At 50.1% G+C, this 57671-nt stretch carries 51 protein-coding genes and 1 other annotated feature (2 of these 52 cut by a window edge); of the genes, 13 read left to right on the top strand and 38 right to left on the bottom strand.

Features of this window, described 5'->3' with window-relative positions; translation table 11 throughout:
• From mgtE to FO441_RS00565, 4 genes are all read right to left on the bottom strand, one after another.
• Positions 1 to 510, bottom strand: partial view of a magnesium transporter gene (mgtE, locus tag FO441_RS00580; protein WP_145284273.1) — the 5' end (the start) only. It extends 864 nt beyond the left edge of the window; 510 of the gene's 1374 nt are visible here — the first part of the coding sequence; the start codon lies at positions 508 to 510; its stop codon lies beyond the left edge, outside the window.
• Positions 511 to 588: 78 nt separating this feature from the next.
• Positions 589 to 1383, bottom strand: a complete 795-nt coding sequence (locus tag FO441_RS00575) for an NAD kinase (RefSeq protein ID WP_145284270.1) — start codon at positions 1381 to 1383, stop codon at positions 589 to 591.
• A gap of 35 nt (positions 1384 to 1418) precedes the next feature.
• The gene (yjbM, locus tag FO441_RS00570; RefSeq protein ID WP_145284267.1) at positions 1419 to 2042 is read right to left on the bottom strand and encodes a GTP diphosphokinase; all 624 of its coding nucleotides are present in this window, start codon (positions 2040 to 2042) and stop codon (positions 1419 to 1421) included.
• Between the two features lie 26 nt (positions 2043 to 2068).
• Positions 2069 to 2413, bottom strand: a complete 345-nt coding sequence (locus FO441_RS00565) for a UPF0738 family protein (RefSeq protein WP_145284265.1) — start codon at positions 2411 to 2413, stop codon at positions 2069 to 2071.
• Between the two features lie 119 nt (positions 2414 to 2532).
• On the opposite strand from FO441_RS00565, the gene FO441_RS00560 reads away from it, so the two are divergent.
• From FO441_RS00560 to FO441_RS00550, 3 genes are read left to right on the top strand one after another with little or no spacing between them, the layout of a single operon-like run.
• Entirely contained in the window at positions 2533 to 3135 is a 603-nt protein-coding gene (locus FO441_RS00560; RefSeq protein WP_145284262.1) for a CYTH domain-containing protein, read from the top strand.
• Positions 3119 to 3487: a globin domain-containing protein gene (locus tag FO441_RS00555; protein ID WP_145284259.1), complete on the top strand. Its 369-nt coding sequence runs from the start codon at positions 3119 to 3121 to the stop codon at positions 3485 to 3487. The genes FO441_RS00560 and FO441_RS00555 overlap by 17 nt, the downstream gene beginning before the upstream one ends.
• A gap of 13 nt (positions 3488 to 3500) precedes the next feature.
• On the top strand, positions 3501 to 4292 hold the full coding sequence (locus FO441_RS00550) for a DsbA family protein (RefSeq protein WP_145284256.1): 792 nt from the start codon (positions 3501 to 3503) through the stop codon (positions 4290 to 4292).
• Between the two features lie 438 nt (positions 4293 to 4730).
• Here the strand turns inward: FO441_RS00550 and pepF are convergent, their stop codons facing one another.
• The 4 genes from pepF to spxA form a co-directional block, all read right to left on the bottom strand.
• Entirely contained in the window at positions 4731 to 6530 is a 1800-nt protein-coding gene (pepF, locus tag FO441_RS00545; protein WP_145284253.1) for an oligoendopeptidase F, read from the bottom strand.
• A 68-nt stretch (positions 6531 to 6598) separates the two neighbouring features.
• Positions 6599 to 7555 carry a competence protein CoiA gene (locus tag FO441_RS00540; RefSeq protein ID WP_145284250.1) on the bottom strand — a complete coding sequence of 319 codons (957 nt, stop codon included), beginning with the start codon at positions 7553 to 7555 and terminating at the stop codon, positions 6599 to 6601.
• Between the two features lie 67 nt (positions 7556 to 7622).
• On the bottom strand, positions 7623 to 8273 hold the full coding sequence (locus FO441_RS00535) for an adaptor protein MecA (RefSeq protein WP_145284248.1): 651 nt from the start codon (positions 8271 to 8273) through the stop codon (positions 7623 to 7625).
• A gap of 175 nt (positions 8274 to 8448) precedes the next feature.
• The gene (gene spxA / locus FO441_RS00530; protein WP_145284245.1) at positions 8449 to 8847 is read right to left on the bottom strand and encodes a transcriptional regulator SpxA; all 399 of its coding nucleotides are present in this window, start codon (positions 8845 to 8847) and stop codon (positions 8449 to 8451) included.
• A 299-nt stretch (positions 8848 to 9146) separates the two neighbouring features.
• Between spxA and trpS the strand changes: the two genes are divergently transcribed.
• Positions 9147 to 10145 (top strand): tryptophan--tRNA ligase, encoded by a 999-nt coding sequence (gene trpS / locus FO441_RS00525; protein ID WP_145284242.1) that lies wholly within the window; start codon positions 9147 to 9149, stop codon positions 10143 to 10145.
• Positions 10146 to 10590: 445 nt separating this feature from the next.
• On the opposite strand, the gene fabF is transcribed toward trpS, so the two are convergent.
• From fabF to FO441_RS00490, 7 genes are all read right to left on the bottom strand, one after another.
• The gene (gene fabF / locus FO441_RS00520; protein ID WP_145284239.1) at positions 10591 to 11832 is read right to left on the bottom strand and encodes a beta-ketoacyl-ACP synthase II; all 1242 of its coding nucleotides are present in this window, start codon (positions 11830 to 11832) and stop codon (positions 10591 to 10593) included.
• The gene (locus FO441_RS00515) at positions 11825 to 12787 is read right to left on the bottom strand and encodes a beta-ketoacyl-ACP synthase III (RefSeq protein WP_145284236.1); all 963 of its coding nucleotides are present in this window, start codon (positions 12785 to 12787) and stop codon (positions 11825 to 11827) included. Before FO441_RS00515 ends, fabF begins: the two co-directional genes overlap by 8 nt.
• Before the next feature lie 113 nt (positions 12788 to 12900).
• A complete protein-coding gene (locus tag FO441_RS00510) occupies positions 12901 to 14775 on the bottom strand; it encodes an oligopeptide ABC transporter substrate-binding protein (protein ID WP_145284233.1) in 1875 nt (624 codons plus the stop codon).
• A 299-nt stretch (positions 14776 to 15074) separates the two neighbouring features.
• The gene (locus FO441_RS00505) at positions 15075 to 16181 is read right to left on the bottom strand and encodes an ABC transporter permease (protein WP_237605429.1); all 1107 of its coding nucleotides are present in this window, start codon (positions 16179 to 16181) and stop codon (positions 15075 to 15077) included.
• 15 nt (positions 16182 to 16196) lie between these two features.
• Positions 16197 to 17159, bottom strand: coding sequence for an oligopeptide ABC transporter permease (gene opp4B, locus FO441_RS00500; protein ID WP_145284230.1), 963 nt, complete (start codon positions 17157 to 17159; stop codon positions 16197 to 16199).
• A gap of 7 nt (positions 17160 to 17166) precedes the next feature.
• Positions 17167 to 18096 (bottom strand): ATP-binding cassette domain-containing protein, encoded by a 930-nt coding sequence (locus FO441_RS00495; protein WP_145284227.1) that lies wholly within the window; start codon positions 18094 to 18096, stop codon positions 17167 to 17169.
• Positions 18093 to 19142 carry an ABC transporter ATP-binding protein gene (locus FO441_RS00490; RefSeq protein ID WP_145284224.1) on the bottom strand — a complete coding sequence of 350 codons (1050 nt, stop codon included), beginning with the start codon at positions 19140 to 19142 and terminating at the stop codon, positions 18093 to 18095. Before FO441_RS00490 ends, FO441_RS00495 begins: the two co-directional genes overlap by 4 nt.
• A 404-nt stretch (positions 19143 to 19546) precedes the next feature.
• On the opposite strand from FO441_RS00490, the gene FO441_RS00485 reads away from it, so the two are divergent.
• Entirely contained in the window at positions 19547 to 19744 is a 198-nt protein-coding gene (locus tag FO441_RS00485; protein ID WP_145284221.1) for a YjzD family protein, read from the top strand.
• Between the two features lie 47 nt (positions 19745 to 19791).
• Here the strand turns inward: FO441_RS00485 and FO441_RS00480 are convergent, their stop codons facing one another.
• A complete protein-coding gene (locus FO441_RS00480; protein ID WP_246094961.1) occupies positions 19792 to 20877 on the bottom strand; it encodes an NAD(P)H-dependent flavin oxidoreductase in 1086 nt (361 codons plus the stop codon).
• A 201-nt stretch (positions 20878 to 21078) separates the two neighbouring features.
• On the opposite strand from FO441_RS00480, the gene FO441_RS00475 reads away from it, so the two are divergent.
• The 4 genes from FO441_RS00475 to FO441_RS00460 all read left to right on the top strand — a co-directional run bounded on the left by FO441_RS00475 (position 21079) and on the right by FO441_RS00460 (position 25920).
• On the top strand, positions 21079 to 21627 hold the full coding sequence (locus FO441_RS00475; RefSeq protein ID WP_145284218.1) for a glycerol-3-phosphate responsive antiterminator: 549 nt from the start codon (positions 21079 to 21081) through the stop codon (positions 21625 to 21627).
• A 163-nt stretch (positions 21628 to 21790) separates the two neighbouring features.
• On the top strand, positions 21791 to 22609 hold the full coding sequence (locus FO441_RS00470; protein ID WP_145284215.1) for an MIP/aquaporin family protein: 819 nt from the start codon (positions 21791 to 21793) through the stop codon (positions 22607 to 22609).
• A gap of 50 nt (positions 22610 to 22659) precedes the next feature.
• A complete protein-coding gene (gene glpK, locus FO441_RS00465) occupies positions 22660 to 24171 on the top strand; it encodes a glycerol kinase GlpK (protein WP_145284212.1) in 1512 nt (503 codons plus the stop codon).
• A gap of 69 nt (positions 24172 to 24240) precedes the next feature.
• A complete protein-coding gene (locus FO441_RS00460) occupies positions 24241 to 25920 on the top strand; it encodes a glycerol-3-phosphate dehydrogenase/oxidase (RefSeq protein ID WP_145284209.1) in 1680 nt (559 codons plus the stop codon).
• Between the two features lie 129 nt (positions 25921 to 26049).
• Here the strand turns inward: FO441_RS00460 and FO441_RS00455 are convergent, their stop codons facing one another.
• From FO441_RS00455 to clpB, 5 genes are all read right to left on the bottom strand, one after another.
• A complete protein-coding gene (locus FO441_RS00455) occupies positions 26050 to 26829 on the bottom strand; it encodes an amino acid ABC transporter ATP-binding protein (protein WP_145284206.1) in 780 nt (259 codons plus the stop codon).
• Complete coding sequence (gene ehuD / locus FO441_RS00450) at positions 26826 to 27527, bottom strand: ectoine/hydroxyectoine ABC transporter permease subunit EhuD (RefSeq protein WP_145284203.1); 702 nt, start codon at positions 27525 to 27527, stop codon at positions 26826 to 26828. The genes FO441_RS00455 and ehuD overlap by 4 nt, the downstream gene beginning before the upstream one ends.
• Complete coding sequence (gene ehuC / locus FO441_RS00445; protein ID WP_145284200.1) at positions 27527 to 28189, bottom strand: ectoine/hydroxyectoine ABC transporter permease subunit EhuC; 663 nt, start codon at positions 28187 to 28189, stop codon at positions 27527 to 27529. Before ehuC ends, ehuD begins: the two co-directional genes overlap by 1 nt.
• Before the next feature lie 74 nt (positions 28190 to 28263).
• A complete protein-coding gene (gene ehuB / locus FO441_RS00440; RefSeq protein ID WP_370637553.1) occupies positions 28264 to 29154 on the bottom strand; it encodes an ectoine/hydroxyectoine ABC transporter substrate-binding protein EhuB in 891 nt (296 codons plus the stop codon).
• A 374-nt stretch (positions 29155 to 29528) separates the two neighbouring features.
• Positions 29529 to 32117 (bottom strand): ATP-dependent chaperone ClpB, encoded by a 2589-nt coding sequence (clpB, locus tag FO441_RS00435; protein ID WP_145284197.1) that lies wholly within the window; start codon positions 32115 to 32117, stop codon positions 29529 to 29531.
• Positions 32118 to 32302: 185 nt separating this feature from the next.
• Between clpB and FO441_RS00430 the strand changes: the two genes are divergently transcribed.
• Entirely contained in the window at positions 32303 to 33127 is an 825-nt protein-coding gene (locus FO441_RS00430) for an undecaprenyl-diphosphate phosphatase (protein ID WP_145284194.1), read from the top strand.
• An 82-nt stretch (positions 33128 to 33209) separates the two neighbouring features.
• Here the strand turns inward: FO441_RS00430 and FO441_RS00425 are convergent, their stop codons facing one another.
• Positions 33210 to 33518: a metal-sulfur cluster assembly factor gene (locus FO441_RS00425; protein WP_145284191.1), complete on the bottom strand. Its 309-nt coding sequence runs from the start codon at positions 33516 to 33518 to the stop codon at positions 33210 to 33212.
• Between the two features lie 109 nt (positions 33519 to 33627).
• Between FO441_RS00425 and FO441_RS00420 the strand changes: the two genes are divergently transcribed.
• Genes FO441_RS00420 through FO441_RS00410 form a run of 3 tightly spaced genes read left to right on the top strand, consistent with a single transcriptional unit; the run spans position 33628 to position 36648 of the window.
• On the top strand, positions 33628 to 34440 hold the full coding sequence (locus tag FO441_RS00420; RefSeq protein ID WP_145284188.1) for a Cof-type HAD-IIB family hydrolase: 813 nt from the start codon (positions 33628 to 33630) through the stop codon (positions 34438 to 34440).
• 19 nt (positions 34441 to 34459) lie between these two features.
• Positions 34460 to 35302: a DegV family protein gene (locus FO441_RS00415; protein WP_145284185.1), complete on the top strand. Its 843-nt coding sequence runs from the start codon at positions 34460 to 34462 to the stop codon at positions 35300 to 35302.
• A 2-nt stretch (positions 35303 to 35304) separates the two neighbouring features.
• On the top strand, positions 35305 to 36648 hold the full coding sequence (locus FO441_RS00410) for a CoA-disulfide reductase (protein WP_145284183.1): 1344 nt from the start codon (positions 35305 to 35307) through the stop codon (positions 36646 to 36648).
• Positions 36649 to 37481: 833 nt separating this feature from the next.
• On the opposite strand, the gene FO441_RS00405 is transcribed toward FO441_RS00410, so the two are convergent.
• The 16 genes from FO441_RS00405 to FO441_RS00330 all read right to left on the bottom strand — a co-directional run.
• A complete protein-coding gene (locus FO441_RS00405; RefSeq protein ID WP_145284180.1) occupies positions 37482 to 38888 on the bottom strand; it encodes an alpha-amylase family glycosyl hydrolase in 1407 nt (468 codons plus the stop codon).
• A gap of 132 nt (positions 38889 to 39020) precedes the next feature.
• Positions 39021 to 39395 (bottom strand): YisL family protein, encoded by a 375-nt coding sequence (locus FO441_RS00400; protein WP_145284177.1) that lies wholly within the window; start codon positions 39393 to 39395, stop codon positions 39021 to 39023.
• Between the two features lie 54 nt (positions 39396 to 39449).
• Complete coding sequence (locus tag FO441_RS00395) at positions 39450 to 40352, bottom strand: fumarylacetoacetate hydrolase family protein (protein ID WP_145284174.1); 903 nt, start codon at positions 40350 to 40352, stop codon at positions 39450 to 39452.
• A gap of 49 nt (positions 40353 to 40401) precedes the next feature.
• Positions 40402 to 41511 (bottom strand): DUF418 domain-containing protein, encoded by a 1110-nt coding sequence (locus FO441_RS00390; protein WP_186365432.1) that lies wholly within the window; start codon positions 41509 to 41511, stop codon positions 40402 to 40404.
• Positions 41501 to 44944, bottom strand: coding sequence for a helicase-exonuclease AddAB subunit AddA (gene addA / locus FO441_RS00385; RefSeq protein WP_145284168.1), 3444 nt, complete (start codon positions 44942 to 44944; stop codon positions 41501 to 41503). The genes FO441_RS00390 and addA overlap by 11 nt, the downstream gene beginning before the upstream one ends.
• The gene (locus FO441_RS00380) at positions 44925 to 48434 is read right to left on the bottom strand and encodes a PD-(D/E)XK nuclease family protein (RefSeq protein ID WP_145284166.1); all 3510 of its coding nucleotides are present in this window, start codon (positions 48432 to 48434) and stop codon (positions 44925 to 44927) included. Before FO441_RS00380 ends, addA begins: the two co-directional genes overlap by 20 nt.
• A 43-nt stretch (positions 48435 to 48477) precedes the next feature.
• Entirely contained in the window at positions 48478 to 49011 is a 534-nt protein-coding gene (lepB, locus tag FO441_RS00375; protein WP_145284163.1) for a signal peptidase I, read from the bottom strand.
• A gap of 12 nt (positions 49012 to 49023) precedes the next feature.
• Positions 49024 to 49614: a TVP38/TMEM64 family protein gene (locus FO441_RS00370; protein ID WP_246094959.1), complete on the bottom strand. Its 591-nt coding sequence runs from the start codon at positions 49612 to 49614 to the stop codon at positions 49024 to 49026.
• A 91-nt stretch (positions 49615 to 49705) separates the two neighbouring features.
• A complete protein-coding gene (locus FO441_RS00365) occupies positions 49706 to 51028 on the bottom strand; it encodes a glucose-6-phosphate isomerase (RefSeq protein ID WP_145284157.1) in 1323 nt (440 codons plus the stop codon).
• A 72-nt stretch (positions 51029 to 51100) separates the two neighbouring features.
• A complete protein-coding gene (gene trpA / locus FO441_RS00360; RefSeq protein ID WP_145284155.1) occupies positions 51101 to 51898 on the bottom strand; it encodes a tryptophan synthase subunit alpha in 798 nt (265 codons plus the stop codon).
• Positions 51895 to 53100 carry a tryptophan synthase subunit beta gene (trpB, locus tag FO441_RS00355; RefSeq protein WP_145284152.1) on the bottom strand — a complete coding sequence of 402 codons (1206 nt, stop codon included), beginning with the start codon at positions 53098 to 53100 and terminating at the stop codon, positions 51895 to 51897. The genes trpA and trpB overlap by 4 nt, the downstream gene beginning before the upstream one ends.
• Positions 53072 to 53707 (bottom strand): phosphoribosylanthranilate isomerase, encoded by a 636-nt coding sequence (locus FO441_RS00350; RefSeq protein WP_145284150.1) that lies wholly within the window; start codon positions 53705 to 53707, stop codon positions 53072 to 53074. Before FO441_RS00350 ends, trpB begins: the two co-directional genes overlap by 29 nt.
• Positions 53708 to 54472, bottom strand: a complete 765-nt coding sequence (gene trpC, locus FO441_RS00345; protein ID WP_145284147.1) for an indole-3-glycerol phosphate synthase TrpC — start codon at positions 54470 to 54472, stop codon at positions 53708 to 53710.
• Position 54473: 1 nt separating this feature from the next.
• Complete coding sequence (trpD, locus tag FO441_RS00340; RefSeq protein ID WP_145287244.1) at positions 54474 to 55493, bottom strand: anthranilate phosphoribosyltransferase; 1020 nt, start codon at positions 55491 to 55493, stop codon at positions 54474 to 54476.
• 312 nt (positions 55494 to 55805) lie between these two features.
• Positions 55806 to 56037 (bottom strand) — a binding site (T-box leader).
• A gap of 99 nt (positions 56038 to 56136) precedes the next feature.
• A complete protein-coding gene (locus FO441_RS00335; protein WP_145284143.1) occupies positions 56137 to 57327 on the bottom strand; it encodes a MalY/PatB family protein in 1191 nt (396 codons plus the stop codon).
• An 81-nt stretch (positions 57328 to 57408) separates the two neighbouring features.
• Positions 57409 to 57671 carry the 3' end of a TetR/AcrR family transcriptional regulator gene (locus FO441_RS00330; RefSeq protein ID WP_145284140.1) on the bottom strand. Its footprint extends 337 nt past the window's final position, so 263 of the gene's 600 nt are visible here — the last part of the coding sequence; its start codon lies beyond the right edge, outside the window; it ends in the stop codon at positions 57409 to 57411.

The following is a 57671-nucleotide window of genomic DNA, read 5'->3' as shown; positions in this document are numbered from 1 at the left end:
CGGTGCCATCCGCTTCAGATGGCGCATGGCCTCCCGCACCGTCATCAGCGAGGTGACGCTGACGAATTCGGTGGTCATGATACCACCGGCGGTGTCCTCTTCATAGTTCATGAGCTTGCGTATCTCCTGCGCGTCCGAGCGTTCCATCAGGGTCAGGAACGAGGTGAGCTTCTCTTTTGAAACTTCACTCAGTATATCGACGGCATTATCGTACTGCATGGCCCCGAGCATCTCCGCTGCATAGCGCGCATCCATGGCATCGAACAGTGTCTCATATTCCTCCGGATCGAGCTCGAGGCTGTCAAAGAACCCGGCCACTTCCTCCGGACTGAGATAGTGATACATTCTCTGCCGGTCTGCTTCTTCCAGTTCAAGATAGAATTCACTCTGCTCATAATTGTGCAGATCGAAGAATACGTCCCGGAATGTATCGATATGTGCTTCCCTCAAATGGACGAGCAGCGATTCGTACTCAAGCTCAATTTCCGTTTTTTCTTCTATTTCAGCCATGATGCCACCACCTACGTATATTCTTGGATTACATATTATATGAAAAATTAAAAAAGCACTTCAACAGTGCTTTGAACTCTAGGAAATAAAGGAGTCGTGCACTCTTTTCCAGAATGGAAATGGTCTGAAGCGGGCAAATCTCATCTTTTCATCTGCGACTCTGAACTGGATCGATTTGACGCCCTTGTGCACGAGGTTTATATGATCGATTGTCATCTGATAGACTTCGCTGTTCACCGGCAGTACCTGGCATGTATGATGCTTCGGCAGTACGAGCGGTGAGCCGACTGTACGGAACACCCTATTGTTGATGGAGGCGATCTCCGTAATCTGTATGGCTTCGATGGATGGATGGATCAGCGCACCACCGAGTGCCTTATTGTAGGCGGTCGAGCCGGATGGCGTGGAAATACACAGGCCATCTCCCCTGAACCGTTCGAAATGCTGGTTTCTTATATCCACATCCATGACAAGGGTTGTACCGTTGTCGGTCCGAAGTGTCGCTTCATTAAGCGCCAGGTAGCGGGTTTCCGTGCCTTCCGTCTCATAGCGGATGATCGTCTCGAGCAGCGGATATTCGATGACCTGGAACTCATCATTCTGTATGGCGATGATCAGGCGTTCCACTTCCTGAGGCAGCCAGTCTGCATAGAACCCGAGATGCCCTGTATGTACGCCGACAAAGGCCGTATGATCCAGAAGATGCTGATAGCGGTGGAAGGCCTGGAGCAGCGTGCCATCGCCGCCGACCGATATGACGATGTCCGGCGCCGTCTGATCCGATGTCATGCCCATATCCACCATATAGTTCATCATCTTATCCTTCAAGGCATTCGATTTGGTGTCTCCTTTGGAAACGATGAAAAATTTCATGCCGCCACTCCTCTCTGGAATCCATATCCATCATGCTAGCGCATATTGCGCTTTTTCGTGTAGTACTTCTGGGCATCCTGGATCTCCTCACGGATCTCCGACATCTCCTGATCGAGAAGGTATGCCGCTTCTGCTGCATTCTGCAGACGTTTCTTTATTTCCGGCGGGTATTCCCCGCTGTACTTATAGTTCAGTGTATGTTCAATCGTTGCCCAGAAATTCATCGCCAATGTGCGGATCTGTATCTCCGCCAGAATACTGACGGTTCCGGAGAGCCGTTCGACCGGGTATTCCACAATCAGGTGATACGACCGGTAGCCGCTCTCCTTCGTATTGGCGACATAGTCCCGCTCTTCAACCACCCGCATATCGGTACGGTTGCGGATCTGTGCACAGATCACTTCGATATCATCGACAAACTGGCACATGATCCTGACGCCTGCAATATCATACATCCCCTCCTGCAGACGATCGTAGGGAATGTTGCGTGCACTGGCCTTCTCGATGATGCTCTGTACCGGCTTTACTCTTGCTGTTACGAATTCCACCGGAGAGGACTGACGGTTGAGCTGATAATCCTGGCGCATGCCCTTCAGCTTCACCTTAAGCTCCTCAACAGCTTGCTTGTAAGGTGCAAGAAACTTCTCCCATTGTTCCATCGCTTACACTCCAGTCTAAATCCGTTCTAATGTGTGAACTCTTCCTTGACTGCAATTTCAAATGCTTCCCCATAATTGTTGTTGCCGTAGATGTTGTCGACGAGATAGTCCAGCTCATCCCAGAAATCAGTCAGGATCACATCCGTATTCAGTATGACCTCAGCGCTGTGGTGTGTGCGCAGCATGGACCATGTCTCCTTCACGAAATGCACCCTTCTGAACTGCTCACCATCATCCAGGAGGTAGATGAACGCCATGTTATCGGAATCGACGATCATGCGTGATGCGGCCTGGAGACCTTCTGTCTCTTCATCTGCATAGCATTTCAATGCTTCGTCTTCATATTTTATCTCTGTTACATAAATATCCATTATTTTCACTCCTTGCGCCATTTATTTTACCATAGTATCCACCATTTGATAACGTCATAAACTGTTTACTTTACACTGCATTTCAAATTATAGATAATAATGATTAAGGAGTGGATCTGATGAAAGAACTGGAGATAGAATTTAAGAACTTATTGACAGGGGAAGAATATGGACGTCTGCACAGTGCACTGTTCACCAAAACACAGCCCATCGTGCAGACGAACTTCTATATAGATACCCCGGATCTTGATTTAAAACACCATCGCCTTCTGCTCAGAATCAGGGATACAGGCGGCAAGCAGATCATGACGCTCAAGGAACCGACGGAAAAAGGTGTCATGGAATATCATGGCGAAGTCGAAAATGATCTGAACTTCGACCGTAATATCCGTACGGACGAAGTGCCGGAACTGATTCTGGGTGAACTCGAACGCTTCAATATAGATACAACACAGCTCAAGATCTATGGTGCTCTGTCGACAGAACGTCGGGAAGTCCCTTATAGGGAGGGGCTGCTCGTACTGGATAAGAATAATTTTCTCGACACTGAAGACTTCGAACTGGAGTATGAAGTGGACCAGTACGATAAAGGCGAGACGCGATTCATGGATCTGCTCGAACAATACAGCATAGAACGCCGCAAGGAAACAACGAAAGTTGAACGCTTCTACAATAAACTTGAAAGCATCCGCTCAGGTGATAACTATGCCAATACCCTATAAGGATATCGGAGAGGAAAAGTTGCATCGCATGATTGATATCTTCTATGGCCACGTGTCGGAAGATGCGCGCATCAACCATCTTTTTCCCGATGATCTGACTGAGACAGCATATAAGCAGAAGCTGTTCCAGACCCAGTTCCTCGGCGGACCCAATCTCTATAACGAACAGTATGGACATCCGATGCTGAAAGCCCGCCATGTGCCCTTCCGCATTACACCGGAAGCACGCGATGCATGGCTTGAGAACATGGCGAAGGCAATGGATGAAGTGGGTCTTGAAGAAGAATTGAAAACATTCATCATGGCACGGTATACACTGACAGCGAACCATATGGTGAATTCAATAGATTAAGCAGGGTGAGGACATGAACAGAACTGGAACACAGTCACTCGTACTCGAACCGACATCCCATCATATTGAAATCTTCTACTTCTTCGACCCGTTCTCGGCGGATTGCCTTGCGCTTGAACCAATCATCAACAAGCTGCAGCTCGAGTATCGGGGTCACGTCACAATAAAGAAGATACTGGCGCCTTCTCTGCAGGTGCTGACTAAATGCCAGGCCCAGTCCACCTCGGATATCGACAATATCGCGCTTGCCTATAAGGCTGCAGAAATACAGGGACGCAATAAGGCACGTGCATTCATACGCTATGTCCTGAACCGGATTGTGCCGACAAAGAACATATGCACCATACAGCATATGGAGGAGAGCGCCAGGCTCGCAGGTCTGGATGTCCACGCCTTCATGATCGATGCCCACTCGGAAGAGGTCCGCAGCCTGCTTAAACGTGATCTCATGGTGTACCGTGAGATGGATGTCGAGGCATTGCCTGCCATGATCTTCTTCTCCGGAGACATCGAATCAGAAGGGGTCAAGGTGGAAGGCGTATATCCCTATCATATCTATACCTATATCATCAATGAGCTCATCGACAAGGAGATAGAGAAGCATCCTCTGCCAAGTATCCACGACTATATCGAGTCCTATGAAGTGGTCAGCTTCCATGAGCTGAAGACAGTCTTCGAATGGCGGACCGGCCTGCTGCTCAACGAACTGAAAAAGCTGCGCCTGCAGCGGCTGGTCGAAGAATTTGAAACAGAAGATGGCATGTACTACCAGGTACGAGGCGGTACATCTGTACTGGGAAGATAGTATTTTTATAATATAAATAGAGACGCAGGAGACATCAGCCGAGCTGATGTCTATTTTTATATGTATGTCCCATCCCAATGGAAACAGAAAAAGGCACGGTGATCGCAATGATCCACCGTGCCGCATATATATACTCTTATCCTGAATAAATAAAAAAGCAGCACACCTTCTATAGTGTGCTGCTCAAACAAAGGGGATGGGAGAAATTTTTCACTTTTTAAACAAAGGGGTATGTTTTAGTGATAAAAATTTCATGTCTAAAATATACCACGTAAAATAGTGCCCAGACAACATTTTGAACACGTCTTCACAAGACTGTCATAATGAAAACGCATCCACTTGTAAACTTGTATATAAAATATGGACATGATCCTTCCGGCATGTTATCAGAAAATTCCTCCCAATGAATAAAAATCCAATGGGAGGCCAATGCATTCTCTAAAGTTCTGCCAGTAGTGCTTCGAACTGGTCGAGTTGCGACTCGAATACTTTCATTGCATTTTCTATCGGTTCGCTTGTCGTCATATCGACGCCGGCATTTTTCAGTACGTTGATCGGATAGTCGGACGACCCTTTTTTGAGGAATTCGTTGATATAGCGTTCCGCCACTGCGCTGTCCCCTTCAAGCACCTGCTTCGACAGACTCGCAGCTGCTGCGTAGCCGGTGGAATACTGGTATACGTAGTAGTTCATGTAGAAGTGCGGGATCCTCGCCCATTCCACATCGATGAATTCATCATATTCCACCGCGTCACCGAAGTACTTGCGGTTCAGTTCCCCGTATACCACATTCAGGCTGCCGGCAGTCAGCGGTTCGCCCGCTTCCTTCATGGAATGGATCTTATGCTCGAATTCTGCAAACATCGTCTGTCTGAAGACGGAGCCTCTGAACCCTTCCAGCTGCTCATTCAGCAGGTAGAGCTTCTTCTTCGTATCTTCGAGATTTCTGAACATGTAGTCGGCAAGCAGTGCTTCGTTGAAATTGCTGGCGACCTCGGCGACGAAAATGGAATAGCCGGACGCATTGGATGGCTGGTTCTGCCTGCTGTAGTAGCTGTGTACACTGTGCCCGAACTCGTGGGTCAGCGTGAACAGATTGTTGACGTTATCCTGCCAGTTCATCAGGATGAACGGATTTGTGCCGTATGTGCCGGAGGAATATGCGCCGTTTCTCTTGCCTTTATTTTCGTAGACGTCCACCCAGCGGTTTTCGAGCCCTTCCTTGATGATGTTGAGATACGTGTCCCCCATCGGCTCGAGGGACTTGAGCATCCAGTCCTTCGCCTCCTCGTAGGTCATTTCGAATTCGACGTCTTTGATCATTGGTGTATAGACATCATACATCCTGAGCTTGTCAAGACCGAGCTGCTTCCTGCGCAGTTCCGTATAGCGGTGCATGAGGTGCAGATGGTCGTTCACCGTCTTCACGAGGTTGTCGTATACTGCTTCCGGAATGAAGTTGTTGGACAGCGCCTGATGCCTTGCGGAATCATAGCCGCGTGCCTGCGCCTGGAAGACGTGCGTGCTGACGACACCCTGCAGCGTCTGGCTGAGTGTATTCCTGAAGGCACCATACGTGCTGTACAGATTCTCATATGCCGACTGCCTGAGTGTGCGGTCGCCTGACTTGAGCAGGTCGATGTACGTGCCCTGCGTCAGCGCATGCGCGTTGCCTTCTGAATCCACTGCATCCGGGAATTCGAGGTCTGCATTGTTGAACATGCCGAATGTCGATGTCGGGCTCGACATGACTTCACCCGCCTGTGCGAGCAGCTTCTCCTCCTTGTCACTGAGCACGTGGGCGCGCTTTCTGTTGAGCTTCTCAAGATCGAAGGAGAATTCGGAAAGGCGGTCATCCTGGCGCCACTCCTCAAGCGTGTCCTGATCGATCTTCATGATTTCCGGTACGAGGAAGCTCCATGCAGTATTGAACTTTACAACCAGCGTGCGGGCTTTCGACTCGAGCGCACTGTATGTATCATTCGAAGTATCCTGGTCGTGCTTGAGGTGGGCATAGACGAACAGCTTGCCGATTTCATCACTGATGGCACGTTCCGTTTCCAGCGCTTCAGCGAGCACTGCCGACGAATCGATTCTGCCCTGGAACTGTGCCTCTTCACCGAGACGCCCTTCCAATTCTTTATACTTTTCTTCGAATGCTTCATCCGATTCGAAGATTGTTTCAAGATTCCATGTATATTTCTCTTCCTGTTCTTCACGTGTAATGACTTTTGCCATGACTTTCCCTCCACTTTCAAGATAATATAATTTTCTCAATATTTCCGATAAATTTCAAGTATCGAAACTTATTGTGAAATATATAACGATTTATAGGCATCAATCAAACTTCTGAGTACTGTCTGCCTGTCCGGCACCTGCTGTGTGGTACGCAGCCGGATGAAGCGGCTGAACTGGTTCCAGTCGAATGTCCCCTTATCGAGCGCATGCATGATATAGAGCTTCCATTCCAATGGCGGATTCATGATCCATCGCTCTGCTTCGACACTATGGCAGAGATGTGCCGGCAGATTCTCCGGATCGAGCCCCAGCTGATACAGAAAAGTGAGCGTCGGGTTCAAACGGCTCTTCTGCCGGCGTGCATGGCGGATCATGCGTCTGATGTCGTCCTGATCCAGTCTGATTGGTGCAACGGGTGCAGCCGGAAGCGGACCGGCGAGTGCGTCAGGAGCAAGGACTTCAGCGGTGTATGTGTAGCGGCTGCCCCCTCTATGATGCAGAAGTGTCCATCTCTTCAGACGTCCATGCTTGTTGGAGTAGCTGAAGAGTGACGCATTGAAGACGGTCGACAGCTGAAAGTGCGTCGGTATGATGCAGCCCGCGTTGATGCGCAGTGCCGCTTCATCCAGCAGCCAGATGACCTCCATGCCGAGGGAGTGATAGCCCCGTGACCGTTCAACGATGAGCTCCGGTGAAATGGTTGAATACTGGATTTCAAGCGCACGAGTGCGATCGATCAGCAGATCCGGAATCTGCTCGATTTCCTTCAGGTAGTACTCCATTGCGACAGGATGGCGGTTCAGTGCCAGATAGAGCGTATGTTTTGCATCCAGATGCGCAAGCGACTCCTTCTTGTAAAGATAACGGACACAGTCCATGATGCGGTGATGCGAGAAATGCGGTGTCTTGACGCTGCCGGATTTGAAGGTGACAGGCGAACCGCACACCGGACAGAAGTAGTACGTGCCTTTTTGTGCCTCCTTCGCTGTGATTCTGGTACCATTTTTATCATGTGCGATGAACATAGAAAAAACCTCCTCTTCTATATATGGTAGAAAAGGAGGCTTTTGATTTATTTTCTATACAAGTAAATTAATTTTCTTTAAAAAACTTTCTTACTTTGCTTCTTACGTTCATACTCATGATGACTTTACCGTACTCCTCCACCACCATGCTGGATAGTTCGGCGGGAGAACTGTATTCGAGAAGTTTTGCTTCAATGCGTTCCATATCCATGAAATCCATACGATAGTCGAAGAAAATCTGATAGTAGTAGCTGCCTTTATGTGCAATAAGAAGGTCTTCGTAGACGGTTTCGTCAACTTCCACCTCGTGCGTATACTTGATAAGGTCTTCGAACTCATCGAATTTGACCATGACAGGTTCTTTTGTGATTGGTGTCACTTCTTCCGAGTCTGCGGCGATATTTTCGAGGAACTGTTCAACATCATTATTATTTATATCCATAGGCGTCTGCTCCGTTGAGAATGGTTTATCATCCTGGGATTTGGAAACGACCACTTCGATACCTTTATCATAGGCATGCACCTGAATCCATAGCGGTCCTTCCATTGAAAAATCTTCTTCCTGCTCGTGGTTCACTTCATCCATGATGGACCAGAAGAACTCTTCTCCACGTTTGCGGTTCATCCATAGATCTTCTTTATCAAACCCACGTTTCTCGATGTCCTGGTAGGTGATGAAAAACTTGATTGTCGACTCATCAATTCTTTCAATCTTCATACTTCTCACTCCTCTCCCTCAAGTATGATTCTTATCTATATTATACCTTATTCCGAAATGCTAAAACCACTTTTAGAATTGTCATGTCATTATACGCCAAAATACCCGTGGATTTCAAGTAATCCGCGGGCATCCTGGTTGTAAGTATATTGTTGTTTGTCGGGAAGAACAGCACCTACAGCTCAGCGAGACGCTTCGCTTCGTTCAAGTGGAATGTTCTTACTGTGCGCGGAAGAAAACGACGAATCTCATCTTCGTTGTATCCTACCTGCAGACGTTTTTCGTCCATGATGATCGGTCTTCTGAGTAGACCAGGATTCTCCATGATCAATGTATAGAGTTCCTGCATCGGCATGCTGTCGATATCTACATTGAGCTTCTGGAAAGTCTTTGATCTTGTAGAAATAATTTCATCCGTGCCATCCTCAGTCATTCTAAGAATCGCTTTCACTTCATCGAGTCCAAGTGGTTCAGAGAATATATTTCTTTCAGTATAAGGAATTTCGTGTTCATGTAACCATGCTTTCGCTTTGCGGCATGATGTGCAGCTTGGAGAAGTAAAAAGTGTTACCATACAACTCACACTCCAATTTCAAAAAGATTTGTAATATTAGTTTATACCCGTTTTGACTGTTTTCTAATCTGAATTGACATGATTTTTCGTGAAACTTGATAAATTTCGGTATAAACCTTATTTACACTCTGTAGTATACAGGGTAAAGATTAAAACTAAATGAGAATCATGTAATAATCACGCAAATTTTTAGAAAAATTATGCCAAATTTATGTCACCACTCCGATACCTCCTGTATTGCAAGGTGGCCGAAATTTTATTATCATATAAATAATGACTAACATAAAGGTGATTACGAGATGAAAACATTATTTTCAGGCGTTCAGCCAAGCGGCATACCTACAATAGGAAACTACATCGGCGCCTACAAGCAGTTTGCAGAGATGCAGGATGAATACGATGCATACTTCTGCATCGTCGACCAGCATGCGATAACCGTCCCACAGGACAGACTGAAACTGAGGGAGAACACACGGAAACTCGCAGCCATCTACCTGGCTTCCGGCCTCGATCCAGAAAAGATCACCCTCTTCGTCCAGAGTGAAGTGGCGGCCCACGCCAAGGCCGCATGGATGATGCAGTGCATCAGCTATATCGGCGAACTTGAGCGCATGACGCAGTTCAAGGACAAGGCACGCAAACAGAACCAGCGTGATGGCATCAGTGTCGGCCTTCTGACATATCCATCCCTGATGGCGGCGGACATTCTGATCTACGGGACAGACGTTGTACCTGTCGGTGAAGATCAGGGGCAGCACCTCGAACTGACACGCAATATGGCAGAACGCTTCAATTCCAGATACAATGATATATTGACTGTTCCCGAAGTCAAGCATCCGGAAGTCGGCGGACGCATCATGAGTCTGAACGATCCGACGAAGAAGATGTCGAAAAGCGATGATAACCAGAAAGGTTTCATCTCTCTACTCGATGATCCGAAAGCTGCGGCCAAGAAAATACGCAGCGCAGTGACAGATTCGAGCAGCGAAGTGAAATACGACAAGGAAGAGAAGCCAGGCATATCCAACCTTCTGACCATCTATGCCGCTTTGACCGAAAAGAGCATTGCAGACCTTGAGAAACAGTATGAAGACAGCAATTACGGTGTTTTCAAAGCCGAACTTGGCGAAGTCGTCGAATCATTCCTGATCGACTTCCAGAATAAAGTGGACCACTATCTGGAAAGTGGAGAACTCGATGACATTCTGGACCAGGGCGCTGAAAAAGCCTCCAGAAAAGCAGACAAAATGGTGGAAAAGATGGAACGCGCCATGGGGCTCGGCAGAAAACGCAGATAGACGATATGGATGATAGACGGATCAGTGCTCTGATCCGTCTTTTTTTATTACCGGCTACTACGTGAAGAGGGAGAAGAAGCGGATTTTTGTTCTTGCTTCATCAAGTTTGTTGGGGATGTGCCAGTGGGAATGAGATTAGCCCTCTAACTTGCCATGGTAGCACCTACGACGGTGAATTGGCCCTCTAACTCGCCATGGTAGACCCCACGATGGTGAATTAACCCGTTAACTCGCCATGGTAGCGTCCACGATGGTGAATTGGCGCTCTAACTCGCCATGATAGCGCCCACGACGGTGAGTTGGTCCGTTAACTTGCCATGGCGGCGTCCACGATCCGAGATCCATCAGAATATATAAAAAGAAGACAAACGCCGTGTCAAAACGGGGTTTGTCTTCAATCTGACCTGTCTTCCCCACACTGGGCAAGATAGGTTTCATCATCTATCTATTCATCATACTTTTTGAATACCAGGCTGGCGTTGTGTCCGCCGAAGCCGAAGCTGTTTGAGATGGCATACTTCAAGTCTGCTTCTACTGCACCTTCTGTGACGTAGTTCAAATCGCAGTCAGGGTCTGGTGTTTCCAGATTGATTGTCGGGTGAACTTTACCATCTCTCAGGCTGAGTGCTGTAATGATGGCTTCCATGCCGCCGGTACCGCCGAGCAGGTGTCCTGTCATTGATTTGGTGGAGTTGACGAGCAGCTTGTAGGCATGGTCTTTGAAGACGTTGCGGATGGCCATTGTTTCGAACATGTCATTGTACGGTGTACTTGTTCCATGTCCGTTGACGTAGCCGATTTCTTCAGGCTTTATGCCTGCATCCTTCATTGCCTCGAGCATTGCACGTGCGCCGCCTTCTCCTTCTTCTGCAGGTGCTGTAATATGGTGGGCGTCGCCTGTCGTACCATAGCCGACAACTTCCCCATAGATTTTTGCACCGCGGGCCTTTGCGTGTTCGAGTTCTTCGAGCACTACAATACCTGCACCTTCTCCGATGACAAATCCATCTCTGTTCTTGTCATATGGGCGGGAGGCCTTGTTTGGATCATCCGAAGTCGTCAGTGCTTTATTGGCCTGGAAACCTGCAACACCCATTCTGGTGATCGGTGCTTCCGTACCTCCAGTGACCATCGCGTCCGCCTGACCGCGTTCGATGAACTTGAATGCTTCACCGATCGAGTTTGTACCTGTGGCACAAGCCGTTACTGTAGCACCATTCGGACCTTTAAGACCATGCTTGATGGATACCTGGCCGCTTGCCATATCCGGTATCATCATCGGTACGAAGAAAGGACTTACACGACGTGGTCCTCTTTCGTAGAGCACTTTGAATCCATCTTCCAGTGCCTGGATGCCACCGATACCTGAGCCGATCCATACACCGATACGCTCACGGTTGTCATCCGTAATATCGAGTCCGCTGTCTGCAACAGCTTCGTCGGAAGCGACCATCGCATACTGCGTGAAGCGGTCCATGCGACGTGCTTCTTTCTTATCCATGTAGTTTTCGATGTCGAAGTTCTTGAGTTCTCCTGCGACATGGACATTGTACTCGCTGTTATCTATGCGAGTAATCTTATCAACGCCATTGACTCCCTTAAGGGCATTCTCCCATGTTTCGGGCGCGGAATTGCCGATTGGTGTCAACGCACCGATACCCGTAATTACTACTCTTCTCTTATCCATGAGTCTCCTCCTTATTGTCTCCCCATGTCAGGCAGATCGCACCCCATGTCAGGCCGCCGCCAAAGCCGACCAGAACGAGAGTGTCTCCTGATTTTATTTTACCATTTTTAATCTCGTGATGGATACTTAATGGTATGGATGCCGCTGAAGTATTCCCGTATTTATCTACAGTGGTACTCATTCTTTCCTGTGGGAGGTCCATACGTTCACGTGCAGCATTCATAATCCTTATATTTGCCTGGTGAGGCACCAGCATATCTATATCATCTTTGCTCAATCCAGCCTTTTCAGTCACATTGACACTGGATTCGCCCATCTGTCTGACAGCAAACTTGTAGACTTCGCGGCCATTCATCTTTATATTGCCTGTTTCAGCTTCATCGTAGAGGTAGGGGCCCCCCGCGCCATTGCTGCCGAGTTCAAATGAATGCATGCCGTATCCTTCCGACACTTCACCCATGACGACTGCACCGGCGCCATCTCCGAAAAGGACGGCTGTTGAACGATCGGAGAAATCGGTGATTTTGGACAGTTTGTCCGCTCCGACAACAAGCACTTTCTTATAGGTGCCCGTCTGGATGAACTGCTGGGCAGTCACCATACCATAGATGAAGCCTGTACAGGCTGCCAGCTGATCCATTGATGGAACCTGCCTCAAACCCAGTCTATGCTGCAGTACAGTTGCGACTGTCGGAAACTGGTGGTCGCCTGTAGATGTTGCCACAATGACCAGATCGATCTCCTCTTTATCTATTCCGGAATTTTCGATCGCTTCCCTGGCGGCTTCATACGCCATGTCGCTCGTCTCCATTCCTTCTGCATAACGGCGTTCCTTGATTCCCGTCATTTCTGTAATCCATTCATCTGAAGTGTCAAGAATCTTTTCAAAATCATGATTGGTGAACACTTTCTCCGGTACATACGTACCCAAGCCCAATACGCCGACTCTTTTCATTTGATCACACCTTATAATCTCATATTATCACTAGGTACTAATTTATCACATCGGGCGTACTCATACAACAAAAAAAGCATCCATGCAATAGGCATGGATGCTTTCAGTGCATCTTATTCCTGAACTTCTGTGACGCCCCAGTTGTAAGGAAGCGTTTCTTCGTTGTACTCAAGATCGATGCTGTAGTTGACAACTCTTTCGTTTACAGGAACAACATATGCTCTGTAGAGTGTCGGGATTACAGGCATTTCTTCAACCATGAGTGCCTGCCATTCGTTATAGATCTCCTGTCTTGTTTCGAGATCGAATGCTTCTGCAGAGTTTCCTCTTTCCATCAGCTGAGTGCTCTCTTCAGTTGCATAGCGTGGGTAGTTGAATGTTACATCCGGACCGTAGAGACCGTAAGGGTCGACGTCGGAACCAACACCCCATGCACCTTGATAGATATCTACTGCTGGATCGTCATTTTCAACCATATCGTAGAATGTGTTGAACTCGATCAGGCGTCCGTTGGTAAGCTGTACGTTCAGGCCGACTTCTTTCCAGGATTGGATGTAGTAGTTGGCAAGTGGTTCAGCTGTATCGCCACCGGACATGGAAGCGAAGTTGATTTCAAGTGGTTCGCCTTCTGGTGTTTCACGGAAGCCGTCCCCATCGACATCTTCGTATCCTGCTTCATCGAGAATACGGTTTGCTTCTTCAGGATCATACTGTGGCACTTCAACGCTGTCATCGTGCCAGTTTGCATGGTAAGGTGTGATCAGAGTCGTTGCTTTCCAGCGCAGTCCATTATAGAAACGGTTGCCGACAGCTTCGTTATCCATTGCGTGCCACATTGCACGACGAAGTTCCGGATCGCCCATTTTGGATTCTTCAGGCATGTAGTTTACTCGGCCTTCCTCTTCATTCCACTCACCCAGTTTGAAACCGATATAAGTGTAGGCACCCTCGATGTTTGCCAGCCATTCCACACCTTCCATACCCTCTACATCCGGATACTGGTCAGTCGGGAAGTTGATTGCGAAGTCGATTTCGCCAGTTTCCATAGCATTCGCTACAGAAGATGGTGAAACGACGCTCAATGTTACACCGTCAAGATTCGGTTCGCCTCTCCAGTAGTCTTCGAATTTGGACATTACAACGGCTTCCCCTGGTGTAACAGAATCTACTTTATAAGGTCCGATTCCGATAGGGTTTTCACGTGTCTGTGGTGCTTCAGGCATCTCAGCTACTGCAACCCCTTCATAGTGGTGCTCAGGCAGTGCATAAGGCCAGAACCCGCCTGCTGTAAGGGATGGTGCAAGTTCCGTGTAGGTAAATACTGCTGTCTGATCATCCACTACTTCGATACCGGAGATGGAATCCGCTTCTCCTGCTTTGAATTCATTGTAGCCTTCGATCAGAGTGAAACCGTCAGTCGCACCACGTACGCCCGGATACTCGGGATCACCGATCACTTCGTATGCATAGACATAGTCCTGGATTGTCAGTGGTTCACCATCGTGCCAAGTGACGCCTTCCTGCAGTGTGAAAGTGACAGTGTTATCATCCTGGTTTACTTCATACTGGAGTGCACCATCATTTGTATACTGGAAATCTTCATCCATCGTGAACAGTGGCTCATCGAACAGGCTGATGACTTCAAAGTCAGGATTTCCTGAATAGAAGTTGAAGTTCAGCGTGCCTTCAAACGGTGTATCTGAAGTCAGGCCCACATTCAATGTACCCCCTTCAGCAGGTTCCCCTTCATTCGATACTGTCGTACCGAAGTCTTCATAGTTGTATACGTCACCAGAAGCTGAATCCTCGCTGGACCCTTCTTCTGTTTCTTCTTCAGTGCTTTCTTCTGTCGTCTCTTCCGAGCTTGCATCGCCGGAAGCTTCTTCAGTTGTTTCTTCCTCTGATGATCCTCCACCACATGCAGCAAGTGCAAGCACCATGATGAGCATTGTGAAGAACATCAATTTCGACCACGAAAATTTCGCCATCATACTTCCTCCCTCTTCATTTAGATAATTTAAACTGATATATACTCAAGTTCAGTTTAAGGCTGAAACTTAGTACCATAATATGTAAATAAATCACTTGTCAAAAATATGTGATTTATTCATCTATGCATAATATTATCATAATTATCTGAAATATCAATGCTGTTTTGTTTAAAATTTTCAATAAATTTGTATTATGACACTTAATTGTTAATAATTCCTAAAATTTAGTTATTTCAATAAAATCGCTTACTTTTTATTTCATAATAAGAGCCCCATTTCATATGGGGCCCTGAAAATCAAGCCTGTCGCTGTCTGGCATCTCCTGCACGTCTCATCGCTTCGCCGATGTTGCGGACACACAGCATGAGTACAAGTATCATGATTGCTGCCGGCACCCAGATCCATGGCCTGTGCTGCAGAGTCTGTGCGTTGGTCGCATAGGCCATCAGCGTACCGAGAGACGGCGTATCTTCCGGGAAACCGAATCCGATGAAGGACAGCCCCGACTCTATACCGATATTCGCCGCCAGCGACAATGTGCCATTGACGATGATGATACCGACAAGGTTCGGCATGAGCTGTGTAAATACAATCTTGGCGTGCGAACTGCCGAGTGTTCTGGAAGCATTGATATAATCCAGTTCACGTTCCTGTATGGCGAGTGAACGGACAAGCCTTGCGGTACCCGTCCAGAGGAACGCTGCCATTATCAAAGAAAATGTGTAGATGTTGTATGTTGGTGTGATTGTAACGAAGACGATGACGATCATGAGGAATGGCAGAACCATGAAAAAGTCCACGATACGCATCATGATGTTGTCGATCTGTCCACCGAAGTAGCCAGATACCACACCGAAGACGATGCCGAAACCGACACTCATCAATGTAACGAGAATACCGATTGCAAGCGAGTTTCTCGTTCCGATGATCAGTTGACCGAATATGTCCCGACCGCCATAGTCGGTACCGAGCCTGAATGTTTCATCGGGCGCCTGGTTGATGGCGAACAGGTCGACCATGACAATCTGCTCCCTGTCGAGAAACATCGTCAGACCGAAAACATAGGCGGTAATGATAGTGAAGATGATCAGTGAAAATAAAGCCAGCTTATCGGCGATGACTTCCTGGATGATGATCTTCCAGCCGGGTGTACTTCTCGGCAGGTTCTTCGAATCGAGGGCGCCGTGGCCGGCAGCACCATGCTGTATGTCCGCTTTGATGCTCATGTCCATGTCGCCTTTTTCATATGTGTGGTCGTCATTCGACCTGGCTTCGAAAGGATCACCATCCCTTGGCATGTCATCACTTTCCGTATTGCGCCGATCCAGCTCCTGCTGACGGAGACGCGTTCGTTCTGTACGTTCATTATCGGAATTCTGATTGTAGTCATTTCTATTGCTCACTTTATACGCTCCTCCTTATTTGATGCGGATCCTCGGATCAACGATACTCAGAATGATATCGGACAGCAGGGCGCCTACAATTGCCATGAACCCATAGAGCAGGATCAGAACGTTGGCCACGCTGAAGTCACGTGTGGATATGGAATCGACGAACAGTCTGCCCATACCCGGATAGCTGTAGATCATTTCTATGAAGATGGAACCTCCGAGCAGTGCAACGATTTCGTAGCCGAAGAATGCTGCGATCGGAAGAATCGAGTTTCTGAAAATGTGCTTGTTGTATACAGCGGATTCTTTAACGCCTTTTGCACGGGCAAGGATGATGAAATCCTTCTGCTTCGTCTCGATGATGCCGCTTCTCAAGTACTGGACAGTACCGACCAGTCCGATCAGCGCAATCGCAAAACTTGGCAGTACAAGGTGGTTTATTTTACTCAGTACATAGTCCAGACTTCCTGGTGCCACACCCGGTGCAACGGACCCGCCTGTCGGGAACCATCCAAGGTTGTAGCCGAATATCCATAGGACGACAAGACCGAATATGAACTGCGGCGTTGCAAAACCAAGGTATGTATAGCCGGTGATGGCATTATCGAGCAGAGAATCGTTATATCGACCGGATATGAGACCAAGTGGCAGACCGAGCAGGTAGATCAGTACTGTGGAGAACAGTGACAGCCAGATTGTGTTCATCAGACGATCGCCGATGACATCCATGACCGGACGCTGGTGGAAGATCGATGTTCCGAAATCGCCTTGGAACATTGCGAATATCCAATCCCTGTACTGTATGTACCATGGGTTGTCCAGGCCAAGTGCTTCTCTTCTTGCCTGTATTGCTTCTGCAGGTATGTTTGGATCAATCAGCCCGGATAGTGCATCTCCGGGCATCATGGAACCCATTATGAAAACAAGGACACTCAATACGACGAGCTGCGGAAATGTGATCAGCAGTCTTCTTATAGTAAATTTCAGCATTTTTTCATCAACCTTTCACCGGTAGCGCGACTCTGTGCGTCTCTGAAATGGATTGCAGCGGGAAAGCTCTGCCCTCTTCGTCAAGATGATCGACAAAGTTCTGTTCATACTCTTCCTTGACCTTCTGTCTCATGGCAAGGTTGCTTTCGATCTCATCCACATCTGTATCGGGAATTGCCGCAATCAGCCTTTTTGTATAGATATGCTGAGGGTTGCTGAAGATATCTTCAGCTCTCCCCTCTTCTACAAGACGCCCCTGATACATGATGCCGATGTGCTTGCACATGTGTCTGACGACGCCGAGATCGTGGGCGATGAACATCATCGTCAGATTCATGTCCTGCTGGATATCCTGCATGAAGTTGAGCACCTGGGCCTGTACGGATACGTCGAGTGCTGATACTGGCTCATCTGCAATGATCAGCTTCGGGTTCAGTGCGATTGCCCGCGCCACACCGATTCTCTGACGCTGTCCACCTGAAAATTCGTGCGGATACTTATAGAGGGATCCGGGTGGCAGACCGACTCGCTCCAGCAGTCTCAAAACTTCCGGAACGAGTTCGCTCCTCGACCGTCTATGATAATTCCTGATCGGTTCCGCCACGATATCGAATACACGTTTACGCGGATTGAGTGATGAATATGGATCCTGGAAGATCATCTGTATATCATCTCTGACATCCACCGACTTCCCTTTTGTATTCAGCTTGTTGCCATCAAAGTAGATTTCTCCGCTTGTGACAGGATTCAGACCCATTACAGCCTTGCCTGTCGTCGTCTTGCCGGAACCCGATTCGCCGACCAGCCCGTATGTGGTACCTTCAGGAATGCTGATACTCACTCCGTCTACAGCCTTGACATGGTCCTTTACTGTATTGAAGAAGCCGCCCTTGATCGGGTAATGGACTTTCAGGTCTTTAATTTCCAATAGGTTCATCGTGCCCTGCCTCCTCTGACGCCTGTTTCAAGCTGGTATTCCTCAACACCGACATCCTGCCGGGATTCACCTTCAAGCGTAAAATGCTTGTAGCACGTACAGCGTACGAAGTGATCGTCTGCAATTTCCCGCAACTGAGGATTCTCTTCATGCGCGGATGCACTGATCCATGGAATGCGCGGTGCAAAGCGGCAGCCAGTCCGGTCCATCTTGTTCAGCGCCGGTACAACACCCTGGATGACATGCAGCTTTTTACCCAGCATGTCTTCGGATGGCAGAGAGTTCAGCAGAGAACGCGTATATGGATGCTGCGGGTTCTTGAACAGTTCCCTGACCGGTGCTACTTCGACAATCTGCCCGGCATACATGACGGCGACACGGTCCGCCATCTCGGCAACAACGCCAAGATCATGGGTGATCAAAAGGACGCCTGAGTTCAGGTCTTCCTGGAGTTCCCGGATCAGGTCAAGAATCTGTGCCTGTATTGTCACGTCGAGTGCTGTTGTCGGTTCATCCGCGATCAGCAGCTTCGGACGGTTCGCGATGGCGATTGCAATGACGACGCGCTGGCGCATGCCGCCGGACAGTTCATGCGGATACGCTTCTGCAACACGGTCGGGTCTCGGGATACCGACGCGATCGAGCAGTTCCACAGCATATTTGTCCCGGTCACTTTTCGATTTCGTATTATGTATCTTGAGCGTTTCAACAATTTGCTGCTTTATCTTCATCAGTGGGTTGAGGGCTGTCATCGGATCCTGGAAGATCATAGCCAGGTCGCCCCCACGTATTTTATTCATCTTGCCTTCATTCAGTTTCAGAAGGTTCTGACCCTGAAAATTGACCTCCCCTTCGATACGGGCTTTTCTGTGCAGCCCCATCAATGAGAATGCCGTGGCACTTTTCCCTGAGCCCGACTCTCCTACAAGTGCAAGTACTTCATTCGGCTTGATGCTGAATGTCACATCATCGACTGCCGGAAAGTACTTGGTCCCGATTTTAAAAGAGGTTGTCAGATTTTTTACTTCTATCAGCTTTTCAGACATCTATTTTCACCCATTCTTTCTTCGTTTCATATCATAAATCGTGCAATCTTCATCCTGAAAAATAAGGAATATTCGGAAAAATAAATATGTACCAGTTTCAAATAATTGCATCTGAACATGAAATCATCTTAGTATATTGTACGTGTCGGTAAATTAATTTGCAACACTCGTTTTTTGAATTGCAACAATATTTAAGTATTTATGAGTATTAAATATACACTAATGCATAAACCATTTCAACTTGTTTTCCATTTTTTTACGGCAATATGTAACCGCTTACATTATAATACACTGTTTTCTATCATACAAATATGACAACTATTTTTTTATTTCTTTTACTACTATACATTGAAAGTGTTTTAAGTTATCATTAGTTTATCTAAATTTGTAGTGGAGGCAGGACCATGCGGTATATCATCAGTTTCATCTGGGCACTTATGCTTACACAGATGGTTAACTTCGTACTGAACAGTCTCGGCGGCGGCGGACCTTACAATGTATGGAGTGGCGTACTGCTTGCAGTACTGATCACGTTGACACTCGTCATTCTGGATCTCATCCTGAAGCCGGAAGATACGAACGAAGCACAGCATAATCATTGATCATATCGAAAAGACCCAACCATCGGTTGGGTCTTTTCATGTTCCTGCTATATGACAATGCCGAGCTCCTCTGTCTCTACAACCAGCTGCTGGACGAGTTCAGCAGCTGACATGTATCTCGCCATGGCTTTTCCCTGCCCGGCTAGCAGCATGGCATAGTCGGTACTGTTCTGCGCCTTCGAAGCATCCTGTATCGGCTGCGTCAGAGTGCGCTGCACAGGATAATCCACCATTCTTTTCGTATGCTCGGACATATCCTTGATGAACGTGTTCTTGATTGCCCGGGCCGCGCGTCCGGTGAATACACGTGTCAGTACGGAAGGGACACCCCTATCGGCAGACAGTGCATTCTTATGGACCGCGTGTGCACCGCTCTCCTCAGTGGAGATGAATGCTGTACCGAGCTGGACGCCTGCAGCACCGAGTATCCGTGCTGCTGCGATGCCGCGGCCGTCCATGATGCCACCTGAGGCAATGAGCGGAATCGACAGATGATCCGCAGCTTCCGGAATCAGGCTCATCAGACCAACCAGACTATCTTCCACCGGGTCCAGAAATGAACCCCGGTGGCCCCCTGCTTCCACCCCTTGCAGAACGACTGCATCAAAGCCTGCGCGCTCCACCATTTCAGCCTCCTTGACCGTTGTCGCAGTGCCGATCAGAATGATGCCCGCTTCCTTCAGACGCTCTATCTGCTGGTGGGATGGAATGCCGAAGATGAATGAACATACGGGGACCTGCTCCTCGATGATCACTTCAATCCGTTCATTGAATTTATTTTCAACATCCTCATAGGCAACGGGGGCGACTGTGCGCTGATCAAGATCGAATCTTTCATAGAGCGGCTTCAATGCTTCATATGCTTCTGAAATCCCCTGTTCAGTCACTTTGAACTGCCACGGTACGAAAAGATTGGCACCGAATGTTCCGGCATCCTTCTTCAGATCCCGGATCAACTTTCTCAAGTCTTCCGGTTCCAGTCCGCCGGCACCGATCATGCCAAGCCCACCTGCTTTCGATACGGCGCTGACGAGCCTGAGTGTCGTAATGCCGCCCGCCATCGGGGACTGGATGATGGCGTGATCCACGCCAAGCAGATTTTTGAGCATGTCATTACTGCGTGATGTTTTCATGTATTTCCCTCCTGCGAGAGCATCATTGGACGTGTTTCTTCTATAATAATATGCAGGTGGTCCGTCCACTCTTTCAACCAGCATGCTGGATACTGTCCACCATTGTGACTATCTATACCCGAATTTTCAATTACTATACAATGCCGCATCAATCCTCTATGATGAACTGGACCAATAAACTAGAAATGAAGGTGCAATGGCATGAAAATCCTACCTGCAATCCGTTCAATGAAAGATTTCGAGAAACTGATCGGGAGCCGCTACCGTGCCTGTGTCGTTCTGGACATGCATATCGGACATCTGGAAAGCCACCTCACCACCATCAAGAAGCATGGGTTCGATGTCTATCTGCATCTGGATCTGATCAAAGGTCTTTCCGTGGATACCGCATCGCTTGAATTCATCCATCAGAAGTACAAGCCGACCGGCATTGTCACGACACGCGGTCGTGTCATCAAGAAAGCCAACCAGCTCGGCATGGAGACGATACTGCGTGTATTCGTCATCGATTCATCAGCCATTGAAAAAAGCATCGAACTCATCAGACAGTCCGAGCCGAAACTGATCGAGATACTGCCGGGCGTTGTACCGAAGGTGATCCACCTGTTCAAGCAGGAAGTGGATGCCGAAGTCATAGCCGGCGGGCTGATCGAGACACAGCGGGAAGTCGATGATGCGATTGCTGCCGGCGCAAAATATGTGACTACGAGCAAGACGGAACTCTGGTTCAGTCCGGACAATCATATGTGATGATGCATAACAGGTGTTGACAGCGCTATCATTTTAAGGTAGATTAAGGATAAGTTAATAGGACACGGAGAAACAGAGCCCACATTTATAGCTTGTACATAGCTATCAGTGTGGGTTTTTTTATGTTTTATTAGCCAACAAACAAACAAAGGAGTGATTTGCAATGAATGTCTACATTGCAGAATTTATCGGTACGGCCATTCTGATCCTGTTCGGGGGCGGCGTTGTTGCCAACGTCAATCTGAAGGGATCTCTGGCAAAAGGGGCCGACTGGGTCGTTATCGCATTCGGATGGGGATTTGCGGTAACATTCGCAATCTATGCTGTCGGACAGGTCTCAGGTGCACACATCAATCCGGCTGTTACACTCGGCTTTGCTTTTGCAGGCACGTTCGAATGGGGAATGGTAATCCCATACATCATCGCACAAGTACTCGGCGCCATGTTCGGAGCTTTCCTCGTATGGCTGCACTTCATGCCGCACTTCAAAGCTGAAGAAGATCCGGGTGCTAAACTCGGCGTATTCTCGACCGGGCCAGCACTGCCGAACTACGTGTCCAACTTCGTCAGTGAGATCATCGGTACTTTCATCCTTGTGATGGGGCTGCTGTTCATCGGAGCGAACGATTTTACAGAAGGTCTGAACCCGCTGATCGTCGGCTTCCTGATTACAGCAATCGGTCTCAGTCTCGGTGGTACAACAGGCTATGCCATCAACCCGGCACGTGACCTCGGTCCAAGACTTGCCCACTTCATCATGCCGATTCCAGGCAAAGGCAAGTCCAATTTTGCATATGGCATCGTTCCGGTACTCGGTCCATTGGCTGGCGGTGCACTCGGTGCTTCAGTCTATAACGCAATATTTCTCGCGGAGATGAACATGTTCCTTTTCCTTGCAATCGTATTCACTGTTTTGGTTCTCGCGCTAGGGGTATTTCTTAATAAAAGCCTGCTCAAGGGGAAAGCCTCAAAACTGCTATAGTCTCCATAGGAACAATCTAGCAAATTCAAAGTAAAGGGGAATGAATCAACATGGAAAAGTATATTCTATCAATCGACCAGGGGACAACAAGTTCCCGTGCCATCCTATTCAATAAAGAAGGGGATATCGTCGGCACGAACCAGGCGGAATTCAAACAGTACTTCCCACAGTCCGGCTGGGTGGAGCATAACGCCAATGAAATATGGAGTTCCGTTCTTGCGGTCGTGGCAGGGGTCATGACTGAAAACGATATCCGGCCGGAGCAGGTCGAAGGTATCGGCATCACCAACCAGAGGGAGACTGCAGTCGTCTGGGACAAGAATACCGGCCGTCCGGTCTATAACGCCATCGTCTGGCAGTCCCGTCAGACGGCGGAGATCTGTGACACACTGAAGTCACAGGGGCATGAAGAAACATTCCGTAATAAAACCGGCCTATTGCTCGACCCTTATTTTTCCGGAACGAAAGTCAAATGGATCCTCGATAACGTGGAAGGTGCCCGTGAGAAGGCGGAAAATGGAGACCTGATCTTCGGCACCATCGATACATGGCTCATCTGGCGATTCACTGAAGGCGCGGCCCACGTGACGGACTACACGAATGCCAGCCGTACGCTGATGTACAACATATATGATCTGAAATGGGATCAGGAGCTGCTTGACCTCCTCGAAGTACCGGCATCCATGCTGCCCGAGGTGAAATCATCCAGTGAAGTATACGGTGAGACGACAACTTCCCACTTCTTCGGACGCAATGTACCGATTGCCGGCGTAGCCGGTGACCAGCAGGCAGCCCTCTTCGGTCAGACATGCTTCCAGGAAGGCGATGCTAAAAATACTTATGGCACAGGATGTTTCCTGCTGATGAATACAGGAACGGAAGCCATCAAGAGTGATAACGGTCTATTGACCACCATCGCCTACGGCATCGACGGCAAAGTAAAATATGCACTTGAAGGTTCCATCTTCGTTGCCGGTTCGGCCATACAGTGGCTCCGTGACGGACTGCGCATGTTCAACAACTCTGCACAGTCGGAATCCTATGCCAAACGTATCGAGTCCACTGAAGGTGTCTACATGGTTCCGGCATTCACCGGTCTGGGTGCCCCTTATTGGGATTCCGAAGCACGGGGCGCAATATTCGGTCTCAGCCGTGGCACGGAAAAGGAACACTTTGTCCGCGCGACACTCGAATCACTTGCGTACCAGACGAAAGACGTTCTTGATGCCATGCAGAAAGACAGCAACATCGAACTTGAGACACTGCGTGTCGATGGTGGTGCAACAGCCAACGATTTCCTCATGCAGTTCCAGGCAGATCTGCTCGATACGAAAGTGGAACGCCCTGAAGTGCTTGAAACTACAGCTGTCGGTGCTGCGTACCTTGCAGGACTTGCTGTCGGCTTCTGGCAGTCCACCGACGAACTGAAAAAAGTCAGCGAAACGGACAGCGTATTCGAACCTGAGATGGAACAGGAACAAAGAGACTCCCTCTATGACGGCTGGCAGGTTGCCGTAAAGGCGACCCAGGCCTTCAAGCCGAAGCATCTCAAAGATAAGTAAAGACGCTTCATAATAAAGACCCAAGATCCGCGCGGCCTTTATTTTTCTAAAAAACTAGGAGGTATTTCAATGCTGAACACATTAACTAGAAAAGATCAATTGCAGCATATGGAGAAAGTAGACTATGACATTGTTGTTATTGGTGGTGGTATCACAGGGGCGGGAATCGCCCTTGATGCTGCCAAGCGAGGAATGAAGGTTGCACTTGTAGAAATGCAGGACTTTGCTGAAGGAACGAGCAGCCGCAGCACGAAACTGGTCCATGGCGGACTCCGCTATCTGAAACAGTTCCAGATTGGTGTTGTACGTGAAACAGGCATTGAACGTGCCATCGTCTATGAAAATGGACCGCACGTCACAACGCCTGAATGGATGCTGCTCCCCTTCCACAAAGGCGGAACATTCGGGAAGTTTACAACGAGTATCGGCCTGCGTGTCTACGACATGCTCGCTGAAGTGAGACGCAGTGAACAGCGCAAGATGCTGAGTGTGGATGATGTCATCGAGAAGGAGCCGCTCGTCAAACGCGAAGGACTGCTCGGTGGCGGATACTACGTCGAGTACAAGACCGATGACGCACGCATGACGATCGAGGTCATGAAGAAAGCGGCGGAATTCGGCGCAGACCCGATCAACCATGTCAAAGCAGTCGGATTCATCTATGACCAGGGCAAGGTTGTCGGTGTGCATGCTGAAGATCAGATTGATGGTGGATCGTACCAGATACTTGGACGCCGTGTCATCAATGCAACAGGACCATGGGTGGACGAAGTCCGCTCCCACGATGCCGAATCCAAAAAAGGCAAGAAGCAGCTGTTCCTGTCGAAAGGCGTACACCTTGTATTCGATGAAAAGGACTTTCCGCTCAAGCAGGCAGTCTACTTCGATGCCAAGTCCGACGGCCGCATGATCTTTGCCATTCCTAGAAATGGCAAGACCTATATGGGAACGACGGATACACGCTATACGGGTGATAAGAAGGAGCCGGTCGCGACAGCAGAAGACCGCAGATATCTGCTTGATACGACAAACAACATGTTTCCGGGCCTCGATCTTGATGAGTCGCATATCGAGTCGACATGGGCAGGCATCAGACCCCTCATCCACGAAGAAGGCAAAGACCCTTCCGAAATATCCAGGAAGGATGAAATCTGGGAAGCGAAGAGCGATCTCATCACCATCGCCGGCGGTAAGCTGACAGGCTACCGTCATATGGCACAGGAGATTGTGGATCTGGTCGCGAAACGTCTTCAGCAGGAGTATGGACTCAAATTCAAGAAAGCCGATACAGTCAAGCAGCCGATTTCAGGCGGGGACGTCGGCGGCAGCGCCGGCTTCGAAGACTTCGTCGCACGCATGTCGGAACGCGCACCATCCTACGGCCTATCCATCACAAACGGTCAGCGACTTGCTAGACATTATGGCAGCAATGTCGAACGCGTATATGAAATCATCGGCAGCCTCGGTGCTGCATCCGAGCACTACGGACTGCCGAAGGATATCCATGCACAGGTCATCTACAGCATCCAGCATGAAATGGCCGCGAATCCGCGCGACTACTTTGTCAGACGCACAGGCGATCTTTATTTCAATATCGCCAATGTCGAAAAATACAAAGATGCAGTCATCAACGTGATGGGCGACCTTCTCGAGTGGGATGAAAACACCCGCAAAGAAGAGAAAGAAACGCTCAGAACAGCCTACCTCCAAGTAAAAGGCGGTACCGGCTTTGCACTTGAAAACGCATAAGGTGGTAGTTTGAGACTCCAGAGGCGAATTGCCTCCGGAGTCTCTATTTTTGCGGGAGGATAAGGGACCCCCCCGGTAAACAGCATTCCCACAAAAAAGCACCGACCATTGGCCGGTGCTTTTCTCCTTCTATACTTCTTCTTTTCTGAAGCGTTTCAGGAATTCCTGCAATCTTGGATTCTCGGATTTGTTGATGACTTCATCAGCAGTGCCGGATTCGGCGATGACGCCCCCGTCCAGAAACAGGACGCGATCTGCGATCTCAAGCGCAAAATCCATTTCGTGTGTGACGAGGATCATCGCCATTTCATCATGTTCGGCGAGGTCGCGTATGACTTCCAGCACCTCACCGACGAGTTCCGGGTCGAGGGCGGAGGTGACTTCATCGAAAAGCATGATCTTCGGCTTCATGACGAGTGCGCGTGCCATGGCGACGCGCTGTTTCTGCCCACCTGACAGATTGGATGGATAGGCATCGTACTTATCACTGAGACCTACCCGATCAAGCATCTGTTTGGACAGGTCGACTGCTTCATCCTTTTTCATCTTCTTGACCTGTACCAGTGGGGTCACGCAATTATCAAGTATTGTCTTGTGCGGGAAAAGGTTGAAGTGCTGGAACACCATCCCGATGTCCTTCCGCACAGATCGCAGATGCTTTTCATTTGCTGGTTTCATCTTCCCCTTTACTTCCATCTTCCAGAGGTTCTCTCCGGCGACATAGATATCTCCGTCCGTCGGCTCCTCGAGTGTCATCAATAGACGGATGATCGTCGTTTTGCCCGATCCACTCGGACCGATGATCGCAATTTTTTCCGTTGGACGGATGTCGAGATTGATTCCCTTGAGGACGTGCGTATCACCGAATGACTTGTGAATTTCCTTATATTGTACAATCGGCTCCATTATTCAACCACCTTCACTTTCTTCTGCTTCTTCTCAAATCGGCGATTCATTTTATTTTCAAGCTTTCGGATCAGTAGTGCAGACGGATAGCTGAGCAGCAGGAACAGTATCGCAACGATGGTCAGCGGTTCGATGTAGGACCACGTCTGCGCTCCGTAGCTCCGTGCCAGGCTCAGTATGCCGACGACACCGATGGTTGCCGCAAGCGGTACTTCCTTGAACAGGATGATCAGATAGTTTCCAAGCATCGGTATGGTCGGCGGCAGTGCCTGTGGCAGTACAATTTTCGTCCATTTGTCTCTCGTCGAGAAATTGAGCGCCGTCGATGCCTCCCACTGTCCTTTATCCACGCTTTCAATACCGGAACGGTACACTTCGCTGATATAGGTGGAAAAATGAATGCCGAGTGCAAGCATTGCTGCAACGAACGGTGTAAACGATGTACCGATATAAGGTACCATCGGCCATGCGAAATAAAGGAAGAATATCTGTACAATCGGCGGTGTCGACCGGATGAACTCCCGGATCCAGTAGATGATGAAGTTAAAGGGTCTGAATGGTGTCGATTCAAGCACCAGCCACACGAAGCCGACAATCAGGGCGAGCGCATAGCTGACCACAGTCAGACCGAGGGTGATTTTCAACCCGGCAAGAATAATCGGAAAAGCATCCATGAACGTTTCCCAACTCCAGTATGTCATCAGCTGGCCACCCCTCTTCTGGATATTTTTTCACCTTTCTTCGACAACCATATGAGCGGCAGGGCAATGATGAAGTACATGACCAGCACCATCATATAGGCGATCGGTCCTTCGGATAGATTCGAGGAACGGTAGATGTCCCCATAGTAGAGTATATCGGTCAAGCCGATCAGGGAGACGAGTGCCGTCCCTTTAAGTATCTGTATTGAATAGTTGCCGAATTCCGGCAGCATCAGTCTGAGTGCCTGTGGCAGTATGATATGCCGCATCCGCTGGAATCCAGAGAAGTTCAGTGCGATGCTTGCCTCCGTCTGCCCTTTATCAATCGCGAGGATCGAACTTCTGACGACTTCCGACATGTAAGCGCCGTAGTTCAGGGCGATCGCAATGACACCGACCCAAAAGTTGCTGCCAAGATCGATATTGAACAGCATCGGTACTGCATAATAGAGCCAGAACAGCTGGACGATCAAGGAAGTCCCCCTGAATATTTCAACATACAGCGTGGTGAACCCACGCACCAGTGGATTTTTCACCAGCCTCATGAGGCCGGCGACAAAAGCCATGATAAAAGAAAACAGGGTGGATACTAGAAAGATGCTGATTGTCGTCCAGGCGCCCTGGGACAGATAGGTAAGTATGTTCACCCCAGTTTCGAACATTTTTTCCTCACTCCTTATCTTTCAATTGAAAAGGCCCAGTATTTCCATAGGAATGACTGGACCTTGAAATATTATTAACCTTCGCACAGTTGTTCAGTTGTCATTCCATCGACTGGAACTGCGTTGTTTTCTGCAGTAAAGCCCTGTGAGTTATCCAGAATTTCATCGATTGTGCCGTCTTCCTTCAAAGTCTGCAGTGCTTCATTGTAGGCCGTGCGCAGTTCTTCATCCTCAAGGTTGAAAGCGGCTGCACCATAGCTTGGAATGCCTTCGATGTCCGGCTGTTCGAAGTCTTCCACGACTTCCACATCTTCACTGCCGAGTGATTCATAGGCTGCCCTCAATGTTGCTTCTGTCGCAGCTGCGACGTCAGCATTGCCGGACTGTACAGCTGCAAGCTGCGCAGGGATATCACCGACCGACATGATCTGGTCTGATGCCACACCTTCCTGCTCGAGGAAGTCGAACTGTGTCGTTCCTTCCATCAATGCTACGGTCACATCCGGATTCTCTGCGATATCGGCATAGCTGTGGATGTCATGCGGGTTGCCTGCTTGGACAACAAGTCCTTCCCCATACTGCATTTCAGGTTCCGCAAACAAGGCATTTTCACAACGGTCCGGCAGAATCGCCATACCGGCAGTAATGACATCATACTGTCCTGCCTGTACGCCCGGGATCAGTTCTCCCCAGTCCGTCAGGTGGCCTTCCACATTATCGATGCCCATTTCTGCAAATACCGCTGTCGCAATGTCGATTGCAGCACCTTCAAGTTCTCCGCTGTCTGAATTCTGATAGGCGTAAGGTGGCTCATTTGCGAACCCGACGTTGATTGTGCCACTTTCCTGAAGTTCAGCCAATTTACTGGAACCTTCCCCCGAGTCCCCAGAGTCTGAACCGCCATTTCCGCAAGCGCCAAGTACAAGTACAAAAGCGAGCATAAGTAACCATGCATAATTCTTCAAAAAATCTCCCCCTAGTAAGTTTGTGATCTTCCCTACTCTATAACGTGTACCTTTTCAGTATACAAGAACGAGTTACTATGTCAAATTAAGGATTAAATGGGGAATAAAGGTGTTTTAGGGGTGCAGAGGATTCGTGGTGTAAAAAAGGACTTACAACAATATTAATACAAATTGACTGATAATTCAAACTAACTTGGAAACTTATTTCCTATCAACATAAAAAAGCCGTACCCACTTGCTGTGGGCATAGCTATCGATGGTGAGTTGGCGCCATCACCTCCCCATCCCAAAAAAAGACTGCAGACATGTCATTCTACAATGACTTTGTCTACAGTCTGAAGTCACACCCACTTCTTATGGGTACGGCTTCCATGCTACATATCAAATTGAAGTGCGCCATCACGGTAGTCTATTTTCACATCGATGCCTTCCGTCATATCCGCTTCAATGAGCTTTCTTGCAAGCGGCGTTTCGATATGACGCTGTATGAAGCGTCTCAACGGTCTGGCCCCGAACTGCGGCTCATAGGCTTCATCGGAGATCCAGTCCTTGACTGCATCGGTCACCTGGACGGTCATATGCTGATCTGACAGACGTCTGTTCAGATCGTTGATCAGCTTGTCCGTAATCAGTTTCATGTTCTCTTTGGAGAGTGGACTGAAGATGACGATGTCATCCATGCGGTTGATGATCTCCGGTTTGAAGTACTGATGGATCTCCTTCATCACGTAGTCCTTCGTGGTATCGGAGATTTCCCCGTCCTGTCTGACGTTATCAAGCAGATGGCCGGAGCCGATGTTCGACGTCATGATGATGATCGTATTTCTGAAGTCGACAGATCTGCCTTTCGAGTCGGTCAGACGGCCTTCATCAAGCAGCTGGAGCAGTATGTTGAAGACATCGGAATGTGCCTTCTCCACTTCGTCCAGCAGGATGACGGAATACGGCTGGCGGCGGATGGCTTCTGTCAGCTGACCGCCCTCCTCATGACCGACGTAGCCCGGAGGTGCACCGATCAGTCTCGATACCGCATGCTTTTCCATATACTCACTCATGTCGATACGGATCATATGCTTCTCGGAATCGAACATTGTTGCAGCAAGTGTCTTCGCAAGCTCGGTCTTGCCGACCCCCGTCGGTCCGAGGAACAGGAAGCTGCCGATCGGGCGGTTCGGATCCTTGATGCCTGCGCGGGCACGGATGACGGCGTCTGCGACGAGGTCCACCGCTTCATCCTGGCCGACGACCCGCTCATGCATGATGTCAGAGAGCTTGAGCAGCTTGTCCTTCTCCGTCTCGACGAGCTTCGATACCGGGATGCCGGTCCACTGGCTGACGATATAGCCGATTTCCTCCTCGGTCACCACTTCACGGATGATGCGGTTTTCACCAGCGCTCTCCTCCTGCAGCTTTTCTTCCAGTTCGCGCAGTTCACGTTCGAGCTGCGGCAGCCTGCCGTGACGGAGTTCTGCTGCCCGTTCAAGCTCGTAGTTGTTTTCTGCCTCATCGAGTTCCTGGCGCGTGCGGTCCACTTCTTCACGCTTGTCGTTGACCTTCTGGATCTGCCCTTTTTCCTTTTCCACACGCTGCGTGAGTGCCTGCTGCGCTTCACGGGCTTCCGACAGTTCCTTCTGCAGTTCAGCCAGGCGCGTTTTTGAAACCGAGTCATCTTCCGACTTCAAAGCCTGCTCCTCGATCTCGAGCTGCATGACACGACGGTTGATCTGGTCGAGCTCCGTCGGATTGGAGCCCATCTCCGTGCGGATGGTTGCACTTGCCTGGTCCATCAGGTCGATGGCCTTATCCGGCAGGAAACGGTCCGTAATATAGCGGTCGGAAAGTTCTGCGGCCGCAACGAGCGCACGGTCCGTGATTCTGACACCATGGTGGACTTCATAGCGTTCCTTCAGTCCACGCAGGATGGAGATGGTATCCTCAACATCGGGTTCCGGAATCTGTACTTTCTGGAAGCGGCGTTCCAGTGCAGAATCCTTTTCGATATATTCACGGTACTCGTTCAGTGTCGTTGCACCGATGCAGTGGAGTTCGCCGCGTGCAAGCATCGGCTTCAGCATATTGCCGGCATCCATGGCACCTTCCGTCTTGCCCGCACCGACAAGCATATGGATTTCATCGATGAAGAGTATGATGCGGCCGTCGGATTCCTTTACTTCCTTCAGCACCGCCTTCAGACGCTCTTCAAATTCCCCCCGGAATTTCGCACCGGCGACAAGCGCCGACAGATCGAGTTCGAAAATGGTCTTATCAAGCAGGCTGTCCGGCACGTCCTTGCGGACGATACGCTGTGCCAGCCCTTCGACGATGGCGGTCTTGCCGACACCCGGCTCACCGATCAGTACCGGGTTATTCTTTCTTTTACGGCTCAGTATGCGGATCGAGTTGCGGATCTCCTCGTCCCTGCCGATTACAGGGTCGACGTTGCCGCTGCGCACCTCCTCGACCAGATCGCGTCCATATTTCTCAAGTACTTCATACTGTACTTCCGGATTTTGTGTAGTCACACGATTCCCTCCTCTGACTTTGCTGATTATTTCCCTGATCACTTCACGCTTATTGCCGACGGCCGCTTTCATGATCGGCTCCACTTCGATGCCCGCAAGCAGCATATGTTCGACGGAAACATATTCGTCCTTCATATCCGCCATGATCTTCTCCGCCCGGTTCACAATCTGGGTGAAGCCGTTCGACATATACTGCCCGTACTGGACATTATCGCCTTTGACAACATTATACTTGGACAGCTTTTCATCATATTCACCGAGCAGCTGATCGACATCGATGCTGGCGCGTTCAAGCACATCCCGTGCCATGCTGTCATCCACCGTCAGCAGTGCCTTCATGACCGCTTCCGATTCAATCGACTGGAGTTTCATATCCACCGCCATCGACTGTGCCCGTTCAATGACGGACTGGACGGTGTAGGTCATTTTATTTATATCCATACATATCACCTCTTTGCAGAAATAGAACGCAGCTGTTTTCACTCAGAATGCATCCTCAAAATTTATTTGACCATATTTGACCTTTAATTATATTATACACTTCCATCATTATTTTTCAAGTAATCGATAGCTTTTAGCAGGCTTTTATCTTATATTATAGTCTGAAGTATCTAGGAGGTAGGAGAATGGATATCATTGAAATTATACGCTACATATTTTTAGGGCTGCTGCAGGGCTTCACAGAGCCCATACCGGTCTCATCAAGCGGCCACCTGGTCATCGCCCGGGAGCTGCTCGGCATCGAGGCCAGAGGCCTGTCTTTTGAAATCCTGCTGAATACCGCGTCGCTGATTGCGGTCCTCTACATCTATCGTAAAGATATTACAGCAATCATCGTCAATCTGAGCCGCTATATATTCAAAGGCGCCCGGGATGCAGAAGCCATCGAAGACTTCCGCTACACCATCTATCTGGTCATTGCGACCATCCCGGTCGGTGTGCTTGGCGTGCTCCTTGAGGATATCATCGGTGATAATGTCTCCATGATGACAGTCGGTCTGATGCTGCTCGTCACCGGTGTGGCACTATGGTTCATCAAAAATAAACGCGGCGAGAGACGCGACGGGGACCTGAACATCAAGGATGCCATCATCGTCGGCTTATCCCAGTGCGTTGCGCTGATGCCCGGCATCAGCCGGAGTGGCGCGACACTTGTCGGTGCCATGGGTGTCGGAATGAACCAGAAGAACGCGCTCCGATTCGTCTTCCTGCTCTATATTCCGGTATCACTCGGCACAGCACTGCTCTCCATTGGAGATCTGGTCAATGATCCCGAGATCATGACACTCGCACTCCCTTATGCACTGGCATTCATCGCGACCATCATCGCCACCTACTTCGGACTCAAGTGGCTGCAGGGTGTAATGGAACGCGGCAACCTGATCATATTCACCTACTACTGCTTTGCGCTGGGAACGTTCTCGATTCTGTATTCCCTCTTCTTCAAATAGAAATCCTCCCAGATCGGGAGGATTTTTTCATTGGCAGTGAAAAAAAGCCCCCCTGTACAGGAGGGCTCAACTATATGATCGATCAGCTTACACCGAGTGCGATTTTAGCGTAACGGCTCATTTTATCTTTATCCCATGGTGGATTCCAGACGATATTGACTTCCGTCTCTTCAACTTCCGGCAGTTCGGAAAGTGCTGTTTTCACCTGGTCCACAATCTGTGGTCCCATCGGGCAGCCCATGGATGTCAGTGTCATTTCAACACCTGCTCTGCCGTCTTCGTCAAGATGCACACCATAGACGAGACCGAGATTGACGATATCGATGCCAAGTTCAGGGTCGATGACGTTCTCAAGTGCTCCCATCATGCTTTCTTCCATTGCTTTATCCATTTATCTCACTCCTTCCAGAGTATATACTATTAATATATCAAAAAAATTACACTATATAAACATAAATGATATGATAGTTTTATGAATATTGACAAGGAGATTTAACGTAATGGAAAAACACCTCATATGCCTGGATCTGGATGGCACGCTGCTGACAGATGAAAAAACCATCAGCCCATTCACCAAAAAAGTATTATTTGAACTTAAAACCCGCGGTCATGAACTGATGATCTCAACCGGCCGCCCCTATAGAGCGACTGAGCCCTACTACCGCGAGCTCGGCATGGACACGCCGATCGTCAATTTCAACGGGGCCTTTGTCCACCATCCGCAGGATCTCTATTTCAAAACAGTACATGAAGAACTGGACCTTGAAGTAGCCAAGGAAATCGTCAAACGTGTACCGGACCTGAACATACAGAACGTCATTGCCGAAGTGAAGGATAATGTCTATATCCACTACCATGATGAAGTGCTGTTCGAAGCCTTCGGCATGGGCAGCCCACAGATCAAGATCGGGGATCTGACGCAGAATATAGAATCTGGACCGACATCCATTCTCATACAGGCGGAGGAGCCGGAAGTACCCGCCATCCGCCAGGCATTGGATGATCTTTTTGCCGAAACGATCGAGCACCGCCGCTGGGGGGCACCATACCCGGTCATCGAGATTGTCAAGAAGGGCATCAACAAGGCAGTCGGTGTCGACTATTGCCGTGGCTACCTCAATATCGATAGAAAGCATACAATCGCATTCGGCGATGAGGATAACGATACTGAAATGCTCCGTTTTGTGGAGCACGGTGTTGCCATGGGCAATGCCATTGATGAAATCCAGGAAGTCGCAGACCATAGGGCGGATACGAACAATAATGACGGCATCGGCCATTTCCTGAATGACTTTTTCAAATTGAACCTATAAAGAGAAGGGAGCAGATGATATGAAACTGATTGCAGACAGCTGTTCGGATATTTCCATAGATGAATTGGATAGAATGGGTATTGAAATGATCCCCTTGAAAATCACGATCGACGAGGAGGACTACCTGGATCAGTATGAAATCTCAAACACTGAGGTGCTCGATGCCATCTCGGAAGGCAAGCGCCCTTTGACGAGCCAGGCGAACCCTGGAGACTTCACGAAAGTCTTCCGGAAATATGTGGAGCGGAATGTACCCGTATTATACATGGCGTTCTCGAGCGAACTTTCAGGGACTTACCAGAGCGCGGTCATTGCACGCGATACGATTCTTGAAGATCATCCAAAAGCGGACATCACCCTCATCGATACGAAAGCGGCAAGCTATGGACTCGGCATGATCGTGGAGCGTGCGCACGGTTATGTGGAGGAAGGACTCGGCAAGGACGAAATTGTTGCGAAAGTGGAAAAGGATGTCAAAGCCATCCGCCACTTCTTCACGGTCCATGACCTCGACTATCTGGCCAAAGGCGGCCGTCTGTCGAAAGGCCAGGCATTCCTCGGCGGACTGCTCAACATCAAACCCCTGCTTCATGTTGAAGAGGGCAAGCTGGTTCCCCTTGAAAAGCACCGTGGCATCAAAAAGGTCCATGGCAGCATGGTCCAGCATCTGATTGCAGACAATGTCACACACGACGTGCATATCACGCATGCCAATGCCGAAAGCCAGGCGGAACAGCTGAAGCAGAAGATACTTGATGAGACGAATGTCACGGAAGTCAAGATCAGCACGATCGGACCGACGATCAGCAGCCATACCGGCAATGGCACAGTAGCGATGTTCTATTTCAACGAAGGAGTGTAACGATGCCTAAAGTGATCATTGTAGGCGGTGTTGCAGGCGGTGCGACGACTGCCGCCCAATTGCGGAGAATCGATCCGGATATCGATATCACCATATACGAAATGGGACGCGATATCAGCTACGGCAACTGCGGCCTCCCCTACCACATCGGCGGCGAGGTGGCAGAACGCGATCAGCTCATTGCAGCCACACCGGAAAGCTTCCTTGAGCGGGACATCATCGTCAACACCCATCACGAAGTGATGGGTGTTGATGCCGGGAGGAATACAGTCCAGGTCAAGGATATATTGAACGACCGGACATTCGATGCTGAATACGACCATCTCATCCTGTCACCGGGCAGCGCGCCACGGATCATTCCCGCGCTGTTCGATGTGCCCCAGGCGTTTGTGCTGCATTCCCTTGAGCACCTGGATGAGATCAAGGCTCATATCGAGAATGAAGGCATTGAACGTGCAGTCGTTGTCGGGGGTGGCTACATCGGTCTCGAAATGGCCGAAAACCTCGTCCACCGGGGTATCAAAGTGACGCTGGTCCATCGTTCGGAGGAAGTATACCCCCCGCTTGAGCGTGACATGAGCGGGTTTATCGTCGATGAACTGAAAGCGCAGGGCGTCGATGTAAAATTGAATGCAGAAATTATGGAAGTCGATGGCGACACTGCCACACTGACCACCGGGGAAGAGATCGATGCACCGATGATCATCGCAGGCATCGGCATCACACCGCGCACCGACTTCCTGAAAGATTCCGATATTGCCACGAATGATCTCGGCTATATTTGCGTCGACCAGTACGGAAGGACAAACCATGAGAATATCTATGCCGTCGGCGATGCGATTGAAACATCCTATCAGCATGTCGACCGGCCGGTCAATGTCGCGCTGGCGTGGGGCGCCCACCGTATGGCGTATGTCATCAGCAACCAGATCAGCGGCGACAGGTCGGTCCAGTTCGAAGGGCTGCTCGGCACCAACATCATCAGATTCTTCGACCATGACATCGCGACGCTGGGGCTTGAAGTATCAGAACTCGATGACTATCCGCACTTCGTCATCGACCATAAGCAGAAAAATAAAGCCGGGTATATGGCGGACAGCTTACCAATCCACGTCCGGCTACATGTGGCACAGGAAGACGGGAAGATACTGCGCGCTGCTGTCGTCGGTACAGAAGGCGTCGACAAGCGCATCGATGTCCTGGCAGCCCACATCCGTCTCGGCGGAACCGCCATGGATCTTGCCAACATCGAAGTCGCCTACTCCCCGCCATACTCCAGTCCGAAGAGTGTACTCAATATGGTCGGCTACAAGGCGATAGAAAAAATGAACAAATTGCAGAAATGATGCGCAATATGAAAATGCCCTCCTGGAATCCAGAAGGGCACAGATTGAAGACAAACCCCGTTTTGACACGGTGTTTGTCTTCTTTTTTGTATTTTTATGGATCCCGAATTGTAGGCGTCGCCATGGTGAGTTAGAGGGCCAATTCACCGTCGTGGGCGCTACCATGGCGAGTTAGAGGCTTAATTCACCATCGTGGAGTCTACCATGGTGAGTTAGAGGGCCAATTCACCATCGTGGGCGCTACCATGGCGAGTTAGAGGCTTAATTCACCGTCGTGGGGGCTACCATGGCGAGTTAGAGGGCCAATTCACCATCGTGGGCGCTACCATGGCGAGTTAGAGGCTTAATTCACCGTCGTGGGGGCTACCATGGCGAGTTAGAGGGCTAATTCACCATCGTGGGGGCTACCATGGCGAGTTAGAAGGCCAATTCACCATCGTGAGCGTAGCCATGGTGAGTTAGAGGGCCAACTCACCATCGTGGGCGCTACCATGGCAAGTTAGAGGGCTAATTCACCATCGTGGGCGCTACCATGGCGAGTTAGAACACCAATTCACCGTCGGGGTCGATTGTGATGATGACCGGCGACGGAATATTATCGTTCAGGGGAATCGGTTTTTCCATCCTGCACCCGCTGCCTGTTGATTTCAGCATACTCTTCCCCCTGATCTGCAGATTCCCATACATCCCGACAAAAAGACTGCAGACATGTCATTTTAATATGACTTTGTCTACAGCCTGAGTCCTCCTGGAATCCAGGGAAGCATTATTTTGATTTGGCGTGCTTGCTCCCGGTCATAATATGGGATGAACGGGAAAACCGCTATACATGCCTATCTGCGTCTACTTCTTCTTGCCGCCATCCAGACGAAAATGCCAAAGCCACCGAAAATGAGGAGGCCGGCGTAGAGATAGCCGTTATTGAATCCACGTTCTTCGATGACTGCGTAAAGCTCCGTCTCCTCCCTGTCGAGCACGGCAAGGAAGGCATCACCTTCCATATCTCCGCTGCGCAGCAGATCGCCGATCAGCAGGCCACTGAGCATCTTGCCTTCGTCCTCATCTTCCATCGGTATTTCAACGTTCTTTGTGACGGAACTATCGTTGATGTTCAAAATGAAATCGACATCCGAGGCGTGATATCGCTGGACGTAATGACCGCCTTCATTTTTTATCACTTCACGCTCACCCTGATACATCTGCGGGTGTTTTGAGAATACTTCATTGATTGATACGATATAGTCGACGACTTCCTGGTCGGTCCATAGATCCATCTGCGGATGGATCTCCGGGATGTCATCACCACTGAAGGCGACTTCTGTTCCATACTGGAATGCGATGGCACCGGGATAGCCGTAGAAATAAGCTGTCAGCTGGCTGATGCGCTTTCCTGGGAACATGTTGGCTTCCACTGCATGTGTGGTGAAGCGTTCCGTAAACCAGTGGTCTGCAAGCAGCAGCGAACCATCTGTCGGATAGTCCGGAATTTCGGTATCTGTTGTACTGAATGCTTCAACGATTGCGTCCCGCATCGCCGGATCGGTCATATGATCGAAGCCTTGGGCGGTGATGCTTTCATCTTCGACGATGCCGTATGTCTTCACACCTTCCGGCATGAAACTGGCGGCGTCCAGTCCGTCCTGGACGATATTCATGCTCAGACCATCGACGTCATACGTATTGACGAATGCCTGTGCCATCTCCTGATACCGCGCCTGGTTATCGGCATTTCTGAGATCGATGAATTCTGTCTGCACGCTGTCGTAGTAGCTCTGCTGAATGTCGTTCAGCTCCGGATCATCCAGCGTTTCATACCCTGTTGTTGCAGTCACCGGCATATCGACGACGACTTCCATATCACGCGCGTGGGCTGCATCGATCAGACTCCGGAATGCTTCCGCTCCGCCGAATGCCGCTTCGATCTCCTCATAGCTTTCGACACTGTAGCCGAGATAGTCGTCATCGGCCTTTTCAAATACCGGGGAGAGCATCAGTGTATCGAATCCCATCTCCTGTATGTACTCGAGATTATTCTCGATGCCTGCAAAGTCGCCTCCGAATGGCATCGCTTCATCCATGTCCTCCGTCACATTGACGTCGTTGGTGTCGTTGCCATTGAGAAAACGGTCGACGATAATTGTATAGATGCGCTCAGGCTCTTTGTCCTGTGCAGAAGCTTCGGGACTGGAAATGCCGATGGCTGCGAGCAGGACCGCCATATATATCACTAGTTTCTTCATTGCTATCCTACCTTCTATTTTTATATTGACAGTATACTAGATAAAATTTCAAAATAAGCCCATGTCAATAAACGTTCACAAATTTACATTAAAAAAGGCACTCTGTAAAGAGTGCCTGAACCCTCATGCAGCCTATGAGAAAAGTGCGCTCAATGGACCTGCCGGCAGATAGATGCCAAGGGCGATTGTCACAATCAGGAATACTGTCAGTATGATGACCATTGTTCGGCCAGTTCCGGATTTGCGCTGTCTTACCAGTGCCATCTCCATCAGACCGATCGAAATGAGTCCGGCCAGGAACTTCAGACCGTACATCATCTGGTTGCCGCTTCCGAAATCGAGGAACATCATCAGACCTGTGAAGATGACGATCAGGTAGATGAGTCTCAAAACCATGTGCAGCGGTTTCGAGTATGTGGACTGGCCATCCGGAGTATCCACCGAATTGTACGTAATGATGAATAGGATGACTGCCAGCACGATTGCTGTCAAATGCAAGTGTATCATCGAATCTTCCTTTCAAATATGAATCATCAATATCTTATCATATTTCAGGAGAGATTACTTGCCAATATATGTCGTCAATGTACCGATGCCATTGATCGAAATGCGGACTTCATCACCCGGCTGCAGATACTGTGGCGGCTTCATGCCTGCACCCACGCCGCTTGGTGTGCCTGTAGCGATGACATCACCCGGTTCGAGCGTGACATATTTGGATACTTCCGCAATCAGTTCATCCAGTTTCAATACCATTTCCTTTGTGCTGCCGTCCTGTCGGATCTTGCCGTTGACTTTCGTCACGATGGAAGTCTGCTCGGGATTCGGCAGCTCGTCCTTTGTGACGATGAAGGGTCCCATCGGGCATCCGCCCTTCAGGCTTTTTGAAAGGAATGCCTGATGATGGGCCTTCTGAAGATCGCGTGCTGTAATATCATTGATGATCGTGTAGCCGTATATATAGTCGAGCGCCATTGAACTCTGGATCTTCTCGGCACGCTTGCCGATGACCACACCGAGCTCCCCTTCGTAGTCGAGCTGGGATGTGATGTCCTGGTGGTTCGGAATCGTCTCTTCATCCCCTGCGAGACTTGTCGCCGCCTTGGTGAACACGTACAGGCTATGCACTTCGTTGTTCAGCTCTTCCGCATGCGACTTGTAGTTCCTGCCGAAAGCGATGACGTTGTTCGGTGGGGTCACGGGCGCACGGAATGTAATTTCATTGAATGGCGCCTTGTACTTGTCCGCCTTCCCTGACTGCTGTGCCTTTTCCACTAATTTTCGGACATGTTCCTGGAAATCCAGTGTGTGGTATTTGGAAATACCTTCTAACAATGTTTTGGGATAATTTTCGTCATCTCCGAAAGCTTCAAAAAGCTTCGGAAGAATCCATGCACTTTCCTCACGTTTTACTTTAACGCCATAGTAGGTCTGATCCCGATAATCGAATGTTAGAAATTTCATGGAATACGCTCCTTAATATGTGTATTTCCTTCATTATAACAGACTATATCTATTTGTTGATTCCATTTTCAGAATTATTGGTGAATAATTTCTCCAGGCTGCTGATCTTGAACCGGTGCATGACCGTCGCCAGCACCATGAGGAAAATATAGACTACGAGTGCCATCCAGATCATGCCGGTGATTTCCAATTCTCCGTAGAGCCGCATCCCGATACCGTAGAATATCAGCATGAAAATGACATTCGAAAGAATATAGAGTGTCAGTGCATATCTTCCCATACGTCCGAAAATCTCCAGAATGCGCGCCGGCACCATGACCGTCAGCTGGATCAGCAGTACAAAGTAGCCGAGCGCGAGCACCGGGCCGCCGAAGTTCTCCGCCAGCAGCCGGCCGCTGTAGCTGCCGAGTGTCAGCACCTGGATGATCTTTATTGCCATGCCGCCGCCTGCCAGGATGATGAACAGGAATGTGCTTAGCAGCAGGTTTGATTTTGCGAACTTTGCGATACCGATCTGGCCGAGGCTGATACCGATGAGCAACCATGGCAGCACGGTGAACACGAGCCCATACAACGTGCTTGGTCCATTGGCTGAAAAGATTTCGATGTTCAGGCTGATCATCGCAAAGTAGTCGGTATTCGTAAATACACTTGTGTAGTTGTTGACGTCCTGCAGGGCAGTATAGATGATATCGCTCGGCGAACCGATGTCCGTAAACAGGCTGACCAGTACATTCGCCACCAGGTGGAACAGGAAAAGCGCCATGCCCGAGATGAATGTGACTGCAGATCCGGTTCGCAGGAAAAATAGGGCGACAAGCGTCATCAGTGCAAGACCCGGCAGAAAGTCGAATGCAAAAATGAAGAAGGTCTGGACGATGCCGAGTGCGAGTACGAAGGCTGTAATCTTGGCCAGGTTGCCGATGCCATAGCTTTTGAATTGATGGATGGTGTAGCCGATGGCGAGTGCCACGAGCGGCACGATGGCGCCACCGATGAATATATCAAGAACCTGATAGCTGCTCAGGTTGCTGCCGCTCAAATACTCATATGGATTCAATGCATCAAAGGGCATCATGAAATGCAGGCCGTTCAGCAGCAGTACACCTATCAGTATAATGCCGAGCAGCATGCTTGGACGTTGTCTATCATTTATCAAATCTGATCGCTCCATAGTCAAAGAAATATAGGTATACCGTAACATCTTTCTGCAGCGCCTGCATCAGCGACCGTCTGTAGATATCCATCTGTGTGCTGTACCGTCCGATCAGGTCCGCCTCTGTCAGTCCGGTTTGGTGGACACGGTCCGTCTTGTAGTCGATGATGACGAAGTCATCCTCCATTTCAAGCAGGGCATCGACGATCCCCTGCACCATCTGAAGATCGAAGTCTGAATAGCCGATGGCCTTCTGGTTCATGATGAACGGTATTTCGGTGTGGATCGAACGCTGCTGTTCAAGCAGACCGCACATCGTATCATCACTGAGGAAATGATGGATGTTTCGGATCATCTGTGCCTGGTGCTCAGGTGTGATCAGCGGATCGTCCGAAGTATTCTCCAGAATCATCTGTTCAATGAATGCGTCCCGTGCCTCACCCGCGAGCTTGCGGAGGTCGTCATAGCGGTTGAGCAGATGCATCATCATCTGGTGCATCATCGTACCGAAGACCGGTGCGTCGAGCGTATCATTGCGGAAGTTCGGTGCCCTGAAATTCGGTGTCCGGTCATACCGGATGATGGCACTATCGTCAGGCGGCGTCTCGTTCCGCCGTTTTATTTCCGTCACCGATTCCTTGTACACCGTCTCCGTCGCCTGCGTGTGCGGATAGCGGTAGAGGATCCGTTCCTTCAGCAGCTGGTTCCCGCCTATCTTCATCGCTTCAATGTCATCAAGTGACGTGTGCCGGATTGCCTGGGGCGCCGCTTCCACCTCTTCGATGTGATGGATTCGGAGTGCTTCCATCGGCGTATTGACGAGCACCGGTGAAAGCAGGTCCTGGATGCTGCGGATCGACAGGCGGTCATCGGCGTGGACCTTGCCGCCTTCATAAGTGAACTTTTCGGTCATCCCGGCTTTGTAGACGAGCGGGATGATCAGCTGGTCGATGGCACGCGTCATCGCCACATAGACGAGGCGCATCTCCTCGCTGATCCGCTCCTGCTGGATCATCTGGCGCACCACCTGCTGATGGATGCTCGGCAGGATGACCTGGTTATCCGGCATGAAACGCTTGAAGGCGATGCCCGCATCCGGATGGATGGTCACCTTCTTCATCAGGTCCATCATGTTCAGCTGCCTATAGAGGCCGGCATAGATGACGTAGCTGAATTCGAGGCCCTTTGATGCATGGATCGTCATGACACGCAGCGTATCTGCATCATCGGACACGGTATTCTCCTCGCCGAAATCCTGTCCATCCTCGATCATGCGATGGATGTACGCAATGAATTCATACAGCGACAGATGCGACATCTTCTCGAACTCCATGGCCTTTTCAATGAACCCGTTCAGATTGGCACGGCGGGTCAGCCCACCTTTCAGTCCGGCGAAATACTCCACAATATTGAGTTCCACATAGATCTCATCGATCAGCTCCGGCACACTCATGTATCTGGCATAGGACTGCAGTGTCCTATGCGCATCCATGAACTCGTCGATCTTCTTCATGACGAGCGCCGGTCCTTCGTACTGCACCAGTGCTTCATACATGTAGTCGCAGTCTGAGACTGCGCGTATGTGCGCAATGTCGTTTTCGGTGAAGTTGAACATCGGCAGCCGCATCGTGCCGACGAGGTGGTCATCCTGAAGCGGATTATCGACGATGGATAGTATGCTGATCATCGTGCGGATTTCGAGTGTGTCGAGATAGCCGGAACGGTTGTTGACGAACACCGGCAGCTCCGCTTCCGACAGCAGCTTGCGGTAGGCTTCGTTATCGCGCGTATTGCGGGTCAGGATGACGATGTCATTGTAGTCGGCACCCTTCTTTTTCAGCTGCTTGACGACTTGTGCAATATGCACGATTTCAGCATCATCTCCGCGGCTTTCGGCATCTTCGATGATGTGGACTTCCGACGGCAGCGGCGGGGCATCGAGATGGTTGCCCTGGACGAGGCGATGGGTTTCATCATATTCCACTTCCCCCACTTCCCTGTCCATGATGCGCTCAAATACCGCGTTGGTCAGATCGATCACTTCTCCACGGGAACGGAAATTGTGGTTCAGACTGATGAGTTTGCCGCTGTCCGGGGCACCGAACCGTTCCGACTTCTCGATGAAAAGTGACGGATCGGCCTGTCTGAACTTGTAGATGGACTGCTTGACGTCGCCCACCATGAACAGGTTGCCTGACGTTTCGTCGCCGGTTTTGAGCGACTGGATGATGGCTTCCTGGACCCGGTTGATGTCCTGGTACTCATCAATCATGACTTCCTTGAAGCGGCTCTGGTACAGCTTTCTCACCGCACCATCCTGTGCATTCAGAATAGCCAGTGCATAATGCTCATAGTCTGAGAAGTCCATTTCATTCCGTGACAGCTTCTGGTTCTGGAAGCGGTCGATGACATCGGCAACGATCCGGATCAGCACATTGCTCGGTCCATTCATCGGTGCCATTTCATCGGCTACGCGCTCGAGCGTATAGGCGCGTGCATCCTTTATTCCCGTATAGCGCTTCTTCACTCGGTTCTGCAATGCGAGCAGCTGTGCTTTCTCGTCCGGATCCTCAATGTTTTTGATGAAGGCAGTACGTCCATCCTTGAGTGCAAATGGCGGCAGTTCGGCAAGCTCGCCATTGCGGTTCGCTTCGATCGACTGCATGACCTTCCGGGCAAGTGCCTCGAGTGCGTCAAAGGCATCGCGGACCTGGGCATCCTTGATCGTGCTGTGCGTCACGGTGTTGTAGTGGTGGCGCAGCAGATCGACGTCATTCATCAGAGCATCGAGCTTCAGCCTGATATTATGATCATGGGCATCGAGAATCGACTGCAGGTGACCGGTATTGTGGTACTGGTCGATATTGCGTTCCAGATAGCCGCGCGGATCGGGACTGGCCACTGCGGTATAGTAGAGGTCACGGACCGTGTTCAGCAGGCCGTCATTGCTCTTGTCGGTCGACAGCATCATGGCAAGTGTGTTGAAGTCCGGCTCCCCTTTCGAATAGTACGCTTCAAGCACATTCGAAATGACCTGATCGAGGCGGATTTTCATCTCAACATCACCAAGCGTCCGCATATCAGGCGACAGGCCGATGGTGTTGTAGTGCATCTGGATCAGGTGCAGGCAGAAGCTGTGCAGCGTGGAGATATGCGCTTCCTTCAGCTTGAGCATTTCGTTGTAGATGTTCGGATCACGCTTTTCCTGGTAGGCGCCCCTGAGCGCCTTCTCGATCTTGTCCTTCATATCCCTGGCGCTCATATTGGTGAAGGTGGCGACGAACACCCCGTCGATGCCGTAGCGCCCGTCAAGCACCCGGCGGATGATCCGCTCGACCAGGACCGTCGTCTTGCCGCTGCCTGCTGCAGCGGCAACCAGAACGTCCGACCCTTCATATTCAATTGCTTCAAGCTGCCTATCTGTCCACTGGACCATCGATCGACACCTCACTTTCAAATAGACTCACTGCTTCTTCATTCAACTCATTTTTCCGTACATCCTGACGGTTCATCAGGGCATCGATATGGCATGCAGATTTGAAATCGCACATTTCGCATGCGAGCCGCCTGTTGCCTGCATCCATCGCCATCGGCGAGGCGAGCACTTCGCCGCCATAGATTTCATCGGTCGCGTTCTGATACATGTCCATGATGCGGCGGGCGTAGTGGTCGAACAGTGCGGGACTGAAGTACTTGCCTTTCGTCCGTGCGTTGATCTTGCCGTTTTTCGACACGGATATCGGCAGGTAGTCGCCGTATTCCTTGAAATCTTCGAGACCGGACAGCATGCCGCCGATGCCGACGGAACTGTCGTCAAGCACCGTATCATAGGCCTCGCTTTCATTGATGAAGACGCCATCCGGCCGCATGCGCTTTTTATGCTCGCGGGCCACATCCTCAGGTTCAGCTTCATCGTCAAGGGAGAGCAGCGGATCCTTCACCGGGAAGAACAACATGCTGTTCGGCATGATCTTCTCCTTGCCGAAATAGGCCGGCCCTTTTGTCATCAGTACATGCATGTAGGTCATCATCTGAAGCTCGAGACCGTTCAGCACGCCCTCGCGTGAAATGCTTCTGGCACTCGACTTGTAGTCGATCAGGTTGACATAGGCGCCTTCCCCCGTTTCATACATGTCGACGCGGTCGATCTTCCCGCGCAGATGGATCTGATAGCCATCTTTGCTCGTCAGCGTCATCTCTTCCATCGGACTATCCTTGAAGCCGAAGGACAGTTCCACATCGGCAATCCTGTACTCCCCGAGATTCTCGATCTCCTTCATGAACAGAAGGAGCTTGATGATTGCATCCCTGGCACGTGATTTGAGTGACTGGTAGTATCCGCTGTGCTCGAAGATGCCGAACTGGATCGCCTGCGAGAAGCGTTCGATGGACTCCGCCACCTGTGCCTCTATTCTGTCTTCATCATGGTCGAGTGTATAGTCGAGGCTCTTGACGACATCATACAGCACTTCGTGGTACAGGTTGCCGAGCTCAAGCGGTGCCACCTGGTACGGCTTTCTGACCCGGAGCTTTAGGCCATATCTGCTGAAGTGCTGGAATGGACACCTGAAAAAGGACTCGAAACGGGACACACTGGCGTTCATTTCCTCGGAATAGAGCGCTTCGGCCACTTCACGTGACAGGGTGCCGGCACGGTTGTCATAGGTGAGATTGCGCCTCATTCTCGGATATACATCGTGCCAGCGTTCCTTCATCAGTACATGGTAGGCTTCAACCCAGCCTCTGTATTCAGGCAGCCTGAGAAATTCCGCCGGGTCGCTGACAGGTGCTGTCATCATCTCGCGCACTTTCAGGTGTAGTGTGGGCTCCATGCTTTCTATGGAGGTGATGAGACGGGTCGGATTGAAGCGGTCGTACTCGCTTGTGCGCCTGTACTCATAGTTCCGCACTCGTTCTGGTCCGGGCAGCATTTCATCGACGAAGGGACTGATCTTCGTCACTTCACCCGATGGCAGTGTGGCGGACCAGCTGAGATAGAGCCCTTCGGTGGCGCGCGTCACGCCGAGATAGAAGACGAAGCGTTCATCCTGGCTGAGTGTCCGGGAGTCCGGTGACAGCTCGATGTCCGCATTTTCGAACACCATCTTCTCCTCGTCCGAGATGAGGTCCGTATTGCGGCTCTCACGCGGCATGACATCGCGGTTCAGACCGATGATGAAGATGTATTTCTTATTTTCCACTTTGGACAGATCGAGCGATCCAACCATGACTTGGTCGATGGTCGACGGCAGCAGGCTGAACTCCGCATTCTTCAGCCCATCGATGAATGTCTCATAGAAGATTGCGAATGACACCTGCTCGTCGTCAAAGACCGTATAGGCATCATCCAGCAGACGGATGAACATATTGTAGGCCTGCTCGGTCTCATCCCTCGTCTGTATTTCGTGACGCGCATCGAGTGTTTTCATCTCTTCTGCAAGCTTGTCCAGTATGTCCTCCTCGAGGACGAAGTTGTAGATGGCATTGATATAGTCGCGGACCGTCTGCTCTTCCCTGAATGCCTTGAAGAGGCGTTCAAGCTTGCCGAGGACCTGATTTTTAAACTGGATCAGCCCGGCATGGGCATCACTTCGATCCACCCGTCTCACGCCATACTCGGTCACTTCCATATGGTAGCGGAACTGGTCGTCATCGAACAGTGCAGCGCCGTTCAGCCCGCGTTCAAGCGCAAAGTTCTCAAGCTGGTCGATATGGTGCCTTTCCGAAGCCTCGCACAAGTAGCCCGTCTTCAGTACATTCATGAAGGCACCGAACTCATAGTTCCTCATGTAGCACTCGAGCAGGCTCATTATGAACTGGACGAATGGATGGGCGCGCATCGGCACCTTCTTGTCGATATGGTAGGATATATTGTATCTTCTGAAGGCCGACTGGATGACCGGTTCATAGTTCGTGTCGCGGTAGAGTACACCGATATCCGTATAGTATGCCTTGCCGTCGAATACGAGCGATTCGATCTCCCTGGCCACATCATTAACTTCCTCAAGGACATTCGGCGCCTCTGTGAAGATGACGCCGTCGTAGTCGTAGATCGGGTCCCCGAGATCGAAGTAGCGTTCGACCTGGATCAGACCGCTTCTGCTGGAGCGTCTGAAATCCTCCCCGAAATGCTCGAAAGCCAGTTTGTCATCGCCGAGCAGATACCGCAGACGCTCGATGACTGCATCAGTCTTTCTGAACAGCTGCTTGTTCGTTCCCTGGTGGGTCAGCAGCAGGTTGATGTCACGGACCCGGGTTTCAAGTGCCTGGATCAGCGCAAATTCGCTTTCCGTGAAGTTGTGGAAGCCATCGATATAGATGACAGCATCTTCAAGCGATCGGATCGGCGTATCCGAATACAGCAGGTTGATGAACTGGTCGGTCAGGTTGATGTCCTCGATCTGGAGTTCCGTAATGCGCTTCTCCCAGCTGCGGTAGATGATCTCAAGATCATGCATCTTGTCCTGTACACGTCCCGCAGGAGCGTCCACCCGCTGGAAATCATCCGGTGATACACGGTAGGAGCGGAACTCGCTCAGCATATCGAGCACCTTGCCTGAAAATTTTATGTACTGCGCACTGTCGCGATAGAAATCGAACTCCGCCTTCATCTCATTCATCATCTTGTGGATCAGCATGATATGCCCGCTCTCGGACAGTGCATCACGCGTGGAGTGGCCCGTTTCATTGAAAATATGCCACATCAGCCGGGCGAAGCTGAACACCGCTGTACGCAGGCTGCCGACGCCGGGATTCTCATCCGTCGGGTTGGTGATGATGTTCTCATACCTCAATGTGTTCTGCGTCGGGGTGATGATATAGATGCTTGAACCGAGCGGCGCCGCACTTGTGATGTCATTGATTTCCTCGAACATCTGCCGTGTCTTGCCGGTCCCGCTGATTCCCGTCCAGATATTGATTCCCATATTTTCCTCTCCTTATGCAAAAGACACCCCTCAGGGTGCCCTCCTATTCAAAATTCACTGCAATCCTGTTCAGCGGCCAGAATCTCAATTGTACTTCTCCGACAATCTGGGATTCGTCCACCGTACCGAAATCACGGCTGTCACGGCTTACAGGCCGATTATCCCCAAGCACGAGATACTTGTCCTCGGGGAGTGTCTCGCCGTCCACCCCGAGCTCCGGCAGCGTGAAATTATCCAGGTACGTATCTTCCGTATGCACAACATAATCCTCTTCGAGCGGTTCACCGTTCACATAGACCTGCTTGTCCTCCATCGTCACCGTATCCCCCGGCGTACCGATGATCCGTTTGACATAGGCCGGTCCCGCTTCCGAATGGAAGACGACGACATCCCCCGTCTCATACTCGCTGAAGTGCTGCATGAATTTATTGACAACGACCCGATCCTCATCTTCAAAAGTCGGATCCATGCTTAGACCATCCACAGTATAGGAAACGAATAGAAACGACCGGATAATGATAATGAGTACGACAGCAACGATGATTGCGACAAGCCACTCACCAATTTCCTTCTTCACTCGACTTCACCTCTATTTCTCTAGTTTGCTGTTGATATATTTCTGGTACCACTTCGAGAAGAAATAGAGCAGTACCAGGAAAACAATTGAAATCGTCAACTGTAGCGGTGAAGTGAAAAATGATGTGATATCGTAACCGACAACTGACATCAGCAGAATCATGATCGCTTTTGCTACAATCAATATACATAAGTATACGCTTTTTCTAAGATTCGATAAAGCTGCGATGACATTGATGACTGAACTTGGAGTAAAGGGTATGGACAGCAGAATCAGCAGGAAGGCAAACCCCTTGTGATCGACAAATCTCAGCATACTGCTGAGCTTTTCGTGTTTAACAATGTATTTCTGAGCGGGCTTTCTGAGAAAGTATCTGACCGTCAGAAACACAAGGTAGCTTCCGAGGACGGTTGCCGAGTAGCTTGTCAGAAAGCCCAGAATGAGTCCGTACGAATTGAGATTGATGATTACAATCGCAAACAGTGGCAGAAAAGGCAGGAATGCCTCCGCCATCGCAAGCAGGAAACCGACAATGATGCCAATCGCTTCGACTTCCTCAAACAGTGATTCCAATCCTTCCTGAGTCGTAAATTTTTCAAGCAATGTCCGAAATTCCACACACATGACCTCACATATCTAATAAAGGCTATATTACAGTGTAATATAGCCTGACTATCCATCAATTATATAATTTTTAATTGAGCCTGTCATTCAATTGCTTTTTAAGATCTTCATAGCCTGATTTTCCAAGAAGTGCGAACATGTTCTGCTTGTATGCTTCAACACCCGGCTGATTGAACGGGTTGACGCCGAGCAGATATCCGCTCATCGCACATGCAAGCTCGAAGAAGTAGGCCATATAGCCGAATGTATATGCATCAAGCTTCGGTACAGTGACGATCATGTTCGGTACACCACCATCTACATGAGCAAGAATGGTTCCGCGCATGGCCTGATGGTTCACCTCATCGACCGTCATGCCTTCAAGGTAGTTGAGACCATCGAGATCCTGTTCCTCCGCCTCGATCGTCACATCACTGAGTGGCGTCTCTACATTGATGACCGTCTCCATCAGCATGCGTCTGCCTTCCTGGATGTACTGGCCAAGTGAATGCAGATCCGTGGTGAAGTTGGCGCTGTGCGGCAGAATTCCCTTGTTGTCCTTGCCTTCACTCTCGCCGAAGAGCTGCTTCCACCACTCGCCGAAGTAGGACAGGCGTGCGTCATAGTTGATCAGCATCTCCACATCATAGCCTTTATTGTACAGGGCGTTGCGGACGACTGCATACTGGTACGCCGGATTGCTTTCGAGCGATGCTTCCTGGAGCTCGTCCATGGCAGCACGTGCACCTTCCATCATTGCTTCGATATCAATGCCGGATGCTGCAATCGGCAGCAGGCCGACAGCAGTCAGTACCGAGTATCTGCCACCGACATCATCCGGTACGACAAACATTTCATAGCCTTTTTCACGGGCCAGCGTGTTGAGCGCACCCTTTTCCTTGTCCGTCGTTACATAGATGCGTTCCGTCGGGTTGTCATACTTCTCTTCAAGCAGCTTCTTGAAGACACGGAATGCAATGGCAGGTTCCGTTGTTGTTCCGGATTTGCTGATGACATTGATTGAAAAGTCCTTGCCACCAAGGTAGTCCTTCAGCTCATTCATATAGTGGCTTGAGAGCTGATGTCCGGCAAATACGATTTCCGGTCCATCATGCCCGAATGCCGGTGTCAGCATTTCTACTGCCGCTTTCGCGCCCAGATAGGATCCACCGATACCGATGACCACGAGCACATCGGAATCCGATTTGATCTTTTCAGCAGACTTCTGAATGCGGGAGAACTCTTCCTTGTCATAGTCTTCAGGAAGTTTCACCCAGCCCAGGTAGTCGCTGCCGGCACCTGTGCCTTCATGAATCATGTCATGCACACTTGATACAAACGGTGACAGGCCGGAGAGTTCCGCTTCGTTCATGAATGACGCTACATTGGAATAATCGAATTTGATATGTGTCATAGTATCCTCCAAATAAAGTTTTTTTCTATCATATACAATTATATTGTATTTAAAACCGGGATACTATTTCAATCAATTTGACGCATTTATTGCAATATCTGCATTTTCCGGGATGAGCGCCTCTATTTCTTCGATATTATTCTCATGCATCAGCTCGACGATTCTGCTGCCGACGATGACGCCGTCGCAGTGTGAGCCGACCGCCTCCGCCTGTTCACGGCTGCCGATGCCGAAGCCGGCACAAACGGGTACATCGGTCATTTTCGAAATGCTTTCCAGATGATCGTACAGTGAGGCATCAAATCCTGCTCTTGCGCCTGTCGTCCCCCTGACCGTTACGGCATAGATGAACCCTTCGGCCCCTTCCATCACTTCCTTGATCCGTTCTTCCGAGCTGCTCAGCGTAATGAAGCGGATCATGGTGATGTCATATCTTCGGAGCGGCACTTCGAATTCTCCGGATTCTTCAAGTGGCACATCCGGCATGATGACACCGGAGACACCGGCCTCATCGGACATCTCAGCAAACGTGTCCGCACCGAGTCGCAGTACCGGATTGGCATAGGTCATGAGCACCACCGGAATGGATATGTCATCTTTGATCCGGGCGAGTTCCTCGAGAATGCCTCTGAGCGTGACCCCTTCTGCCAGTGCGCGCTGGCCTGCCGCCTGGATGACCGGCCCATCCGCCACCGGATCGGAGAATGGGATGCCGAGCTCGATGACAGAAGCCCCTGCCGCTTCAAGCGACAGCATCTGATGCTTCAGGTTTTCAAGGCCGCCGTCTCCGGCCATGATGTAGGCGATGAATGCTTTCTTTCCTTCGTTTCCAAGTGATTCGAAAGTCTGCTCCATTTTCATTCTGCTCATAGTTCTCTTCCTTCCTCACGTGCTTTGACCTGGGCGACATCCTTATCGCCGCGGCCGGATAGGCAGATGACAAGGATTTCATCCGATGTCATTTCCGCTGCCACCTTCATGGCATGAGATACTGCGTGGGCGCTCTCAAGCGCCGGGATGATGCCTTCCGTGTGCGACAGCATCTTGAATGCCTCGAGCGCCTCTTCATCCGTCGCATGGGCGTATTCAGCCCGGCCGAGTGATTTCAGATGGCTGTGCTCCGGTCCGATGCCCGGATAGTCGAGCCCTGCGGATATGGAATATGCTTCCTGGACCTGTCCCGCTTCATCCTGCAGCAGATGCATCTTCGATCCGTGCAGTATGCCGACATGCCCTTCATTCAGTGATGCGGCGTGCTGGCCACTCTCGATGCCATGGCCGGATGCTTCCACACCTATGAGGCGGACATCCAGGTCGTCGATGAACGGATGGAACATGCCGATGGCGTTGCTGCCCCCGCCGATGCATGCAACGACTGCGTCCGGCAGCCGACCTTCCTTGTCCAGAACCTGCTCTTTCGTCTCCCTGCCGATGATGGACTGGAAGTCACGGACGATCTGCGGGAACGGATGCGGTCCCATGACCGAACCGAGAATGTAGTGCGTGTCCTCGACATTGGCCACCCAGTAGCGGAGTGCCTCATTGACGGCATCCTTCAGTGTTCCCCGTCCCTGGTCGACACTGACCACTCTGGCGCCGAGCAGCTCCATTCTGAAAACATTCAGCTCCTGGCGTTTCACATCCTCCTTGCCCATGAAGATGACACATTCAAGCTTGAGCAGTGCGCATACGGTTGCCGTTGCAACACCATGCTGACCGGCGCCGGTTTCCGCAACCACTTTCTTTTTGCCCATTTTTCTTGTAAGCAGCGCCTGGCCGATCGTATTGTTGATCTTGTGTGCACCCGTATGGTTCAGGTCCTCTCGCTTCAGGTAGATTTTTGCACCGCCCGCCTTTGCTGTCAGCTCTTCCGCAAAATAAAGCGGCGATTCACGGCCGACATAGTCTTTAAGATAGTGATTGAGTTCCTTCTGGAACACTTCATCATGCTGCGCTGCCTTATATTCCGCTTCCAGTTCCTTGATGGCGCCCATCAGCGTTTCAGGGACATATCTGCCGCCGAAATCTCCGTAATGGCCGCTCTCATTCGGCTGTGTATAAGTCTGTTCCATTTCCATCGACACCTTTCATCTGTTCCATCAGTTCATGGATTTTATTTTCATCTTTCATACCGTCGGTCTCCGCACCGCTCGAAATATCGACACCGGCTGGCCGGACCGAATCGTATGCTGCCCGGATATTGCTGCTGTTGATGCCGCCGGCCATGATCAGCCGACTCCTATCGAGTGCCGGATCATCCAGCGCCGACCAGTCGAAAGCGTGGCCGGTGCCCCCGCGGTACTTGCCGGGCGGACTGTCGATCAGTATATGATCCGCTTCATATCGGAACATCTCTTCAATGCGCATCTGTCCGACGGAAAAAGCTTTGATGACCGGAATATCGAGTGTTTTGACATAGTCTTCCGACTCATCCCCATGCAGCTGGACGTAGTCGAGCCCGACTGCCTGATGGACATGTTCCACTTCATCAGCAGGCGCATTGACGAACACCCCGACGGTTTTGACACGCCCTCTGACCGCATCCGCAATTGCGCGTGCCGCACCAATATCCACTTTTCGGCGGCTCGGCGCAAAGACGAAGCCGATCATGTCCACACCTGCATCCGCTGCCCATTCCGCCGCTTCGATCGACTGGATGCCACAGATTTTTATTTTCATCTACAGCGCCACCTTGAGGGATTCTATGACCTGTTCCGGATGTTCCGCACGCATCAGGGTTTCACCGACCAGCAGTGCACGTGCCCCGGCATCTTTCATGCGTCTCGCATCTTCCTCAATCCGGATGCCGCTTTCTGCAATAAAGATCGTATCGGCGTCACCGAATTCTTCGAGCAGCTGTTCGGTGTTGGCGATATCCACTTCGAATGTTTTCAGATCACGATTGTTGATGCCGATGATTTCAGGCTCCAGTTTGAGCGCCCGTTCCATCTCCGCCTTCGTATGCACTTCAACGATGCATTCCATGCCGTAGCTCGCGGCGTGGTCATAAAGCCGCTTCAGCGTCTCGTCATCCAAAGCTGCCACAATGAGCAGGATGATATCGGCACCATAGAGGTACGCGCGGTCGATCTGCCGTTCGTCTATGATGAAATCCTTGTTCAGTACGGGCACATCGACTGCACATTTTACAGCTTCAAGATCTCTGAGCGATCCTTTGAAGTAGTTGCGGTCGGTCAGGACCGAGATGACATCGACACCGCCCTTTACGTATTTCTCGGCCTGCGCTTTCGGATCGATATCAATGTTGATGTCGCCTTTAGACGGTGATGCCCGTTTCACCTCGCCGATGACCGACATCGTATCGGCATTTTCAAGACGTTTCTTGAAAGATGCCGGTCTGCGGCTTTTTATGATCTCCTGTGTGCCCATCGCTTCTATCTCAATACGTTTATAAGAAATGATTTCTTCCAGTATCGCTGCCATTCTACATCCCGCCTTTTTGTGTATAGTTGATCAGATGATCCAGCTTGGACAGTGCCCTGCCTGAATCGATGCTTTCTCTTGCCATTTCAATGCCTTCTCTGATCGTTTCAGCCTTACCGGCGCTGAAAAGACCGATTCCCGCATTGAGAAGAACGGTATCCCGTTGGGCGGGTGTTGCTTCGCCGGAGAGTACATTGGTAAGTATTGCTGCATTTTCCCGGCTGTCCCCGCCTGTAATGTCTTCCAACGTGTATGTCGGAAGACCGACTGATTCCGGTGTGAATGTCACGTTCGTTATGACACCGTCATCGAGCAGTGTCATATGGTTCTCACCGAGCAGTGATGCCTCATCCATCGAGCCGGCACCGTTGATCACGACCGCCCGTTTCCTTCCGAGCCGTTTCAGTACGTGTGCCATCATTTCGACCTTGTCTTTCTTATATACCCCAAGAAACTGGTAATCAAGTTTTACAGGATTGATCAGCGGTCCGATCAGATTGAATATGGTCGGTACTTTAAGATCGTTCCTCACTTTCATCACCTGCTTGATCTTCGGATGGGCATGGGGGGCAAACAGGAACGCGATGCCATTCGTATCCAGCAGCACGTCGATATCCTCGGTATCGAATGCCAGTGACACACCGACCTCGGATAGAACGTCCGAGCTGCCGGTCCGGCTGGTCACGCTGCGGTTGCCGTGCTTGGCCACTTTTATGCCTGCACCTGCCAGAACGAAAGCCGATGTTGTCGAGATGTTGAAGCTGTTGGAGCCATCACCGCCGGTCCCGCAGTTGTCCATGACTCCTTCAAGGTGCCGATGGATCGGCATGGCGTGTGTGCGGAGCACTTCCACAAGTGCTGCAATCTCCTCAACCGTCTCTCCCTTGGCTTTCAGACCCATGAGAAACGCTGCAACTTCGCTGTCGGTCACGGATGTGGTCAGAAGTATCGATACCGCTTCATGCATTTCATCAAAGGTCAGATCAATACGTTCGGATAGTTTTGCCAGATATGGTTTCATACTTCCTGTCACTACTGCTTCCACTGCTTCTGATTTCATCTTTTCTACCTCCCAGAATATAAAAAATCCTCCATAGACCCATGGTCTATGGAGGACGATTTCACCGCGGTGCCACCTCGTATTGAGCGCACTGCGCTCCAGCTTCATATCGCGTAACGTGCGAAGGACGGACGCATTCTGATCAGGCCCATTCATAGGACATGCATGCATCGGTTCCAAGCAATCCCGACTCTCTGTGCCATGCAGTGTGCTACTACTTGTTCTGATATGCGCTGTTTTCTTTTTGAATGCAAAAAGGCTCCCCTGTCTCTTAAAAAGGACGGGGAGCCGTGGTGCCACCTTTATTGACCGGATTATATCCGATCCACTCAAGATACGGATGCACTGCATCAGTATCAGCCATGTAACGTTGGGTAGACGCCAGTGCCTTAGGGGCGACTGGTTATACAGAAGTCCATTCACAAGATCATTGCACCGGTTCGCACCGTCCACCGGCTCTCTTTGGCATTGAGAAATTGCTACTTCTCTTCTTCAATCATTATATATTTTCTTGATTGGATATCATACTAATACATGTCGGAGACAATTACAACCCCAAAGTTTAAAAAAGAGCTTTTTATTTCAGAATTATTCGTCTTTTATCCTAGTGCAGATCACTAAATGCCTTTTTGATGCGGTTCATCGCCTCTTCAAGGACAGAGCGTGGGGACGGCACACAGATCCTCTGGTAGTCGTTGCCTTCAGGTCCGAACATCCTGCCATCCTCAAGGAGCACATTCGCTTCATTGTAGATGCGGTCATGGACCTCGCGCTCGGAAATACCGTAGCCGCTGAAATCCATCCACAGGACATACGTGCCCGCCGGCCGACGGACTTTGACCTTCGGCATCTCACGCGTGAGGAAATCGATGACGAAGTCGATGTTGCCATCAATATACTCCCGCACCTGCCTGAGCCACTCATCCCCTTCATTATACGCTGCAATCAGTGCTGCAACGGTGAACGGGCTCGGCAGGCTCATGCCCTGCTCCTCCTGGAACTTCGTCCTGAGTGCTTCATCCGGAATGACGACGTTCGTACAGTGGAGTCCCGCCAGGTTGAAGGTCTTGTTGATGGCGGTCAGTGTCACGATATGATCTGTATGGACGGTGGTTTTGATGATCGGCGTGAACGACTCACCGATGCGGATCAGGTCGCCGTGAATCTCATCAGCGATGATGATGACATCATTTTCACGGCAGATTTCCGCCAGGCGGCCCAGTTCATCCGGACGGATGATATTGCCGGTCGGATTGTGCGGGTTGCACATGATGAACATGGATGTATCCTCTTCTTTGGCCAGTGCTTCAAACCCCTCGAAGTCGATGCTGTACCGGCCATCCTCGCCGCGTATCATTGCATTATTTTTTACCACACGGTCATTATTCTCAATTGCTGAAGTGAACGGCGGGTATACCGGGCGCTGGATGATGACGCCATCACCCTTCTCGGAGTAGGCCTTGACCGCTACATTTAGTGAATGGACGGTTCCAGGTGCATAGATGATCTCCTGCTTTTCGATCTGCCAGTCATATTTATCGGAAAACCATTTCTGTATGGATCCATAGTAGGCATCCGGGGCGATCGTATAGCCGAATATCTGGTGATCGACCGTCCTTCTGAGTGCTTCGACGATCGGTTCGGCCACCTGGAAATCCATATCGGCAGTGAACAGGGGAATCGTGTCCTCATCGTAGCGTTCCGTCAGTCCGAACTCCTTGATCATCTCACCGCCATCCCATTTCATGGCGTAGGTATTTCTTCTGTTGATCGGTGTATCGAAATCGTATCTCAATCTGATCGCTCCTTCCAGTAGTCGCATATGATGCAATTATAAACTTAAAACGGCAGGATATGAAATCATTGAACCGGATTGCTAGCTGCCGGTCTTCCGATCATTTAGCATGCCCGATGTGATATTCAGCAGACCATCGTGGGAAATCCGTTCATAAAGGATACTTAGTTCATCCTCTGTAATATTGCTTTCATTTTCCACCCATAGCTGATACATGTTGATCATACCGGAAATATGATATTCAATCAGATATTCATATTCCTTTATTTCCCTGATGTCGATTCCGCGAACAAAATCCATGATGATGCCTCTTACTCTTGCCTTAAGTTCATGTGTGAACTTCG

The sequence above is a fragment of the Salinicoccus cyprini genome (genome assembly GCF_007713705.1).
Lineage (GTDB): Bacteria > Bacillota > Bacilli > Staphylococcales > Salinicoccaceae > Salinicoccus > Salinicoccus cyprini.
This window is presented reverse-complemented; position numbering and strand designations above follow the sequence as displayed.

Excerpts from the sequence above, each read along its gene's own strand:
- FO441_RS00575 (WP_145284270.1), bottom strand. The coding sequence starts at position 1,383 with ATGAAATTTTTCATCGTTTCCAAAGGAGACACCAAATCGAATGCCTTG.
- yjbM (WP_145284267.1), bottom strand. The coding sequence starts at position 2,042 with ATGGAACAATGGGAGAAGTTTCTTGCACCTTACAAGCAAGCTGTTGAG.
- FO441_RS00565 (WP_145284265.1), bottom strand. The coding sequence starts at position 2,413 with ATGGATATTTATGTAACAGAGATAAAATATGAAGACGAAGCATTGAAA.
- FO441_RS00560 (WP_145284262.1), top strand. The coding sequence starts at position 2,533 with ATGAAAGAACTGGAGATAGAATTTAAGAACTTATTGACAGGGGAAGAA.
- FO441_RS00555 (WP_145284259.1), top strand. The coding sequence starts at position 3,119 with ATGCCAATACCCTATAAGGATATCGGAGAGGAAAAGTTGCATCGCATG.
- FO441_RS00550 (WP_145284256.1), top strand. The coding sequence starts at position 3,501 with ATGAACAGAACTGGAACACAGTCACTCGTACTCGAACCGACATCCCAT.
- pepF (WP_145284253.1), bottom strand. The coding sequence starts at position 6,530 with ATGGCAAAAGTCATTACACGTGAAGAACAGGAAGAGAAATATACATGG.
- FO441_RS00540 (WP_145284250.1), bottom strand. The coding sequence starts at position 7,555 with ATGTTCATCGCACATGATAAAAATGGTACCAGAATCACAGCGAAGGAG.
- FO441_RS00535 (WP_145284248.1), bottom strand. The coding sequence starts at position 8,273 with ATGAAGATTGAAAGAATTGATGAGTCGACAATCAAGTTTTTCATCACC.
- spxA (WP_145284245.1), bottom strand. The coding sequence starts at position 8,847 with ATGGTAACACTTTTTACTTCTCCAAGCTGCACATCATGCCGCAAAGCG.
- trpS (WP_145284242.1), top strand. The coding sequence starts at position 9,147 with ATGAAAACATTATTTTCAGGCGTTCAGCCAAGCGGCATACCTACAATA.
- fabF (WP_145284239.1), bottom strand. The coding sequence starts at position 11,832 with ATGGATAAGAGAAGAGTAGTAATTACGGGTATCGGTGCGTTGACACCA.
- FO441_RS00515 (WP_145284236.1), bottom strand. The coding sequence starts at position 12,787 with ATGAAAAGAGTCGGCGTATTGGGCTTGGGTACGTATGTACCGGAGAAA.
- FO441_RS00510 (WP_145284233.1), bottom strand. The coding sequence starts at position 14,775 with ATGGCGAAATTTTCGTGGTCGAAATTGATGTTCTTCACAATGCTCATC.
- opp4B (WP_145284230.1), bottom strand. The coding sequence starts at position 17,159 with ATGCTGAAATTTACTATAAGAAGACTGCTGATCACATTTCCGCAGCTC.
- FO441_RS00495 (WP_145284227.1), bottom strand. The coding sequence starts at position 18,096 with ATGAACCTATTGGAAATTAAAGACCTGAAAGTCCATTACCCGATCAAG.
- FO441_RS00490 (WP_145284224.1), bottom strand. The coding sequence starts at position 19,142 with ATGTCTGAAAAGCTGATAGAAGTAAAAAATCTGACAACCTCTTTTAAA.
- FO441_RS00485 (WP_145284221.1), top strand. The coding sequence starts at position 19,547 with ATGCGGTATATCATCAGTTTCATCTGGGCACTTATGCTTACACAGATG.
- FO441_RS00480 (WP_246094961.1), bottom strand. The coding sequence starts at position 20,877 with ATGAAAACATCACGCAGTAATGACATGCTCAAAAATCTGCTTGGCGTG.
- FO441_RS00475 (WP_145284218.1), top strand. The coding sequence starts at position 21,079 with ATGAAAATCCTACCTGCAATCCGTTCAATGAAAGATTTCGAGAAACTG.
- FO441_RS00470 (WP_145284215.1), top strand. The coding sequence starts at position 21,791 with ATGAATGTCTACATTGCAGAATTTATCGGTACGGCCATTCTGATCCTG.
- glpK (WP_145284212.1), top strand. The coding sequence starts at position 22,660 with ATGGAAAAGTATATTCTATCAATCGACCAGGGGACAACAAGTTCCCGT.
- FO441_RS00460 (WP_145284209.1), top strand. The coding sequence starts at position 24,241 with ATGCTGAACACATTAACTAGAAAAGATCAATTGCAGCATATGGAGAAA.
- ehuD (WP_145284203.1), bottom strand. The coding sequence starts at position 27,527 with ATGACATACTGGAGTTGGGAAACGTTCATGGATGCTTTTCCGATTATT.
- ehuC (WP_145284200.1), bottom strand. The coding sequence starts at position 28,189 with ATGTTCGAAACTGGGGTGAACATACTTACCTATCTGTCCCAGGGCGCC.
- clpB (WP_145284197.1), bottom strand. The coding sequence starts at position 32,117 with ATGGATATAAATAAAATGACCTACACCGTCCAGTCCGTCATTGAACGG.
- FO441_RS00430 (WP_145284194.1), top strand. The coding sequence starts at position 32,303 with ATGGATATCATTGAAATTATACGCTACATATTTTTAGGGCTGCTGCAG.
- FO441_RS00425 (WP_145284191.1), bottom strand. The coding sequence starts at position 33,518 with ATGGATAAAGCAATGGAAGAAAGCATGATGGGAGCACTTGAGAACGTC.
- FO441_RS00420 (WP_145284188.1), top strand. The coding sequence starts at position 33,628 with ATGGAAAAACACCTCATATGCCTGGATCTGGATGGCACGCTGCTGACA.
- FO441_RS00415 (WP_145284185.1), top strand. The coding sequence starts at position 34,460 with ATGAAACTGATTGCAGACAGCTGTTCGGATATTTCCATAGATGAATTG.
- FO441_RS00410 (WP_145284183.1), top strand. The coding sequence starts at position 35,305 with ATGCCTAAAGTGATCATTGTAGGCGGTGTTGCAGGCGGTGCGACGACT.
- FO441_RS00405 (WP_145284180.1), bottom strand. The coding sequence starts at position 38,888 with ATGAAGAAACTAGTGATATATATGGCGGTCCTGCTCGCAGCCATCGGC.
- FO441_RS00400 (WP_145284177.1), bottom strand. The coding sequence starts at position 39,395 with ATGATACACTTGCATTTGACAGCAATCGTGCTGGCAGTCATCCTATTC.
- FO441_RS00395 (WP_145284174.1), bottom strand. The coding sequence starts at position 40,352 with ATGAAATTTCTAACATTCGATTATCGGGATCAGACCTACTATGGCGTT.
- addA (WP_145284168.1), bottom strand. The coding sequence starts at position 44,944 with ATGGTCCAGTGGACAGATAGGCAGCTTGAAGCAATTGAATATGAAGGG.
- FO441_RS00380 (WP_145284166.1), bottom strand. The coding sequence starts at position 48,434 with ATGGGAATCAATATCTGGACGGGAATCAGCGGGACCGGCAAGACACGG.
- FO441_RS00365 (WP_145284157.1), bottom strand. The coding sequence starts at position 51,028 with ATGACACATATCAAATTCGATTATTCCAATGTAGCGTCATTCATGAAC.
- trpA (WP_145284155.1), bottom strand. The coding sequence starts at position 51,898 with ATGAGCAGAATGAAAATGGAGCAGACTTTCGAATCACTTGGAAACGAA.
- trpB (WP_145284152.1), bottom strand. The coding sequence starts at position 53,100 with ATGGAACAGACTTATACACAGCCGAATGAGAGCGGCCATTACGGAGAT.
- FO441_RS00350 (WP_145284150.1), bottom strand. The coding sequence starts at position 53,707 with ATGAAAATAAAAATCTGTGGCATCCAGTCGATCGAAGCGGCGGAATGG.
- trpC (WP_145284147.1), bottom strand. The coding sequence starts at position 54,472 with ATGGCAGCGATACTGGAAGAAATCATTTCTTATAAACGTATTGAGATA.
- trpD (WP_145287244.1), bottom strand. The coding sequence starts at position 55,493 with ATGAAACCATATCTGGCAAAACTATCCGAACGTATTGATCTGACCTTT.